Source organism: Aureimonas sp. AU12 (assembly GCF_001463705.1).
Taxonomy (GTDB): domain Bacteria; phylum Pseudomonadota; class Alphaproteobacteria; order Rhizobiales; family Rhizobiaceae; genus Aureimonas.
This window is the reverse complement of the sequence record NZ_BBWH01000031.1, coordinates 113,396-169,054: the sequence shown is the minus strand read 5'-3', so window position 1 is coordinate 169,054 and position 55,659 is coordinate 113,396. Positions and strand designations below refer to the sequence as shown.

The following is a 55,659-nucleotide window of genomic DNA, read 5'->3' as shown; positions in this document are numbered from 1 at the left end:
GCGGGATCTTCAAGCTCGCGGGCGTCCCTCCTCTGGAACCCGACCGCATGATCACGCCCGCTTCGTCCGACACCCGCATGCGCCTGCGCAAGGTCCGCCTGCTCAGGCGCTCGCGCCGGGTCTGGGCGACGCGCAAGGTCTGGCGGCCGCGGCTGGTGTTCTGGGCGGGCGCGCTCGCCATCGGCCTCGTCAGCGTCGCCTTCGCGTTTCTCGCCGATGCCGCGCAGCACGCGTTCGCCGCGATCCGCGCCACCGACGGCCTCGGCCCGCTCGCCATGCTTCTCCTGCCGCCGGCGGGCTTTGCCCTCTCGGCCTATCTCGCGGTGACGTTCTTTCCGAACGCGCAGGGCAGCGGCATCCCGCAGGCGATCGCCGCGCGCCATCTCGAAGATGCCGCCGACCGCGGCCGCCTCCTGTCGCTGCGAATCGCCGCCGGCAAGATCCTGCTGACGCTCCTGGGGCTGCTCTCGGGCGCCTCAATCGGCCGCGAGGGACCGACCGTCCAGGTCGGGGCCGCCATCATGCTGGCCGCCGGGCGCTTCGGCGGTATGGCGCAGGCGCGCGGGCTCATCCTCGCCGGCTCGGCCGCCGGCATCGCGGCGGCCTTCAACACGCCGCTCGCCGGCATCGTCTTCGCGATCGAGGAGATGGGCCGCGCCTACGAGGCGCGCACCAACGGGCTCGTGCTCTCCGCGGTGGTCCTGGCCGGCCTCGCCTCCCTCGCCCTGACCGGAAACTACACCTATTTCGGCGAGAGCGAGGCGGTGGCGGGCTCGGCGCGCGACTGGCTGCTGGTGATCGCCTGCGGCATCATCGGCGGGGCGCTCGGCGCCGCGTTCAGCGCCTGCGCTCTGCGCCTGATGCGGCGGATCAAGCGATGGACCGTCGCCGTGCCGCGGCGGCGCGCGGTGGCCGCGGCCGGCGTCTGCGGGCTCCTCGTCGCGCTCATCGGCCTCGTCTCCAACGGGGCGACCTACGGCACCGGCTACGAGCAGGCGCGGGGCGCGATCGAGGGCACGGCCCTGCCGGCGCTGTTCTTCGCCGAGAAATTCGCCGCCAGTCTCGTCTCGATGGTGTCGGGCATTCCCGGCGGCATCTTCGCCCCCTCGCTCGCGGTGGGAGCGGGGCTCGGTTCGACGATCGGCCTCGTCCTCGGCACCGGCACGGGGCTCGCCGCCACGCTCGGCATGGCCGGCTATTTCGCGGGCGTCGTGCAGGCGCCGATGACGGCCTTCGTCATCATCCTCGAAATGACCGGCAACCAGGGCAACGTCATCCCGCTCATGCTCGCAGCGCTGCTCGGCTACGGCACCGCACGGCTGGTCTCGGGCGAGGCGCTCTATCACAGCCTGTCGCGCAACTTCGTCGCCGACGTCATCCGCACCCGGCGCGCTGAAGAGCGGGCCCGCGAGGGGGCCCCGAATCCATGAGCTTGGCCGGCCAGCGGTTCAGCGCGAGAGAGCGCCGGACGCCGACCGGAAAGGCCGATCGCACGCGCCAACGAGCGCCAGACGACGCAATGCCGACATCAGCGATCTTCGATCGAATGAAAGGAATAAACTCAACACGTCGACGTCGGTTGGCAGATTACCCGACCTCTGCCGAAGCAGATCCGCTCACGATCCAGCCCTCGTCTGGCGAGGGCCTCAACAACTGTCTTGCGGAATGGTGCCCAGGAAAGGACTCGAACCTTCACACCTTGCGGTACACGGACCTGAACCGTGCGCGTCTACCAATTCCGCCACCTGGGCACTGGCGGTCTCAATAAGTTTCGATCGCGGTGCTGTCAATCGCGTTCGCGAGGAAAGCTTCGGACGGGGCGAGAAATCGTGCGGGTGGCGGATGGTCCGCGACAGCGTGGGGCGTCGAGCGGGGCGGAAGCCGAGAAGGTGAGGTGTGAAGGCTCGTGAGGCGGTCGGTCGCGGGAGCGTTCGCGATGGGTCTGCGTTGGAGCTCTGAATGCGACGGCAGCCGACGCCACGGCGACGGGAAGCGGCTTTTCCCGCAGCGCGATCTCCGTTAAAGCCAGACGATCTAGAGACCTTCCGCGCTCGTTTCCCGCGCAAAGGCGCACGGTTCCTCAAGCCGCGAGGCATTCCCATGGCAGTCGACACGAAGAAGCAGATCACGGTGTTCGGAGGGTCCGGCTTCCTCGGACGTTACGTCGTGCATGCGCTCGCCAAGCGCGGCCACCGCATCCGCGTCGCCTGCCGCCGGCCCGACCTCGCCTATCACCTGCAGATCGCGGGAACGCTCGGCCAGATCCAGGCCGTGCAGGCGAACCTTCGCTATCCCTGGTCGATCGACCGCGCGGTGGAAGGGTCCGACCACGTCGTCAACCTCGTCGGGATCCTGACGGAGGCCGGCAAGCAGAACTTCACGGTGCTGCAGGCCAAGGGCGCCGGCCTCGTGGCGGAAGCGGCGGCCAAGCGCTCGCTGCCGATGGTCCAGATGTCGGCGATCGGCGCCGATGCTGCGTCCAACTCCGAATATGCGCGCACGAAGGCCGAGGGCGAGGCGCGCGTTCTCGCGGCCGTGCCGGAGGCGGTGATCCTGCGCCCCTCCATCGTCTTCGGCGCCGAGGACCAGTTCTTCAACCGCTTCGCCAACATGGCGCGGCTGTCGCCCTTCATTCCGCTGCTCGGCGGCGGCGCGACGATGTTCCAGCCGGTCTTCGTCAACGACGTGGCGCTGGCGGTGGCGGGTGCGGTGGACGGCAAGGTCGCGGGCGGGCGCGTCTACGAGCTCGGTGGCCCCGAGGCGCTGAGCTTCCGCGAGATGATGGAGGAGATGCTGCGCGTCATCGAACGCCGCAAGCGCTTCCTCTCCATTCCCTTCGGCACCGCCGCCTCGCTCGCCAATCTCGCGCAGTACATGCCGGGCGCGCCGCTGACGCCCGACCAGGTCGTGCAGCTGCAGATCGACAATGTCGTGTCCGAGGCGGCGAAGGCCGAGGGGCGCACCTTCGAGGCGTTCGGGATCCGTCCGCGCACGCTGGAGGCGGTGCTGCCGACCTATCTCGTGCGGTTTCGCCCGCAAGGCCAGTTCACCAAGCCGCAGGACCACGACGACCGCCCGGCGGAGGATTCGAGCCTGCCCGGCGACGACGGCGTCGCCAAGGCCTGAGGCGCAGGCGCGGCTGAGCTCGCGCTGCGGCATGTCGGGCATCCAACGGGGAGGGCGATGGCTCTCCCCTTTTTCATGGGCGGGACGCGCCCGATCGGCATGCGGCGGATCGGCCGCGAGGCGACCGACCCGTTTCGCTGGACCTGCAGTGGCTTACAGGGCCGGCGCGCGGGTGGCGGAGGCGAGAAGCGGGGCGGCGTCGGCGGGCACGAGGCGCACCACCTTGAAGCCGCGTGCCTCGAGGCCGGCGAGAAGGTCGGGCAGCATCTCGACGGTGCGCATGTGAATGTCGTGGAAGAGAATGATGCCGCGCCCATGCCGTTCGAGGGCGGCGAGCGTGCGCTCCTTCACCAGCGAAGGTGAGCTCGGGAAATAATCCTTGGAATCCACGTCGACGTCGATCGCGACGATCCCCTGTTCGGCGATGCGCTGGCGCAGCGAGGGGCGGTCGGCGAGGTAGGGGAAGCGGAAGAAGGGCGCGGGTTTCAGGCCGATCGGCTCGAGCGCTTCAGCGACGCTGAGCTGGCCGGCGCTGATCTCGGCCATCGCCGCCGCGTCGCTGAGGCGGGCGAGATTGCTGTGGTTCTGCGTGTGCGTGCCGATCGTGTGCCCTTGTGCGGCCACGTCTTGCGCGATCTCGGGATAGGCGTCGGCCATCGCGCCGACCATCAGAAAGGTGGCGCCGACGCCGCGCGCCTTCAGCGCCGCGAGGATGCGCGGCGTCTTGCCGGGCATCGGGCCGTCGTCGAAGGTCAGCACCACCTCGCGGTCGGCGAGCTGGATGTCGGAAAGCCGCGAGACGGGAATCGAGCGGCCGGCGAGCGGCGAGACGAAGGCGGGCTGGAAGGACTGGCGCAGCGGAAAGGCGTCGTCGGCGGATGGGGTCGCCGCGAAGCCGAGCGCCGGGACCGCGCCGGTGGCTGTCGGCGCCCGGAGCGCCAAGCTCGACGCCTGGTTGCCGGCGCAGGCCGTGAGGCCGAGCGCGAGGGCACTGACGGCGAGGAGGGAAACGGCTGGCTTCATGAGAGGCACTCGGCAGGGAACGATGGGCCGAGTGGTAAACGAGCGTGGTTAAGGTGGGGTTGAGAGGGGCGCGCGGGCCAATGATCCGCGAGGCGACGAGGCGGGCCGGCGAGGATCCGCCCCGCCCGTCCGCCGAGACCTCAGCGGTAGGCGAGGAGGACGCCGATGCCGATGGCGCCGACGACGATGCGCCACCATGCGAAGGGCGCGAAGCCGTAGCGCGAGACGAAGCCGAGCAGCGACTTCACCACGACGAGCGCCGAGAGGAACGAGACGACGAAGCCGATGGCGATGAGCGTGGCGTCGTCCATCGTCAGCAGCGCCCGGTTCTTCAGGAGATCGTAGGCGAAGGCGCCGGCCATGGTGGGCATGGCGAGGAAGAAGGAGAACTCGGCGGCCGAGCGCTTGTCGGTGCCCATGAGGAGGGCGCCGGCGATCGTGGCGCCCGAGCGCGAGGTGCCGGGGATCATGGCGAGGCACTGGAACAGGCCGATCTTCAGGCAGAGCGACAGCGGGTAGTCCTCGACATCCCTGTAGCGCGGCACCAGCGGCAGGCGGTCGATGACGAGGAGCAGGACGCCGCCGACGAGGAGGGCGACGCAGATCGTCATCGGCGAATCGAAGAGGACCGTCTTGATGAAGTCGTGGGCGAGCGCCCCGATCACCGCTGCCGGCAGGAAGGCGAGAAGGATGCCGCCGACGAAGCGCCGGCTCTTGGCCGAGGAGGGCAGGGTGGTCGCCAGATGCCAGAGCCGCCCGAAATAGACCGAGAGCACGGCCAGCACCGCGCCGAGCTGGATCAGGACGGGGAACGTGTCGCCCGTGGTCTTGAAGCCGAGCAGCTCGCCGGCGAGCAGGATGTGGCCGGTTGAGGAGACGGGGATGAACTCGGTCAGTCCCTCGATGAAGCCGAGGATGATCGCATCGAGATATTGAAAGCTGTCCATCAACACGTCCTGGGGGCGCTGGCGACGGCGAGGGGCCGGAGCGCGAATCACTGATATCAAGGAGGCCGGGCCGTGGCCCTTGCGGGCGTTCAGTATCGGCCTCGAACCTTTCGGCGGCATGACGGCGAGAATACGAACGCGAAAGCCGCCTTGCGCATCGGGCGGTTTGGATTATCTCCTCGCCAACCACAAGGTTCGAAAGCCATCCTTTACGAACCGCCAACACAAGCCGGTCTAGGGTGGCGTCGTCTGGCAGCCCTCGGCCGCCTTTCGCCCGCCTTCCTCGAACGTTCGAGTGTCTGCCCTTCATGCTCACCCTTCACCACCATCCGATGTCCGCCGCCTCCCGCTTCATCCGGCTGGTGCTCGGCGAGTACGGCGAGCGTGCGGAACTGGTGGACGAACGTCCCTGGGAGCGGCGCCCCGAGTTCCTGGCGATGAACCCGGCGGCGACCCTGCCGATCCTCGTCGAGGGCGCCGGGCCGCCGATCGTCGGCGGAATGGTGGTGGCCGAGTATCTCGACGAGACGCGCGGCGCCTTCCAGCGCGAGCGACGGCTGCTGGCCGAAAAGCCCTTCGAGCGCGCCGAGATCCGGCGGCTGACCGAGTGGTTCCTCGTCAAGATGGACGGCGAGGTGACGCGCTATCTGGTGCGCGAGCGCGTGTTCAAGCTGGAGATGCGCACCAACGAGGGCGGCGGCTCGCCCGACGCCTCGGCGATCCGGGCCGCGCGCGCCAACCTGAAGAACCACATGCGCTACATCGGCTGGCTGGCCGAGAGCCGCAACTGGCTGTCGGGCCCCAAGCTCTCCTATGCCGATCTGGCGGCCGCCTCGGCGGTGTCGATCCTCGACTATCTCGGCGAGGTCGCCTGGGACGAGGAGCCGGCGGCCAAGGAATGGTACATGCGAATGAAGTCGCGCCCCGCCTTCCGGCCCTTCCTGACCGAGCGCGTGCGCGGCATCCCGCCGGTGGCGCATTACGCCGAACTCGACTTCTGAACCTGACGCCGGGCCGCTCGCCGATCCCCGCGCCGCGATCCCCGCCCTGCTCGGGCTCCAGGTTTCGATCTCGTCCGCCGGGTCCGGCGACGAAGCCGTGTCCGCTTCGCCCGGAAATGCTCTAGGATCGGCGGGCCATGGCCGAGACCCTTTCCCCCGACGCGCTCCGGCGCTTTCTCGACGCGGATGCGCGGCGTCTGGGCTTCGATGCGCTCGGCGTCACCGATGCGCGCAACGAGGGCGTGGCCGGCGAGCGGCTCGACCGGTTCATCGCGGCCGGGCATCACGGCACGATGGACTGGCTTCCCGAGACCGCCGAGCGGCGGCGCACGGTGCGCGCCCTCTGGCCCGAGGCGCGCTCCGTGGTGGTGCTCGGCCTCAACTACGGGCCGGACGAGGCCGATCCGCTGGCGATCCAGCGCTTGCGCGACCGGGGCGCGATCTCGGTCTATGCGCGGCACCGCGACTATCACGACGTGGTCAAGGGCAAGCTGAAGGAACTGGCGGGGCGCGTGGTGGCGCGCGCCGGATCGCGCGAGGGCGCTCGCGCCCACGACGCCAAGGTCTTCGTCGACACCGCGCCGCTGATGGAAAAGCCCCTCGGCGAAGCGGCGGGCCTCGGCTGGCAGGGCAAGCATACCAATCTCGTCTCGCGCCAGTTCGGCTCCTGGCTCTTCCTCGGCTCGATCGTCACCACGATCGCCTTCGAGGCCGATGCGCCGGGGCGCGATCTCTGCGGTTCCTGCCGCGCCTGCCAGGACGCCTGCCCGACCGACGCCTTTCCCGAGCCCTACCGGCTCGATGCGCGCCGCTGCATCTCCTACCTGACGATCGAGACGAAGCGGGCGATCCCGGCCGAGTTCCGCGCCGCCATGGGCAACCGCATCTACGGCTGCGACGATTGCCTTGCCGTTTGCCCGTGGAACAAGTTCGCCGTTACCGCTCGCGAGGCCAAGCTTCGGGCCCGCGAGGATCTCAAGGCGCCGCGCCTCGAGACGCTGCTGGCGCTCGACGATGCCGCGTTCCGCGCGCTCTTTTCGGGTTCTCCGGTGAAGCGGGTGGGGCGGGCGAAGTTCGTCTCCAACTGCCTTGTGGCGGCCGGCAATTCCGGCGAGCCGGCGCTCGTGCCGCTCATCGAGCACCTCGTCGCCGACGAGGCCCCGCTCGTTCGGGCGATGGCGGTCTGGGCGCTCGCGCGTCTCGCGCCCGCACGCGCCCACGCGCTGCGGCTTGACGCGGGCCCCCGCGAACGCGACGAAGGGGTGCGCGGCGAGTGGGCGGCGCTCGATGCCGGGGACGATCCGTTCGCGCCCGGCATCGTGCCACGAACCGATACCCCCGGCGCCCCGGACCCTGCGAGATCCCCCTCATGAACCCGACCGCCGCCAACGACGACCGCCGCCCGACCCGCGCCGACACGGCCCGCGCCGTCGGCGACGGCGAGCACGGCGAGGGGCCGATGCGGCTCTTCGTGTTCGGCTGCGGCTTCTCGGCCCGCGCCTTCACCGACACGCTACCGCACGGGCTGGTGGCCGGCGTCACCACGCGCACCCCGCAGAAGGCGGCGAGCCTCGCCGCGCACGGGCTGAAGCCCTTCGTCTTCGACGGCGAGCGGCCGGGGCCGGGGATCGATGCGGCGCTGCATCGCACGACGCATCTCCTCGTCTCGATCGCGCCGGGCGAGCGCGGCGATCCCGTGCTGCGCCAGTATCGCGACGAGATCGTCCATGCGATGCCCCAGCTTCGCTGGATCGGCTATCTCTCGACCGTCGGGGTCTACGGCGACCATGGCGGCGCCTGGGTGGACGAGACCACCGAACTGCGCCCCGTTTCGCAGCGCTCGCACGAGCGCGTGGCGGCCGAGGAAGCGTGGACGCAGGCCGCCGGCGAGCGCGGCACGCCGCTGGCGATCCTGAGGCTGTCTGGCATCTACGGGCCCGGTCGCAACACGTTCGAGAACCTGAAGGCTGGCCGCGCCCGGCGGCTGGTGAAGCCCGGCCAGGTGTTCAACCGGATCCACGTCGCCGACATCGCCGGCGCGCTGTCACTGCTGGCGGGCTCGGCGACCGGCGGGGTCTTCAACGTCACCGACGACGAGCCGGCGCCGCCGCAGGACGTGGTGGAGTACGCCGCCCGGCTCGGCGGCTTCCCGATGCCGCCCGAGGTCGATTTCGAGACGGCGGACCTGACCGAGATGGCACGTTCTTTCTACGGAGAGAACAAACGCGTCGGTAATCAGCGCTTGAAATCGCTCGGATACGAATTTTATTTCCCGACATTTCGTGAAGGGCTGATGGCGCTCAAGCCCGGGTCCGCAGGGGATACGATCACGTAACCCTTTCTTATCATATCCTAATTAAATATTCCGTGATGGAACCGCCGCTTTTTGGCCGTTTCCCGCCCGCACTCAGCCCCTGTCGATCGGCGGGGACCACGAGGGAAATTCGTTAAGGATTTCAAAAGGCTCGGTCCCTGTCCGCATGAAACTGGACAGGTTCGGACATTTGAACAAGACGACGCTCGTTGCCGCCACGCTGGTTGGCCTCTCCGCCCTCTCGATGATCCCGGCCCATGCGGCCCCGCGCATCAAGACCACCTGCGGAGGCGCCTCCTGGTATGCGCTGACCTCGCGCACCGCCTCGGGCGAACGGATGAACCCGATGGGCCTGACCGCCGCCCACAAGACCCTGCCGCTCGGCTCCAAGGTCAAGGTCACCAATCTTCGCAACCAGCGCTCGGTCGTGGTGCGCATCAACGATCGCGGTCCCTTCGTGAAGGGCCGGATGATCGACCTTTCGAAGGGCGCCGCCTCGAAGCTCGGCTTCATCTCGTCGGGCCACACGCAGGTCCAGATCGAGCCCGTCGACGGCGCCTCGGCCGGCGGCTGCGCCTGAGCCGACTTTGCTCAGTTTGCGAGCCGTGCCGTTTCGTCTTTCTTGACATCTGATCCCTAGAAGAGGTGGGCCCTCGACGACGAGGGGGTCGGGGCGTTCGTCGCCGTTGCTGCAAGAGGCATGGCGGTTTGGCGCATCCGATCGATCTGACGACGGTTCTGCTGCTCCACACGACCGCCAGCGCCGTGGGGGGCGCCGCCTTCGTCAATGCCTGGCGACAGGAGGACGCGCCGCAGGGCCTGGGAACACTCGCGATCGCCTACTTCTCGATGGCGATCGGCGCCAACCTGGCCAGCTGGGGCGCCTTCTACGGCCTGCCGCTCGCGGTCTGGACCCACGGCAGTCTGGCAGCCGGCATTCTCGCCTACGTCCTGCAACGCGAAGGACTGCGGCGCGTCGACGGCCTTCGCAGCCAGCGCCGGATCGGGCTGGCGGTGGCCGCTCTCCTGCTCGCCGTCACGTCCCTGGCCGGGTGGACCCTCGTCGACTTCGCGCGGGCCGCCGTCTTTCATGGCGTGGCCGCGGCCTCCCTTCTCGTCTCGGCGGTCACGGTCGGCCTTCGGGGTCGCCGGGATCCCCTGCCGTCGCGCAATCCGCTGGCCTTCACGCTCGGGGCGAGCGGCCTCGTGTATGCCTTCGAGGTTCCAGGCCTCCTGGCGGGGACACTGGCCATCGAGACGCTGGCGCTCGCCTTCTTCGTCCAGATCCTCGCGATTTTCGCGGTCGCCCTCTTCGTCCTGTCGCTGACGCGCGAGCGCGTGGAAGCCCGGCTGAAGCAGCAAGCCTCGTCGGACGCCCTCACCGGCGTCGGCAACCGCCGCCACTTCTTCGCTCGCGTTCCCGCCTGTCTTGAGCCCGGCGACGCCATCCTCATGCTCGATCTCGACCGCTTCAAGCGGATCAACGACACGCATGGGCACGGCGCGGGCGACGAGGTGCTGCTGGCTGTGTCGGGTCTGGTAGAGAGGGCGAGACGGACGCAGGACGTCTACGCGCGGTTCGGCGGCGAGGAGTTCGCGCTGTTCGTGCCCGGCGCCGGCGAGGCCGCGCGCCCGATCGCCGAAGCGCTGCGGCTGGCGGTGCGGGATCTGACGGTCGAGGCGGGCGGCGTGCGCATCCCACTGACGGTGAGCATCGGCCTGGCCAGCGCCGGCGAGGCGCTGCGCTCGCGCGACGACCTCGTGCGCCTTGCCGACAAGGCGCTCTACGGCGCCAAGCGGAGCGGGCGCGACCGCGTCGAGACAATCGAGGGCCTGAGGGCGGACGAGGCCGCGCGCGAGGCCGTCGATGCGCTGCGCGCGCTGGGCGCCCGGCGAGACGAAGCGGGCGCCGCCCCGGCCGACGCGTTCAGGCCCGTTCCAGCCGATCGACGAACCAGCGGGTGAGGCGGGTCCAGACCTCGTCCTTCTCGGCGGCGTCCTCGACGCCGTGTTCGAGATTGGGGTTGTCGTTGACCTCGATGAGAAAGACGCCGCGGTCGGTCTCCTTCAGGTCGACGCCGTAGAGCCCGTCGCCGATGCAGCGGGCGCCGCGAAGGCCGAGGTCGAGGACGTGGGCCGGCGCGTCGGCGAGTGCGAAGGCGGTGAAGCCGCCCTCCATCGGGCGCCCGCCGGCGTCGTGGTTGATGATCTGCCAGTGCGCCTTGGCCATGTGGTACTGGACCGCGAAGAGCGGCTTGCCGCCGAGGATGCCGACCCGCCAGTCGAAGCGCGTCGGCATGTATTCCTGGGCGATGAGGAGGTCGGAATCCTCCAGCCATTCGCCGGCCAGCGCCTGCAGGGCGGCCATCGTCTCCAGCTTCTTCACCCCGCGCGAGAACGACCCGTCGGGGATCTTCAGCACCATCGGGAAGCCCAGCTCGTCGGCCGCCTTCGCCAGATCCTCCTTGCCCCCGATCATCACCGAGCGCGGCACGGCGACGCCGTTCGCCGCCATCAGCTCGTTCAGATAGACCTTGTTGGTGCAGCGGATCATCGACACGGGATCGTCGATGACGGGCATGCCCTCCTGCACGGCGCGCCGGGCGAAGCGATAGGTGTGGTTGGAGAGCGAGGTGGTCTCGCGGATGAAGAGCGCGTCGAAATTGGCGAGGCGCGGCAGGTCGCGCCGGGTGATCGGCTCGACCTCGACGCCTATGCGCGCGGCGATGCGCGACCAGTGCCGCAGCGTCTCGACGGAGGAGGGCGGCAGCTCCTCCTTGGGGTCGAACAGCGTGGCGAAGGAGTATTTCGCCGGCGTCTTGGAGCGGGCGTCGCGCCATTCGCGCGCCGTGTAGCGCTCCAGCGCCGCGAGGAAGCGGCGCTTCTCGGCCTCGATCATCTTGCCGATCGACAGGAAGCCGATGCGCTTGATGCGCACGCCGTCGCGCATTTCCAGCGTCACCTCCAGCGCCGGCGCGCGGAACCAGTCGAAGAGCAGCTTGGCGAAGCGGTCGAGCCGGGGCTCGGGGGCCAAGCCGAAATGCACGTGGATCGGGCCGTCCGGCAGGGGATGGCGGTCATAGGCCTTGGCGAGCGCGGCCTCCAGCTCGGGCAGGGCGTTCTCGTAGAGCTTGCGCTCGGAGAGATCGATCATCGTCTCCACCGAGGGGATGACGCGATGGCCACGCGCGCCGGCGAGCAGCGAGGCGTAGTAGCCCCGGCTCTGGTAGGCGGTGTTGCGGCAGAGATTGATGATCTTGGGGCGCTGCCCCCCGAAAAGCGCGGGCCGGGCGAGATAGTCCCGGCTCGTCATGATCTTGTGCGGCGTCGAGGCGTTGTCGAGATCGGAGAGACGGCCGACGAGGATGACCCATTGAGACATGGGGGCGCGGACTTTCGAAGGGCCTGTTCGCGCCTCGGAACGGACGGGTCCGGAAGCGCGGCAGCCGGGATGCGGACGGGGGACGACGGGGGACGGGTGAAGGGACGGGCGCGCGCGACACCGCCGCCGGGCCCATCGAGGGCGGCGAGCGGTGATCAGCCGGCACGTCGTTCGAGGAATACGGCGGCCTTGAGGCCGACCTTGCCGAAGCGGGCGATGGCGGCGAAGGCGGCGTAGGGGATGGGCAGGTTGGCGGCATCCGACATCGACTCGCCTCGCTCGTCGGCGACCCAGGGGTCGTGGATCACGAGATGGCGTCCGTCGTCGCCGTGCACCAGCACCCAGTGCGGCACCTTCTGGCCGAACATGCGATAGCCGGAGATCAGCACCATGGCGGTCTTGCCCGCGGCGACGGCGGCGCGCAGATCCTCGATCGTGAACGGCTGGATCGCCACGGGGATCTCGTAGGCCACGGCGCGGGTGCGAAAATCCTCCTGCGCCAGCGCCATGATGCGCTGCTTCTCGGGATTGCGCACCCCGTCGAGGAAGAGGTCGCCGGGCTCGGAAACGTGGATCTCGGCATCGAGGCCCATCTCGTGCGCGGTGACGGCAAGGCCGTAGGGCTCGCAGCCGCCCGGCCCCGACATCATGAAGATCGTGGTGGCCTGGCGCCAGAGCCGCAGCTCCAGCACCGGGCTCATGGCGATGCCGCTCCCGTCGCGCGCCAGCGCCATCATCAGGCAGCAGGCGCCGCAGGTAAAGTCGGTGGTCTGCTCGTAATAGGGCACGCCGGTGTCGAGCGGATGCTCGCCGCGCAGCGTCTTCTCGAAGCGGATGGCGGTCGTGTGATCGGCGTAATAGTCGAGATAGCGGCCGATCGGCCGGTACTGCTCGCTCTCGTAGAGCTGGATGGCGCGGGCATTGTCCTCGCGCACTTCGAGACGCAGGCCGATCCGGTCGCGCTCGAAGGCCTCGCGCTCGGCCCGGCGCAGCAGCGCGCGGCCCAACCCGCGGCCCGCGGTTTCACGTGAAACCGCAATCGAATAGAGCCGGGCGAGCGCCGTGCCGGCGCGAAACAGGATGGCGCAATAGCCGGCGAGGGCGCCCTCTGCGTTCGCCGCCACGAGGACGAGCGCCGAGCGCGACTGAAGGAGATTGCGGAACGAACGCCGCGAGATTCGGTCGGCGTCGAAGGAAGCGCATTCCAGAGCGACCAGCGCATCGACGTCGTCGAGCGTCGCCGGACGGATCGCCGGCGGCGGCGGTGCGGTCGCGGAACGGGTGGAGGTGAGCGGGGCGGTGAAGCCGGGGGATGTCGCTGGCATGGAGGACGCTTGCAGACCGGAGCCGGGCCGTCGCGTTGCCCACAGGGCACCGGGGCCGTCGGTTTCCATATAGTCTCCATCCCGCCGCGCCGCGAGAGGCGATGCGCAGGGGATGGAAAGCCGGGCAAGATGAACGAGCGGGTGGAACGGGTGACGCATCGCGGGCTCGACGAGCGGGTGGTGGTCCTGCGCGCGGGCGACGAGGTCGATGCGGTGTTCGTGCGAACGGAGCGCTTCTGCGTTCTCGTCGACACGCTGAGCACGCCCGACCTCTGCCGACAGGCGCTGGATCTCGTGGCGGCCGAGCGCGCGGGGCGCCCGCTTCTCGTGGTCAACAGCCACATGGACTGGGATCACTTCTGGGGAAACGCCGCGCTGCCGCCCGGGACCGTGATCATCGCGCAGACGGCAGCACTGGATCGCTTCCACCAGCCGGAAACCGCGGCAACGCTGCGCGACATGGCGGCCCGGGAGGCGCGCTTTGCCGGCATCGAACTCGTCGCGCCGACGATCGGCTTCGCGGGCGCGATGCGGCTGGAGGGCGGCGACCTGACGCTTCACCTCCTGCACACGCCCGGCCATACGCCCGATCATCTCGCGGTCTGGATCCCGGAGATCCGGACCTGCCTCGGCGTCGATGCGGTGGAGGATCCGATCCCGGAGGTCTGGAGCACGGCACTGGGCGACCTTCGGGCGCTCTGCGTCTCGCTCCAACGCATCGCCGATCTGAAGGCTGCCATCCTGCTGCCGGCCCACGGCGGCACCAGCGATCCCGGTCTCGCCGCCCGAAACCTCGCCTATTTCGATGCCCTGGCGGCGCGGGTGGCGGGTGCCGGCATCGAGGACAGCAACGACGAGAGCGATCTGGCGGTGCGACCGGGTCTGCGCTTCGAGGATCTGGTGCCCGCCTGCCGGGCGATGACGGCCGAGATGCGGACCTTCTATCGCGGCGTCCACGCCCGCAATCTCGCCGCCACCGTTGCGGCCCATCGGGCGGCAGGCGGGCGCCCATCCGTCTGACGCGTCAGGCGGGGACGGCGAGCGGCGTGATGTGCGGCGCCAGATGGACGAGCGGCGCGACCGGCGGGGCCGCCGGCACGAGCGCGGGCGCGATGCGCTCCAGCGCCCGCTTCAGCGCGTCGAGGCAGGTCGCATCGATCGCCGAGCCGACGTCGCGGTCCATGATGGCGAGCGCTTGGCTGACGGGCATCGCCGCGCGGTAGGGCCGATCGGCGGTGAGGGCGTCGAAGATGTCGGCGACGGTGACGATGCGCGTCTCGAACGAGATTTCGTCGCCCTTCAAGCCTTCTGGGTAGCCCTCGCCGTCGAGACGCTCGTGGTGCGAGCCGCCGACCGCCGCGATGTCGGCGAAAGCCGGGATGCGGCCGAGAATGGTGCGGCTGTGGGCGGAGTGAAGCCGCATCTGCGCCCATTCCTCCTCGTCGAGCTTGCCGGGCTTGTCGAGGATCGTGTTGGAGACACCGAGCTTGCCGATATCGTGGAGGAGGGCCGCACGCTTCATCCAGCGCCGCTTCTCGTCGGTGAGCCCGAGGCTTTCGGCGATAAGGTCGGTGACGAGCGCGACGCGCTTGCAGTGGCCGGACGTGTAGGGGCTCTTGGAATCGACGATCTCGGCGAAGGCTTCGGCGATATCGTCGAGATAGTCTTCGTCGATCCCGGCATCGGTTTCGTCGAAGCGATGGCGCAGGACCTCCTCCGGGCCGCGCAGCGTCGCCCAGAAGGCGGGATCCTCGCCGACGCCCTCGAGCGCTGTGACGAGCGCGGGATCGAACCAGCGCCCCGCGCGCTTGCGGGCCTCGCGCAGCGCGCCCTCGGCGCTCCCGCCATGGTGGAAGACGTCGACCACCTGCGCCAGGAGCGCGATGCGCGAAAAGAGCGGAATCGCCGCTCCGACGAGCTGGTTGGGCTTGCCGCCGCCGTTCCAGTGCTCGTCGAGCGAGGCGACGCCGTCGGCGACGGCGTCGGAAAAGCGCAGGCGGCGTGCGATGGTGGCGCCGCGCCCGCAGCGGGTCTCGATCAGCTCCTGCGCGATCTCGCCGCCGTTCTGCATGATGTTGACGATGGCGCGGAAGCGCTCGGCCAGGCCCGACTTCAGCCCGGTCTGGCCGATCACGAAGCGCAGCACCTGCGGCAGGCCGTCGTCGATCTGCTTGAAGGCGTGCTTAAAGCGCCGATCGTCGGTTAGGTAAAGCTGGCAGAGCCGCGCCGCGTTGGACGAGCAGCCGAGATCCTTCAGAAGCAGCATGTAGTGGAGATCGCGCAGCGCCGCCGGGCCGAGTCCGATCTCGGCGCCGATCCGCGTGCCGATGAAGGCCGAGCGCAGGCAATGACCGGGCGGCTGGCCCTCGGTCATGTCGAGCGCGTGGCTCAGCGCCTCGATGATGTCGCAGAGCCGCACGCCCTCGTCCGGAGGGGTGAGCGGCAGCGCGGCCGGTACCGGCGTCTGAGGACCATCGAGGGGAAAGGCGTTCGCGTTCATGTCGCCGAAAAGGTTCGAACTTGTGCCTTGAGCTTGAGGCCAGCCCCTTAAGATCGCGTCAAACCGATCGCGCTCCCGGCCGGCGGCTGGGCTTCACGCGCGGCGATGGCCCGGATATGGACTGGTAAGCCCGCGGGACGATCGGGCGGGGAGTTCGCAGATGACCGAAGCCGAACGGGACGCTCTCACCAGCCAGATGACGCAGGCGCTCGGCGCCGATGCGGTGCTCACCGAGCCCGACGACATCGCGCGCTACTGCCGCGACTGGCACGGCGACGTCACCACCGGCGCGGTGGCGGTGCTCCGCCCGAACTCGACGGGCGCGGTGTCCGAGGCGGTTCGCCTCTGCGCCCGGCTGGGGCTCGCCATCGTGCCGCAGGGCGGCAACACCGGGCTGGTGCTCGGCGGCATTCCCGACGATGCGGGGCGCCAAGTGGTGCTGTCGCTGGAGCGCATGACCGCCATCCGCCGCATCGACGCCGACGACTTCTCGGCCGTGGTCGATGCCGGCTGCGTGCTGGAGGTGATCAAGCAGGCGGTGGAGGCTGAGGACCGGTTCTTTCCCCTGTCGCTCGGCGCGCAAGGGTCCTGCCGCATCGGCGGCAACGTCTCCACCAATGCCGGGGGCATCAACGTCCTTCGCTACGGGATGACGCGCGAGTTGATCCTCGGCCTCGAAGTGGTGCTGCCGGACGGCACGATCTGGGACGGTCTCTCGACGCTGCGCAAGGACAATCGCGGCATCGACCTCAAGCAGATCTTCATCGGCGCCGAGGGCACGCTCGGCATCGTCACGGGCGTGGCACTGAAGCTTCTCGTCAAGCCGACGCAGGTCGAGACCGCGCTTCTGGCGCTGGCCGGGGTCGAGGAGGCGATGGCGCTCTATCGGCGCGCCCGGCGCGACTGCTGCGACCTGATGAGCGCCTTCGAGCTGCTCGGCCCCGAGGCGATCGGGCTGGCGCAGATCGCCCATCCCGACCTGCCCAACCCGATGGAGGGAAGTCATCCCGCCTACGTGCTGATGGAAATGGCCGGCACCGGGCTGATCGACATCCGCGCGCTCCTCGACCGCTTCCTCGAAGGGGCGCTGGAGGAGGGGCTGGTGCTCGACGGCGTGGTGGCGGCCTCGCGGGCGCAAGCCGCGCAGCTCTGGCGCATCCGCGAAGGGATGAACGACGGGCAGGCGATGCTCGGGCCGCATCTTCGCACCGACGTCTCCGTCCCGCTGTCGCGCGTCGCCGCGTTCGTCGGCGCGGCGCGCGACGCCGTGGCGCGCGAACTCCCCGATTGCCGCTCGGTCGCCTACGGCCATGTCGGCGACGGCAACATCCATTTCAACGTGCTGCCGCCGCAAGGGGCGGACGCGGCGACGGCCGCGGCCCGCATCAAGGCGGCGAAGGCGCTCGTCAACGGCGTTCTCGACGGGTTCGACGGCTCGATCAGCGCCGAGCACGGCATCGGCCGGCTGAAGCGCGAAGATTTCGAGGCCCGGCTGAAGCCCGTGCAGGAGGGCCTGCTGCGGGCGCTGAAGTCGGCCATCGACCCCGACGGGCGCATGAACCCGGGCTGTCAGCTGACCCCGCCCTGAGGCGCCGATCACGGCCATAAGCCGGCTAACGCAAAGATCCGTTCGTTCATCGGGAGAGACCATCATGCAGGATGTCGCCATCGTCGAGACCGGGGCTCTCGACGCCGCCGTGCGCGCGGCGCTGGAGGCGGCCGGGGCCGACGCGCCTTCGGTCGCGGCAACGACGCGGGCGGTGATGCACGCCTCGCGCCACGGCGTCGACAGCCACGGCGTGCGGCTGGTGCCGCATTACTGCAAGGTGCTCAAGGGCGGACGGGTCAACCCGGCGCCGCAGATGCGCGTGAAGGAGACCTCGCCTGTCGCCTTCGCGCTCGACGCCGACAACGGGCTCGGTCATGGCGCCGCCTACCGGGCGATGGAGATCGCCTGCGAGGCCGCGGGCCGGTTCGGCATCGCGGCCGTCGGGGTCCATCGCTCGTCGCATTTCGGCGCGGCCGGCGCCTATGCGCTGGCGGGCGCCGAGGCCGGCCGGGTGGCGCTGGCCATGGCCAACAGCGACTCGGTGGTGGCGCTGCACGAGGGCGCGCAGCCCTTCCACGGCACCAATCCGTTCGCCGCCGGCGTTCCCGTGGCCGGCGCCCGGCCCTGGCTCCTCGACATGGCGACTTCCTCGGTGCCGCTCAACCGGGTCTATCTCTACCGGGCGCTCGGCCTGCCGCTGCCCGCCGACGTCGCGGTGGATGCGGCGGGCGCGATGACGGCCGACCCGCACGCCGCTGCCATGCTGATGCCGGCCGGCGGCTCGCAGTTCGGCTTCAAGGGCGCCGCACTCGGCGGCCTGATGACGATCCTCTCGGCCATCCTCACCGGCGCGACCGCCGACCCGTTCGTGATCCCGATGGACGGCGAGGAGATCGCGACGCCGCGCAACATCGGCCATTTCGTCATCGCCATCGAGCCCGCCTTCTTCGGCGGCGCCGAGACCTTCGCGTCCGCGCTTACCGCCTATCTCGATGCGCTGCGCGGCTCGGTGCCCCGCGAGGGCGCCCGCGTCATGGCGCCGGGAGACCGCGAATGGGCGGTTGAGCGCCAACGGGCGCAGGACGGCATTCCCGTCGACCGGGCGACGGCGACCTTCCTCGGGGTGTGACGCCCAGGGTGAGGCGCGCCGGCCACACCGTCACCAATCTGTGATCGCACCGCGCGCGATCGATTGGCGGGGCAGTCTTGCACGCCGGGTGTGAACGAAACAGCAGCGATAACAGGAAGTTGGAACCATGCCGCACGGTCGGGTCCGGTGCGGCGGACGGTGTTCTCGGCCGCATGGAGACCGTACCATCTGTGCAACAGGCTCGCGCCGGACGTGCGGGGACGACTTGAGCTCCGACTGCTCTTGCTACCTTATGAGGGCAGACGGGAAGCAACGGCGCGACGAGATGCCGGCCTTTCCTCCGCTGACATCTTGCGCCTCGCCGGTCACGGCCGGCGCCCTGGAGATCCTGCCATGACGCGTCTTTCCCTGCTCCTCGCTTCCGCCGCGACCCTCGCCTTCGCCGTGCCGGCTCTCGCCGCCGACGTCGTCTACGAAGAGCCGGCTGCGCCGATGATGGCGATGCCGGCTCCGACCTGGACCGGCCTCTACCTCGGTATCCAGGGCGGCGGCGCCTTCAACCCGGACAATGGCGACAACCTCGCCGTCGTCCCGAACTTCGCCGGCGCCGGCGCCACCACGATCGCCAACGCGTTCGGCTCGAACTTCTCCTCCGAGTTCGACTCGTCCTTCGTCGGCGGCGCGCATGTCGGCTACGACTACCAGGCCGGCCAGTTCGTGATCGGCGTCCTCGCCGACATCAACGCTCTCGACGTGGCGCAGCGCGCCAGCGCCTTCTCGAACACCCCGGCCGTCTACACGGCCGAGCGCAGCCTCGACTACCTCGTGACTGGCCGCCTGCGCGCTGGTTACCTCGTCACCCCGACCGCGCTGGCCTACGCCACCGGCGGTGTCGCCTACGGCGAAGTCGACTACGGCTTCTCGTCCAACAGCCCGGCCATCACCGCCGCCTTCCCGGCGGTCGTGAACCAGGACGAGGACGACTTCGGCTACACGGTCGGCGGCGGCATGGAAGTCAAGGTGACGAACAACGTCTCGTTCGGCGCCGAGTACCTCTACACCAACCTCGGTGACGGCGACTCCTCGACCCGTCTCGCCGGCGGCGTGTTCGACGGTTCGGCCGCTTCGGTGATCGCCGGCCAGTCGACTGCCTTCAAGACCAGCAACGACTTCGACTTCCACACGGTCACCGCGAAGCTTTCCTACCGCTTCAACTGATCCCGCGACGGATCCGAGCGGCCCCGGTTCCAGTCCCGGCGTTGCCCCGATCCCAAAAGCGCCCGTCCCGGCTTCCCGGGGCGGGCGTTTTTCGTTGGGAGTAAGACGGTGGGTGAGAGTGGCACGGGCTTTGAGCCCGCCAGCTTTCGCGGTCACGATCGCAAACGGCTTCAGCCCCGCACGAAGGCGGAGCGTATTCGATCATAGCGGTCGGACAGTTCGGTGCGGCGTGCGGGGTTCGAAACCCGGCGTCAGTCTCGAACGATGTGCGCAGCAAGCCAATGCTTGTCATCGCGCACCCTGGTTGACCTGTCGTCGTCGCAGGCCAGCGCGCCGGGAGCGCCTGAGCGCCCCGGCGCCTTGAACGATCAGGCCTCGGCCTTGGCCTTGCGACCGGCGCGACGCTTGGGGGCTTCCGCTGCCACTTCGGGCTCCGCCTGCGGCTCGGGGGCCACCTCTTCCACCGGCTCGGGCGCGGCGGCCTTGCGGCCCAAACCGATCGACTTGGCCAGTTCCGAACGCTTGGCGGCATAGTTGGCGGCGACCATCGGATAGTCGGCCGGCAGGCCCCACTTCTGACGATAGGCTTCGGGCGTCAGGTCGTAATGCGTCATCAGGTGGCGCTTCAGCGACTTGAACGACTTTCCGTCCTCCAGACAGATCAGATAATCCGGCGTGATCGACTTCTTGATCGGCACCGCGGGCACGAGGGGGGCGGCTTCCGGCTGATTCGTCTCGGTTGGATGGTCAAGGTTCAGCGCGTCGTAGATGATCCCGATGAGCGTCGGAAGATCATCGCGCGGCACGTGGTTGTTGCTGACATAGGCCTTTACGATCTGCGCCGTGAGGTAGCGTCGCGACGTTGCCGTATCCGGAAGATCGTCCATCGGTTCGAAGTCTCCATCGTCTGATGTCGGTTGATGCAAAGCGGTCTCGACTGGTACAGCACTATTGCTGGTGACATGCAATGACACCGTGTTGCTTTCAAGGCCTCGTCAGTATCAAACGAACTCTCTCGGCATCGGTAATGCGGCTGAAGCGGAACTTGACGCCGCTGTCGATCCGGTTCTTTCGCTTGGTCGCGACTGGAGCCAATTGAAGAAAAACCTCTGTCGTCTGCAGAAGTGACGAGTTCTCAACCCAAGAGAACACGCAGAAGTGGCGGAAGGACGATCGAGGACGCCACGGCGTTCAGCGCCATCGCGATCCCCGCAAAGGCGCCTGCCACCGGATCCACCGCAAAAGCGCGCGCCGTGCCGATGCCGTGCGAGGTGAGACCGACGGCGAACCCACGCGCGGCAAAGTTGCGGATGCGAAGGGCGTTCATCAGCGGCGTCACCACCACGACGCCGCCGATGCCGGTGGCGATGCACAGCACCGCCGTCAGCGCCGGCTCGCCGCCGAGACGCTCCGATAGGCCCATCGCCACCGCGGCGGTGATGGATTTGGGCGCCAGCGACACGATGGCCTCGCGCGGGATCCCGACGAGAAGCGCCAGCCAGACGGCCGAGGTCACCGACACGACCGAGCCGACGCCGAGCGCGGCCAGGAGGGGCAGGAGATGGCGGCGCACGAGCGCGCGGTGCCGGTAGAGTGGCACGGCGAGCGCTACGGTGGCGGGGCCGAGCAGGAAATGGACGAACTGCGCGCCGGCGAAATAGTCGGTGTAGCGCGTACGCGTGATCGCCAAGAGGCTCGCCATGAAGAGGATGGTCAGCGCCACCGGATTGACCGCCGGATGCCGGCCCGAGCCTTGCGCGATCCGATCGGCGGCGAGGAAGGCGAGGATCGTCGCGGTGAGCCAGAAGAGCGGCGTCGTCGAGAGGTAGGCCCAGAGGGCGAAGGCGCCGGTCTCGTCGCTCATGCCTCGTCTCCCTTGGGTCCCAGAAGCCGGGCGACGGCGAGAAACACGAAGACGGTGGCCAGCAACGTCGCCAGCATCGACAGGACGAGCACGGCGGCCAGGCCGATCCCGTGCGCGGCGAAGAGGCCGAGATGATCGACGACGCCGACGCCGGCCGGCACGAAGAGGAGACCGAGCACGCCGAGCAGCGCATCGGCGGCCCGTCCGAGCGGCGCGGCGGGCGCGGCATCGAGGGCGGGCAGGGCGATGCGGGCCCCTGATCTTGCGATGAGCCGGTCTCGCGCGAGAAGCATGGCGAAAAGGAGGAGGAGCCCGATCACCGGGCCGGGCACCGGCAGGGCGAGGCCCCGCGCGGCGGTCTCCCCGAGGAGCTGGCAGACGAGGAGGACGGCGATCGGTTTCAGCATCGCGGGGCAGGCTCCCGAAGATCCGGCCGCGGCGCGGGATGGCCGGCGGCGATGCTTCGGGCATGGGCTCGGGCCCCGCGCCCCGTCAAGTCCCGTCCCCGCCCCCGGCAGGGGCACCCCGCCCGTTGTCGGGGCGGGGCTGTTGGCTTCAGCGCGGGTCGGATGCCGCGTCGAGGCCCATCTGCCAGAAGTCGGTCTCGAGCCGGCAGGCCATCGCGAAGACCTCCGCCAGGTCCTCGAAGCGTCGCTCAGGCATCATCCGCTGCGCGAGGCTGTCGAGCTGGGCGCGGGCGCGCCGCGCGACGTCCTGATAAGGCGCGCCGGCGTAGTCGGCGATCCAGTCGCGATAGGGATGCTCGGCCGGCACCGCCGCGATGCCGCCCGGCGTCAGCGCCCGGCCGATCTCGGCATAGCCGACGACGCAGGGGCTGAGCGCCACCTGCAGCTCCAGAAGATCGCCCGCCGCGCCGCGATCGAGCACGAAGCGCGTGTAGGCCAGCGTCTCGCGCGCCTCGCGCGCGGTGTCGAGATCCTCGGCCGAGAGGCCCCATCGCGCCGAGATCGTCACGTGCAGGCGCAGTTCCGCGTCGAGGATGGCCGACAGCGCGCCTTGCGCGGCCCGCATGTCGGCCAGTGTGCGGCTCTTGTAGACGGCGAGCGCGTTGGCGCGGGCGAACTGGATGAGGAAGAGATAGTCCTGCACGAGATAGCGCCGGAACGCCGCCTCGGGCAGCGAGCCATCGCCGAGCCGGCGCACGAACTCATGGCTGGCATAGTCGGTCCAGTCGCGCCCGGCGGCGTCCTTGAGGCGGGCAAACAGCGTCATCGACCGATCTCCCTGCCGGCGTCACCCTCATAGGCCGCGTCGAAGAAGGCTCGCTCCAGCGCCACGGCATGGGTGAAGAACGCCTGGCAGAGCTCGGCTTCCGCCGGGCCGACGCGGTCGAGCTCGTCCCGCAGGAAGGCGACGAAGGCGCGAAAGTCCGGATTGTCGTGAAGCGTGATCCACTCGGCATGGACGAAGCTCGTCGGCAGCGGCTGCGGGGCTTGGGCCGCCCAGTCGAGATAGAGCCATTCGGCGACCGTCAGCACCGACAGCGCGGCGGCGTAGGAGCGCGTCGCCGCAGCCTCGCGCATGATCGCCTGGAAGCCACCGGTGGCAGCCTTGTCGGGCGCGGCGCGGCGGGTCTCCTCACGGACCCCCAAAGCCTCGAAGGCGCGTTCGAAATAGGTGTTCTCCTCGCCCGCCACGGTGCCGGCGAAGCGCGCGAAGCGCAGCCGCGCCTCGAAGCGGTCGGCACCGGCGATGGCGGCGCCAAGAAGCGACAGGAACGCGTCGAGGAAGCGGTGGTCCTGCACGAGATAGCGCGCCATCACGTCCGGCGCGATCGTGCCGGCGCACAGTTCCACAGTGAAGCGATGGCCACTCGCGGCCTCCCAGTCCTCAAGCGCGGCCTCGCGCAGCGTGTCGGTGAAGCGGGCGCTCATGCGCGTCTCCGGATGGGCCGTGGCGCTCATCGCGGCCACCAGGCGTGGAAGTGATGGACGGGGCCGCGGCCCGAGCCGACGGCGAGACCGGCGCCGGCGGCGAGCGCGTCCTGCAGGTAGCGCTTGGCGCTCGCGACGGCGTCGACCAGCGCGGCACCCTTGGCGAGTTCCGCGGTGATCGCGGCGGCCAGCGTGCAGCCGGTGCCGTGATCGTTGGTGACGCTGAGGCGCGGCGCGGCGAAGCGGCGCGCCTTCGTCTCACCCCCACCCCCGGCTTCTGCGACGAGAAGGTCGGCGCTCTCCAGCGACTGGCCGTGGCCGCCTTTCACCAGCACGGCGCGCGCGCCGAAGCCGAGGATGATGCGCCCCTGGCGCTCCATCGCCGCCTCGTCCCCGGCCATGCGCTCGCCGGTGAGAAGCGCGGCCTCGGCGAGATTGGGCGTCGCGCAGTCGGCGAGCGGCATCAGCTCCTCGCGCAAAGCCGCCAGCGCGTCGGGCGCCAGCAGCCGGTCGCCGGAGGTCGCCACCATCACGGGATCGAGCACGGCGCGCCGCCCGTGGGCGCGCAGCCGCTCGGCGATGACACGGATCGTTTCAGTGCGCGACACCATGCCGATCTTGATGGCGCCGACCGCGAGATCGGAGAGCACCGCGTCGATCTGTGCGGCGACGATGGCGGGGCTGAGATCCTCGATCGCGGTGACGCCGTGGGTGTTCTGAGCGGTGACGGCGGTGATCGCCGAGGCGCCATAGACGCCGAGCGCCGAGAAGGTCTTGAGATCGGCCTGGATGCCGGCGCCGCCGCCCGAATCCGAGCCCGCGATCGTCAGCGCGATCGCGCTCAACGCTTCAGCTCCACCGCGTAGCTCGCGATCGCCGGCACGGTGTCGATCAGTCCGGCTTGCTTCATGAAGCCGAGGAAGCGCGTCTCGCGCGCGATGTCGAGCGCGCCGGGCCGCTTGGCGAAGCGCGGCAGGGTGTCGGCGAAGGCGGTGCGGTTCAGCTCGTCGTCGAGATCGGGATAGGCCTTGAGGAAAAGCTGCAGCGCCTCCGCCGGGTGATTGGTGAGGAAGAGCGTCGCCTCTTCCACCGCGTCGAGGAAGCGGGGCAGGCGCGGGTCGGCGATCTTGTCCGACGCGGTGATGTAGATCAGCTCGTCATAGGCGGGGACGCCGTGCTCCTCGGGGAAGAAGGCGAGGCCCTCGCGCCCTTCGAGCTTCAGCTGCGTCAGCTCGAAATTGCGGTAGGCGCCGATCGTGGCGTCGACATTGCCGGAGATGAGCGAGGCCGTGAGCGCGAAGTTGACGTTGACGAGCTCGACGTCGCCGGCGCTGAGGCCGGCGCTTTTCAGCATCTGCGTCAGCACGGCATCCTCGACGCCGACCGTGGAATAGCCGATGCGCTTACCCTTGAGGTCGGCCAGCGTCTTCACCGGCCCGTCCTTCAGCACCATCACCGTGTTCAGCGGCGTCTCCACCAGCGTGCCGAAGCGCATCAGCGGCACGCCGTTCTTCTGGTCGACGATGAGGCTCGGCTGGTAGTGCAGCGCGATGTCGGCCTGGCCCGCCGCCACGAGGCGCGGCGGCGCGGACGGATCGGCCGGCGGGATCAGCTCGACGTCGAGGCCGTGCTTGGCGAACAGGCCCATTTCCTTGGCCACCACCAGCGGAGCATGGTCGGGATTGACGAACCATTCGAGCATCACGGTCAGCTTGTCGGCGGCGCTCGCGGGGGCGGCGGTCAAGACGCCGAGCGCCAGAAGGGCGGCGGCGAGGCGGGAGCGAAGTCGGATCACGAACGGTTCCTTTGTCGGGACGGGGGAAGGGCATGCGACGCGCTCTCACTCGCCCAGGCGGCGAGGCGCGGCGCGAACTGGTCGACGAGGGCGCGCAGCAGCAGCGTCAGCACGGCAAGGACGGCGAGCGCGGCGAAGCAGAGGTCGGTCTGCAGGCGGGCATTGGCCTGCAGCATCACGAAGCCGAGGCCCCCGGACGCGCCCACCCACTCGCCGATCACCGCGCCGAGCGGCGCCAGCGGCGCGGCGACCCGTAGGCCCGTGACGAGGGACGGCATCGCCAGCGGCACCCGCACATGCCACAGCGCCTGCATCGGCGAGGCGTCCGTCATCGCGGTGGCGTCGAGAAGGTCGGGGTCGGTGCGCCGCAGCCCGTCGGCGAAGGACGAGGCGATCGGAAAGAAGATGACGAGGCTCGCCATCACCACCTTCGAGGTCAGTCCGAAGCCGAACCACAGCACCAGCAGCGGCGCCAGCGCGAAGACCGGCATCGCCTGCAGCACGAGGATCTGCGGCCAGGCGAACTCGCCGAGCCGCGGCCACGCCACCACCGCGAAGCCCGTCACGATCCCCGCCAGCGTCCCGAAGAGAAGCCCCAGCGCGATCTCCAGCAGCGTCACCAGACCCTGCTCCCAAAGAAACGAGCGGCGCGCCACCAGCGTCTCGGCCACCGCGAAGGGCGAGGGCAGCATGTAGCGCGGCGGCGCGATCAGCCACACCGTCGCCTGCCAGGCGAGGACGACGCAGAGAAGCCCGAGCAGCGTGACGCGAAGCGCGCGCATCGCGGGCGCCTCAGCCGGCGCGCATCGAGCGGGCGGGTGGCCGGGCCAAAGCCGGCGGACAGGACGAGCAGGGCGAACGACGCATGCGATCTCCTCGGCCGAACGGCCTCAAGAGATCCGGTGAGAGACGCGAAGACGGCGAGAGACCCCGGAGGATCGTATTCCCGTTCCTACGCCGGCATGACCCGGATCAGGTTCAAGGGTTCGGCCTCCCGGCCATCTCAGCACCTCGCGGTGCACCCCTCGGAATAACCCGAGCCTTCGCCCACCCGCGCCGGCTTGTCAACGGGGCGGTGCGTGGTGGGATGGCGGGGCTGCCGCCCCGAGCCCCGCCCGGGGCCTGACGCCCCGGAGCCCCCGCTTTCTCTTGTCAGTCATGGGCGAGGGCCACCGGCCCTCCCCCATGACTGAAACAACAGGTGGGGTTCCAAGGGCCTCAGGCCCTTGGTGGGTCGAGGGCGAAGCCCCGTCTATCCAGCCATCACCCCGTCCGCTCACACCTCGGCGCGCAGGCGGCTCTGGCGGAGCTGGCCGGCTTGTTCGAGGAGGCCGTAGACGGTGGAGGCGATGTGGGCCTCGATGCGCTTGAGGTCGCGGATGATGTCGAGCTGGAGGGCGCTGGCCTCGACGGCGCGGCGGTCGCCGCCCCGCATCAGGCGCATGTGGCGCTGGGTTGTGGCGCGCTCGACGTCGCGGAAGGCTTCCTTTTCCTCGACGAGGCGGCGGGCGGCGTCCTGGTCGGCGACCATGAAGACGGTGACGGCGAGCTGCAGGTGGTCGAGGAGCTTGCCGTGCATGGCGTCGACCTCGGCGACCGCGTCGTCGGCGAGGCGCAGGCCCGAGCGGATGCGGCGGGTGGCGAGGTCCATGAGGTTGCGGTCGATGATGTCGCCGACATGCTCGAGATTGATGGCGAGCGCCAGCGTGTCGGAGAGGCGGCGGGCCTCGTCCTCGCCGAGCGGCTGGCCGCCGATGGCGCCGAGATAGCGCTGGATGGCACGGAACAGGCGATCGAGGATGTCGTCCTTGCGGCGGGTGGCGGTGATGCGGTCGGCATCGTCGTGGTGGAAGGCGTCGCGGGCATCGCGCAGCATCTCCTCGATGACGTCGGCCATGCGCAGCACCTCGCGGGCGGCGTTGGAGAGCGCGACGGAGGGTGTCCCGAGGGCGGCATCGTCGAGATATTGGGGCGCGCCGGGATCGCGGGCGGCGCGCTGTTCGGGCAGGAGGCGGCGCAGGAGACGGGCCTGCAGGGGCAGGAGGCCGAAGAAGAGAAGCGCGGTGGCGATGTTGAAGAGAAGGTGGAAGCTGGCGGCGGCGCGGGCGGGCGAGGGGTCGAGGGTCAGGAGCGCCCCGGCGATGGGGCCGGCGAAGGGCAGGAGAAGGGCGGCGCCAATGCCACGGTTGAGGAGGTTGCCGAGCGGCAGACGCAGGCGCGTCGGATCGCCGCCGAGCTGGGCGACCACCGGATTGAGCGCGCTGCCCAGATTGGTGCCGATCACCATGACGATCGCGGCCTGCGGCTCGACGATGCCGGCGCCCGCCAGCGACATGACGAAGAGCATGGCCGCGACGCTGGAATGGGCGGCCCAGGCGAGAAGCGCGGCGAGCACGAGCGCCACGAGCGGATCGCCGGTGACGGCGGCGATGAGGGCGCGGAAGGCGGGGGCGTGTTCGAGCGGCGCCATGGTGGCGACGAGGAGGTGCAGAGCGAGAAGCACGAGGCCGAGGCCGACGAGGGCCGTGCCGGCTTCGCGCCACGACGAGGAGCGCCCGGAGCGGCTGGCCACGAGGCCGGCGAGAAGCAGGAGCGGATAGAGGGCGGAGACATCGAACGAGGCGAGCTGGACGATGAGCGTCGTGCCGATGTTGGCGCCGAGCATCACCGCGAGAGCCGGCACGAGATCGACGAGACCGCCGGCGGTGAAGGCGCTCGTCATCATCGCGGTGGCGGTGGAGCTCTGGAGAAGGGCGGTGAGACCGAGGCCGGCGAGGACGGCGCGAAACCGGGTCTTCAGACCGATGCCGAGGACCGCCGTCAGCCGGTTTCCGAGCGCCCGCTGCATGCCGCCGCTCACCATGCGGATGCCCCAGAGCAGAAGGGCGATCTCGCCGAGGAGATGGATGAGGATGGTGGTGGCGGACATGGGCACTCGCGGGGTGAGGCGGTCTCGGGCGGCGGATCGGACGCGCCGGTCGAACCCTATGGCAAACTTGGCAAACCTCTAAGAGAAGCGCAATGGGTGCGCTTTATGACGGCAGGATGAAATTTAAGGCGAAAACGGATCTTGCTCATGCACGAAGCACTGAAAATGCTGGTGTAGACCTGATGAAGCGCTTTCAAGCCTGTGCGAACATGCCGCCTTTCGAAGGAGGCCGACGGTGTCGTGAGGTCATCCCAGTCCAGCGTCAGAGGGTCGGACATGCAAAAAGGCCGATGCGGTGCACCGGCCTTCCGTGAATCGGCTTGAATCCAGGGCGATCAGGCCGGCTTGCCGTCGCCTTCCTCTTCGAACGTCACGGCGACGTCGGCATTGGCGGAGAGGCGGACCTTGTCGCCCTCGACCTCGGCCACGAGGCCGATCGAGATGTAGTGGTGATGGCCCTCGTGGGAGCCCTCGCCGCTGTCCTTCTTGGTCAGCTTGATGCGATGGCCCTCGACACGATCGACGGTGCCGACATGGACGCCGTCGGCGCCGATGATGTCCATATGCTCGCGAATGTTGGCGGTCATGGTGAGGCATGCTCCCTGAGGCGGTTGTCTTGAGCGACAACGCGCCGCCGGGCGGGAGGATGCATCGGCCCGGCTCGAAGGTCGAAGAGCCGGTCGTGCCGTCCTCTTTGGCAAGCGCGATGCCTGCAACGGCCGAGACCCTTCGGCTTCCCGACCGGCGCCGCCATTCCAGGCCGTTCGGGATCTCGACGGTTGAGCAGGCGTGTGACGTCACGGACGGTTCGGACGCCCATTCCCGTCATCGCCTCGAGCCCCTGTTCGCGACGGGAGCCCCCGAACCGCCGCCGTGCTCAGCGAGCCTTGAAGCGGTTGCTCGACGCCTCGTCTTCGGACTTGTCCGCGCCTTCGATCTCGCGCGCGGCCTCGGCCCAGAAGTCGTGCTCCTGTCCCGTCGGACGCCCGGCCTTCTCCCAGAGAAGATAGGCCCGGTTGCGAATTTCCTGATCCCGGTCGGTATTGCTCATCGAGTTTGCCCTCGCCATCCTCCCCAGCCGGATCTCGGTGGTTCGATCGAGGCGTCCGGCAGGCCGGACGGCGTCGATGCGCGAGGTCGCAAGCACCGGCATGGGCTTCACCGATACATATACGCAGGATGCAGGGCGGAAAGCTCTAGGGATCGATCGATGGCGGGTTTTTTCGTCATGCGGGTGAGAAACGTAGCCGGGACACGACAAGCGGGAGTTCGTTTCGCCCGAGGCCCCGCGACCTTTCGTCGGCACGGTCGCGGGAGCGCTTTGCCAGCGCTTGTGTTCCATGGTAGAGGCTCGCCGCCCCGAGCCCGGCACGATTGCGTGCGGGTCCAGCCGAACAGTCCGGGGTGCAGGGGTACCCGCAGCGGTCCGATCCCAGTCGGACAAGAGGCCTATCCGAGAGCTCCGTGGAGCCCCCCACCGTTTCCCGACCCGATCCGACCCACACCGGAGGCCTCGTCAGAGGAATGACCAGCGGCGAAGCGGCCCCAGCGGCCGACCTGCGTAACCCCACCCGCGAGAATCCTCACCGCAAGGGGATGCCGCTTCTCGTCCTGGGAAGCGTGGGCGTCGTTTATGGCGACATCGGGACAAGTCCGCTCTACGCGATGAAGGAATCGCTGCTGCATGTCGGCGGCATTCCCTCGGCCACCGAGATCATCGGCATCGTGTCGTTGCTCGTCTGGTCGCTGGTGATCGTGGTCACCGTGAAATACGTCATGCTGATCCTGCGCGCCGACAACCAGGGCGAGGGCGGGGCGCTGTCGCTGATGGCGCTGGCGCAGAAGGCGCTGGAGCGGCCGAACAAGGTCGTCATGGCGCTCGGCATCATGGGCGCGGCGCTGTTCTACGGCGACGCGATCCTCACCCCCGCCGTGTCCGTCCTGTCGGCCGTCGAGGGCCTCAAGGTGACGACGCCGGGGCTCGACCCCTACATCGTGCCGATCGCGCTGGTGATCATCGTCGGCCTCTACGCGGTGCAATCCTTCGGCACCGCCAAGATGGCGGTGTTCTTTGGTCCGATCATGGCGATCTGGTTCCTGACGCTGGCGTTGATCGGCGTCTACCACATCGGCGACGCCCCGCAGATCCTGCATGCGATGAACCCGGTGAACGGCTTCTGGTTCATGACCAGCCACGGCATCATCGGCTTCACCGTGCTCGGCTCGGTCTTCCTCGCCGTCACCGGCGCCGAGGCGCTCTATGCCGACATGGGCCATTTCGGCAAGCGGCCGATCCGCATCGCCTGGCTCTCGTTCGTCGGGCCGGCGCTGCTCATCAACTATCTCGGCCAGGGCGCCTTCGCGCTCAGCGACCCCGCCGCCCTGCCGAACCTCTTCTTCCTCTCGGCGCCCGAATGGGGCCGCCTGCCGCTCGTCATCCTCGCCGCGCTCGCCACGATCATCGCGGGCCAGGCGGTCATCACCGGCGCCTTCTCGCTGACGCAGCAGGCGATCCAGCTCGGCCTTTTCCCGCGGCTCCAGATAGAGCACACCTCGGAATCGGAGCAGGGCCAGATCTACCTGCCCACCGTGAACTGGCTGATGCTGGTGGGCGTCGTGCTGCTCGTCCTGTTCTTCCGCACCTCCTCGGCGCTCGCTGCGGCCTACGGCATCGCCGTCACCGGCACGATGATCATCACCAGCCTTCTCGCCATCGTCGTGTTCTCGCGCGGCTGGGGCTGGGGCCTCGGCCTGTCGCTCCTCGTGGTGACGCCGTTCCTCCTCATCGACACCGCCTTCCTCTCGGCCAACCTCCTGAAGCTCGCCGACGGCGGCTACCTGCCGCTGATCATCGGCGGCTGCATCGTCTGCCTCATGTCGATCTGGGTGCGGGGCGTGCGGCTTCTCAACACGAAGGCGGCGCAGCAGAACCTGTCGCTCGAGACCTTCATCAAGGCGATGGAGACCTCGTCCGTCACCCATGTCGCGGGCACCGCGATGTACCTGACCTCGACGCCCGAGACCGTGCCATCGGCGCTGCTGCACAATCTCAAGCACAACCGCGTGCTGCACGAGCGCAACGTCATCATCACCATCCGCACCACCGACACACCCTATGTCGCGACGGCCGACCGGATCGACTACCAGGTGCTCTCGCCCGCCTTCGCGCGCATCGAGCTGCGCTACGGGTTCCTCGACGAGCCCAACCTCGTGCAGGCGCTCATTCACCTGCGCGAGCGCGGCATCAAGTTCGACGTGATGTCGACGACCTTCTTCGTCGGGCGCCGGCGCATCAAGTCGGCGGCGCGCTCGGAAATGCCGCGCTGGCAGAGCCAGATCTTCATCAAGATGGCCCGCCACTCCTACGATGCGATCGACTATTATCGCATCCCCGCCAACCGCGTGGTGGAACTGGGAACCTACGTCACGCTTTGACGCCACGTCGATCGCCATCGCGCGGCCGGCTCGCATCTTCGCGCCCGCGCCCTATCTCTCACCTCGAAGGCGGCCGCAAGCCGCCAGCCGGGATCGCCGCGCACCATGCGCGGGCGGATCGTCGGCCGACTGCGAGGCACCCATCCTATGGAACTGCAGCGAACTCCGGCTCAGCGCGCCGATGCCCGTCTCGGCGATATCGCCAACCGGTCCGAAAAGGGCTCCGCGCTCGGCCTGATCCGCGCCGAGGCCAAGGCCACCAGCGTCAAGACCGCGAAGCTTCGGGAAATGCGCATGGCGCGCGACGCCGCGATCGTACCGCCCGAACCTGCGGCGAAGCCCGCCCGCAAGAGCCGCAAGGCGGCCGTCAAGGCCTGACGACGACGAACGACGGACCGGCGCACACCAGCGCCGGTCCGTCCGGCATCGAAGCGAACCGAACTTTCAGGTGCCTGCGGCACGTTGAATGCACTGCTAACGTCTATTTTTGATCGTTCACGGGATTGGCAAGGTCGTCGTAAGTTACACGACATAACCTTGGGTCGTATCGCGCTTCCGGCGTACCCAAGGCAGGACTGTCCCCCCATGACTCGCAAGACCGATCTCGACGAACGCCGCGCCTTTCTCCAGATCGACGATGCGGGTCTCGCCTCGATGGCCGCGCATCGGACGCTCGTCGAGGGCGCCGTCGAACGGGGACTGACCGCCTTCTACGCGCAGTTGCGCCAGACCCCTGCGGTCGCCGGCTTCTTCGAGGATCCGACCCGCCTCGATGCGGCCCGCGCGGCGCAGGGCAAACACTGGTCGCGCATCGCCTCCGGTGCCATCGACGAGGCCTATGTCGAGGAGGTCGAACGCGTCGGGCGCACGCATGCGCGCATCGGGCTGGAGCCGCGCTGGTATCTCGGCGCCTACGCCCTCATCCTTGAAGAGGTCATCGCCGCCGTGCTGCCCTCGCTCCTCGGCCGCAGCCTGATGGGCCAGCGCCGGGCGCACGAGGCCGCCGGGACGCTCGGCCTTCTCGTCAAGCTCGCCGTTCTCGACATGGACTACGGCGTCTCCACTTATTTCGATGCGCTGCAGGCCGACAAGGCGCGGCTGGAGACCGAGCGCCAGACGGTCGCTGCCGAGCAGGCGCGCTCGCTCGGCGAAGCCTCCGCCGCGATGGAGGAGATGACCGCCAACATCCGTCAGAACGCCGACAACGCGGCCCAGACCGAAAAGACGGCGGGGCAGGCGGCTGTCAGCGCGGAAAAGGGCGGCGACGCGGTCGCCAAGTCCGTCGAGGCGATGCGCACGATCGCCGAGAAGGTGCAGGTCGTTCAGGAGATTGCCCGCCAGACCGATCTTCTGGCCTTGAACGCGGCGATCGAGGCGGCGCGTGCGGGCGCGCATGGCAAGGGCTTTGCCGTGGTCGCCTCCGAGGTGCGCAAGCTCGCCGAGCGGGCGGGGTTGGCTGCCGGCGAGATCGGTGCCCTCTCCAGCCATACGCTCGCGATCTCGGAGGAAGCCGGCAACAGCCTGCGCTCGCTGGTGCCCGACATCCGCCGCACCTCGGAGCTGGTCTCGGAGATTTCTGCGGCCTGCCGGGAGCAGACGGTCGGCGTCGAGCAGATCAATCAGGCGATCCAGCGGCTCGACCAGATGGGCCAGACGATGGCGGCCGAGCCCGAGCCGGCGCGCATGGCGCGCAAACCCGCCCCGGTGCGGCGGGTCGCCTAGACCCCTGATCGCGAATTGCCGGATTATTCGGCATTGAACGATGTTGCTCTAATTGACGTCATAGGTGGGGCGACGCAGACTGCGGGTCCCGCCGCTGCACGCCTGACACGTGCCGGCTCCCGTCGATCGAGGTCCGGCATGGCAGAGACGCAAGGCGGCATCGCCTACAAGAATGCGGACGCGGACTATTTCGCCAAGCGGGGCCTGAGGGCCTATGCCGGCGTCTGGTCGCTCTGGGCGCTCGGCGTCGGGGCGGTGATCTCCGGCCACTATTCGGGCTGGAACCTCGGGCTGGCCACCGGCGGCTGGGGCGGCATGTTCGTGGCGACGATCATCATCGCCATCATGTATCTCGGCCTGACCTTCTCGATCGCCGAGATGAGCCCGGCCCTGCCGCACACCGGCGCGGCCTATTCCTTCGCGCGCACCGCCATGGGGCCGTGGGGCGGCTTCGTCACGGGCCTGTGCGAGAACGTCGAATACGTGCTGACGCCGGCCGTGATCGTCTTCTTCATCGGCTCCTATCTCGGCGCGATCTTCGGGACGCCCGCCGCCTTCCAGCCGGTCTGGTGGATCGGCGGCTACATCCTCTTCGTCGGGCTCAACATCGTCGGCGTCGAACTCTCCTTCAAGGTCACGCTCGTGGTGACGCTGATGGCGCTCGCCGTCCTCGCCGTGTTCTGGTTCTTCGCCATCCCGCTCATCGACTTCTCGGCCAACGCCCTCGACATCGCGGCGGACGGCACGAAGCTGGAGGGCGGCAACGGCCCGTTCCTGCCCTTCGGCATCACCGGGGCGCTGGCGACGCTGCCCTTCGCCGTGTGGCTCTTCCTCGCCATCGAGCAGCTGCCGCTGGCCGCCGAGGAATCGGTCGATCCCAAGCGCGACATGCCGCGCGGCATCATGGCGGGCATGGCGACGCTCATTCTTTCGGCTTTCGGCATCCTCGTCCTCAACCCCTCGCTTCCCGGTGTCGGCTCGTTCGCGCTCGGCACCTCGGCCGAGCCGCTGCTCGACGGGTTCAAGGCGATCTTCGGCGACGGCACCGCCAAGTTGCTGGCGCTCGTCGCCATCATCGGCCTCGTCGCCTCCTTCCACACGATCATCTTCGCGCAGGGGCGGCAGATCTACTCGCTGTCGCGCGCCGGCTACTTCCCCGTCGCGCTCTCCGTCACCCATTCGGCCCGCAAGACGCCGGTGGCGGCGATGATCGCGGGGGCCTGCGTCGGGCTCGTCGTGATGCTCGGCCTGTTCGTGATCCTCGGCGTCGAGAGCGGCTCGGCGGCGATCGGCGGCACGCTTCTCAACATGGCGGTGTTCGGCGCCATGTGCTCCTACATCGCACAGGCCCTGTCCTTCATCCTCCTGCGCCGCAACCTGCCGAACATGGAGCGGCCCTACCGCTCGCCCTTCGGCGTGCCTGGCGCGGTGGCGACGATCGCGATCGCGCTGGTGACGATCTTCTTCCAGCTCTCCGACCCGATCTACCGCTCCGGCGTCATCGGCGTCGCGCTCTGGTTCGCGCTCGGCATCCTCTACTTCGCAGTCGTGGGTCGCCACCGCCTGATCCTCTCGCCGGAAGAGGAGTTCGCGATGGAGCACGGCGCCAAGGCCGGGGTGGGACCGGGCGCGGTCGTGACTGGCCGATAAGCGACGAGCCGGTTGCGCCGGCCCATCGCGCTCGCCAGGGGGGAGCGCGATCCACCCGGTTCCCCGAACGAAGAAAGCCGGCCCTTGCGGGCCGGCTTTCGTTTGGAGACGCGAGGTCGATCCGTCTTATTTCGTCCAGGCGGCGGCCTTGTCGGGGTTGGCGGCGATCCAGGCCTTGGCGGTGGCGGCGGGGTCGGCGCCCTTCTCCTCGTTGGCCAGCATCAGCTTCTGCTCGTCGTCGAGCGAGATCTTGAAGTTGGCGAGGATCTTGTGGACCTCGGGCATCTCGGTGGCGAGATCCTTGCGGGCGACCGTGTTGACGCTCTCCTCGCCGCCGAACGAGCCCTTGGGGTCGGCGAGATACTTGAGGTCCCAGCGGCCGAACATCCAGTGCGGGGTCCAGGTGGTGACGACGATCGGCTCCTTGCGGTCGATCGCGTCCTTCAGCGCCGCCGTCATCGTGGCGTCGGAGCCCTCGACGAGCTTCACCGAAGTGAGATCGTAGTCCTTGATCGCCTTCTCGGAGGCCTGCATCAGGCCGGCGCCGGGATCGATGCCGATCACCTTGTTCTCAACCTCGCCGCCCTTGGACTTCAGATCCTCCACCGAGGTCATGTCGACATAGGCGGGCACGGCCCAACCGATCTTGGCACCCTCGACATTGGGGCCGATCAGCTCGACCTGGTCCTTCAGCTTGTCGTAATAGGCGGCGTGGGTGGCGGGCAGCCAGGCGGCGACCATCGCGTCGGCCTCGCCGGTTGCCACCGCCTGCCACATGGCGGCGGCCGGGAGCGGTGTCATCGTCACGTCGTAGCCCTTGGCCTTCAGCGTCTCGGCCAGAAGGTTGGTGGCGACCACGGCGTCGGACCATTCGACATAGGCGAGGTTCACCTTCTCGGCGGCCTGAGCGACGCCGCCCATCGCGACGGTGGCGAGGGCGGCTGCGGCGATCATCTTCAGCATGGGACGCTTTCTGGTTGGGGTTGAGGTGTCGATCGGGTGGCGTGGGAGGAGGGAGGGGGTCAGGCGGTGCGGGCGCGGCGGGCCATGGCCTGCGTGATCCGGTCGAGAACCACGGCGACGATCACGATGGCGACGCCGGCCTGGAAGCCCTCGCCGGCGTTGAGGCGCTGGATCGAGCGCCAGACCTCGCGGCCGAGGCCGCCGGCGCCGATCATCGAGGCGATCACCACCATCGACAGGCCCAGCATGATCGTCTGGTTGATGCCGGCCATGATGGTGGGGAGCGCCAGCGGCAGCTGCACCTTGACGAGCTTCTGCATCGGCGTGGTGCCGAAGGCGTCCGAGGCCTCGATCAGCTCGCGCGGCACCGAGAGGATGCCGAGCGCCGTCAGCCGGATCACCGGCGGCATCGAGAAGACCACCGTGGCGAAGACCGCCGACACCGCGCCGAGGCCGAAGAAGGGGATGGCGGGGATGAGATAGACGAAGCTCGGCATGGTCTGCATCATGTCGAGCGCCGGGCCGACGGTCTTCCAGGTGCGGTTCGAGAGGGCGCAGCCGATGCCGAGGGGAATGCCGATGGCGAGCGCGGCGGCGGTCGAGATCGTGACGAGCACGATCGTCTCCATCGTCGAATCCCAGAGCCTGAGGTTCCACAGGAAGGCGAAGCCGATGAGCGCGCCGAGCCCGACGCGGCGGCCCGCCACCCACCAGGCGAGCCCGGCAATGGCGAGGATCACCAGCGGCGGCGGCACGAGGAGGAGAAGGTCGGTGCCGGTCTCGATCCAGCCGGCGACGAACCGGCTCAGCGCCCGCGTCAGGCCGCTGAGATGCGAGGTCGCCCAGGTCAGGCCGCTGTCGGAGAGCTCGTCCAGCGGGAATTTGGGGATGCTCCATCGCTCGGGGAAGGTCCAGTCCATGCGGAACTCCTGGGAACGGCGGGGGCGTGAAGGGAGAAGGACGAAGCGGCCGGTGCGGACCCCAGGGAGCCGGGATCGGCGCCGCCCAGCGCGCGCAGTGCGGTCTCGCGGGTGAGGAGGCCGAGGAAGCGTCCGGCCTCGTCCACCACCGCGACGCCGGCGGGCTCGTCGGCCAGCAGCGGCAGCACGGATTTGAGAACGTCGGTGGAGCGCGCCCGTGCGATGCCGCGATCCATCAGCGCGTCGAGACGGCGGGCGCGCGAGGCGGCGTCGGACAGGCGCTCGCGCCTGACGCGCCCGATCGGCATGTCGCGGTCGCAGGTGACGACGAAGCTCTCGCCCGCGCCGCCCTCGATGAGGCCCAGCGCGTCGGCGCCGAGCGCCGCCTCGTGCAGGCGCGGCTGGCGGGCGCCGACGAGGCGCCCGAGCGTGATCACGGAGGAGACGTCGATATGCTCGACGAAGCGGCGCACGTAGTCGCCCTGGGGATCGAGCAGGATCTCTTCGGGATAGCCGGTCTGAACGATGGCGCCGTCCTTCATCAGCACGATGCGACCGCCCAGATGAATGGCCTCGTCGAGATCGTGACTGACGAAGACCACGGTCTTCTTCAAGGTCGCCTGCAGGGTGCGCAGTTCGTCCTGCATGTCGCGGCGGATGAGCGGATCGAGCGCCGAGAAGGCCTCGTCCATCAGGAGGATGTCGGCATCCACGGCCAGCGCCCGGGCAAGGCCCGCCCGCTGCTGCATGCCGCCCGAGAGCTCGCGCGGATATTTCGCGTCCCAGCCCTTGAGGCCGACGAGCTCGATCGCGGCCATCGCCTTGTCGCGGCGCCGCGGCTTGGCCATGCCCTGCACCTCCAGCCCGTACTCGACGTTCTCGGCGATCGTGCGGTTGGGAAACAGGGCGAAATGCTGGAACACCATGCCGAACTTGGCGCGGCGGAACTCAAGGAGGGCTTTGGGCGACAGCGCGGTGACCTCGGTGCCGTCGACGAGGATCGAGCCGGCGGTCGGCTCCACCAGCCGGTTGAGGCAGCGCAGCATGGTCGACTTGCCGGACCCCGACAGGCCCATCACCACGAGAATCTCGCCCTCGTTGACGGAGAAGGAGACGCGGTCGAGGCCGAGCACGGCGCCCGAGCGCTTGAGGATCTCGTCCTTGCCGACGCCCTCGCGCAGGAGCTTGAGGGCGTCCGCCTCGTCCTCGCCGAAGAGCTTGACGACCTCACGGATGCGGATGCGCTCGCGCGGCATGGCGCCGGAAGCCGGGCTTTGCGCGACGGCGGCGATCGTCACGGGGGCGGAGGGCGTCGTCGCTGTCGAGATCGGATGATCCTCCCTGAAGGATGGTGCGGCATGCACCTGCGGCATCATGCCCTTGATCGTGCGCGCTCACCCGAAGGCTGACGATGTGTTTCGCGTCACGTGCCGGTAGAAAGCCGACACAACCTCGATTCGAGGTCGGGCGCCGTCAGCCGGCGATGAAATCGGCCTCGCGCTGCGCAAGCTCGCGCCGCACGGGTGCCGCCTTTTTCGGCAGGCGGGCGGGTTCGGCGACGCGCACGTCGCGCGGGGCGAAGCCGAAATGCGAGCGGAACTGGCGGGCGAAATGCGCCCCGTCGCAAAAACCGGCCTCGACGGCGATGTCGGTGACGCTCTTCTTCGTGGATTGCAGCAGGCGGTGCGCATAGGCGAGGCGCAACTCGCGATAGGCCACCGCCGGGCTCTGGCCGAGCGTCTCGGCGAAGAGGCGTTCGAGCTGGCGCGAGGAGAGCTGGAGGCGCGTCGCGATCGCCTCGACCGAGAGCGGCTCGGCGACGTGCTGCTCCATCAGGAGGATGGCGCGGCGCACCCGGTCGTCGCCGCCCGAGCCGGGGCCGGCATGGGGCTGGGCGTCGCTGCCGGCACGAGCGTTCTGCATCTGCAGGACGTGGAGGCATTTCTGCGCGGCGGCGGCGCCGACATGGCGCTCGATGAGGAAGGCGGCGAGATCGGCGACGCCCGAGCCGCCGGCACAGGTGATGCGGTCGCGGTCCTCCACGAAGAGCTGGTCCGCGTCCGGCGTCTGGTCGGGGAACTCCGCCTCGAAATCGGCATGGTGATACCAGGAGACGCAGCAGCGGCGCCCGCGCATCAGCCCGGCGCGCGACAGGACAAAGGAGCCGGTGCAGACGCCGACGAGCGGCACGCCGGCCTGGGCCGCCGACTTCAGATAGGCGATCGAGGCCTCGTCCATCGCCTCGCCGCCGTGCAGGAGGCCGCCGACCACCACGATATAGTCGAAGTTGCGGGGGTCGCCGAGCCCGGCGGTGCGGGTGATCTGGACGCCGCAGGAGGCGCGGATCGGCTGCGGCGTCGAAGCCATGACCGCCCAGGCGCAGCGGATCGGGCGCGAGCGGTCGCCCTCGTCGGCGGCCAGCCGCAGCGCATCGACGAAGAGCGACAGCGCCGAGAGCGTGAAATTATGCGCGGGAAGAAAGCCGACGCGCAGCGACGGCGCGTCGGCGCCGCCGGTCGGCACCCGGTTGGTCGAGGATCGGTTCAACGCTTCACCCGCATGACGCCCCAAGCTCCGTGGAGGGTTTCCAGGGTGCATCATGGCGTGCCGAGCGCCACCCGCCAAGGTGGAATCGCATGAGGGTTTCACGCAAGTGATTGAAAGCGCTGGCGCGGGCTCCAAGCGCTAGCGGCGGCGGCGCTCGGGCATGACGTCCCAGACCGCGGGCGGGATCGGCACGAGATGGGATTCGAACTCGCGGGTGCAGCGCTCCCACGAGAAGCCTTCTGCAAAGCGCCGGCAGCCGGCGCGATCGATCGAGAGGGCCTTCAGTGCGGCGTCGCGCAGGTCCTCGGAGAGGACCGCGTGGGGCGCGTCGCCGAGGATGTCGAGCGGGCCGGGCACGGGGAGGGCGGCGACCGGCGTGCCCGACGCCAGCGCCTCCAGCACCACGAGGCCGAAGGTCTCGAAACGCGAGGGAAAGACGAAGACGTCGGCGGCCGCGAAATGCCGGCCGACGTCAGTGCCGGTGCGCCGACCGAGGAAATGCGCGTCGGGGAACCGGGCGCGCAAGGGATCGAGCGCCGGCCCGTCGCCCACCACGACCTTCGAGCCCGGCAGGTCGAGCGAAAGGAAACCTTCGAGGTTTTTCTCCGGCGAGACGCGGCCGAGATAGAGGAAGATCGGTCGCTGCAGGGCGAGGAAGTCGAGATCGAAGGCGGGATCGTCGCGCCAGGGCCGGAAGAACTCGGTGTCGACGGCCCGGCCCCAGCGGCGGATGTTGCGAAAGCCGCGTGTGCCGAGCTCGCGCTCCAGCGTGTCGGTCTGCACCATGAAGCCGTCGCCGCCATTGTGAAACCAGCGCTGCGCCGCATAGGCGAGGCGCGACCCTCCGCCGACGCGCTTGGCGAAATAGTCGCCGAAGCGGGTGTGGAACGAGGTGGTGAAGGGCAGGCCGCGAATCCGGCAGTAGCGCCGGGCGGCAAGCCCGATCGGACCCTCAACCGGCACGTGGATGGCATCGGGCCGGAACGCCTCGATGATCTCGGCCAGCCGCCGGCCGGGCGCCACGGCCAGGCGCACCTCGGGATAGCCGGGGGCGGGGAGGGTCGCCCGAAAGCGGTCGGGACCGACGATCTCCACCTCGTGGCCGAAGCCGCGCAGCCGCTCGGCGGTGATGCCGAACACCCGCACGACGCCGTTCATCTGCGGCTCTCCTGCATCGGTCGCGATCAAGATACGCATGACTTTTCTTTCGCGCGATCGAAGACATCCCGATCCGTTTGCCTCGGCTCTCGCGAATGCTAGAGCTTGCGCCAGATAAGGGCGTCAAGGCGCAACCGGCCGTTTGTTCGAAGGGTTCCCGGTCATGAAGGTCATCATTCTCGGCGGCGACGGCTTCTGCGGCTGGGCGACGTCGCTGCATCTGTCGGCCGAGGGCCATGCCGTCACCATCGTCGACAATCTGGTACGCCGGCGCACCGACGAGGAGCTCGGCGCCGTCAGCCTGACGCCGATCCGCTCGATCGAGGAGCGGCTGCAGGCCTGGCGTGAGACGCGCAACACGCCGATCGACTTCGTCCAGCTCGACGTCGCCAAGGACTACGAGCAGCTGGAGCAGCTATTCCGCGACATCCAGCCGGACGCCATCGTCCACTTCGCCGAGCAGCGCGCCGCGCCCTATTCGATGAAGTCGCCCTGGCACAAGCGCTACACGGTGGACAACAACGTCAACGCCACCTCGTCGGTGCTCTGCGCTATGGTCGAGGCCTGCCCGGACGCCCATCTGGTGCACCTCGGCACGATGGGGGTCTACGGCTACGGCAAGACGAAGGGGATGACGATCCCCGAAGGCTATATCGACGCGACGCTGCGCTCGGGCGGCGCCGAGGCCCATGTCGAGATCCTCTATCCCGTCGATCCCGGCTCGATCTACCACATGACGAAGACGCTCGATCAGCTGCTCTTCCTCTACTACGCCAAGAACGACGGCTTGCGGATCACCGATCTCCACCAGGGCATCGTCTGGGGCACCTCGACGCCCGAGACCGATCTCGACGAGCGCCTCGTCAATCGCTTCGACTATGACGGCGACTACGGCACGGTGCTCAACCGCTTCTTGATGCAGGCGGCCATCGGCCATCCGCTGACGGTGCACGGGAGCGGCGGGCAGACCCGCGCCTTCATCCACATCCGCGACACCGTGCGCTGCATCGCGCTGGCGATCCAGGCGCCGCCCGAGCGCGGCGAGCGCGTCAGGATCATGAACCAGATGACCGAGACGCACCGGGTTCTCGACCTGGCTCAGATGATCTCAGGGTTGACCGGCGTTCCCGTCGAGATGCGCGACAACCCGCGCAAGGAAATGGCCGAGAACGATCTGGTGGTCGCCAACGACACGCTGATCAAGCTCGGGCTGGAGCCGACGAAGCTCTCTGACGGGCTGATGGAGGAGGTGCTCCACATCGCCGGCAAGCACCGCGACCGCTGCGACGAAAGCCGCATCGTCTGCTCATCGCTCTGGGTGAAGCCGATCGCCGCCGAGTAGCGCGGCGACCGGCTTCGGGACGGCGTCGTGCGCTCAGTGCGTGACGCCCGGCGCCTCGATGGTCTGGATCACCTCGAAGCCTTCGAATTCGGGATGGCCGATGTAGAGCGGCTTGGTGCCGCCGGCGCCCTTATGCGAGGCGCGGAAGGCCTCCGAGCGCGTCCAGTCCTCGAAGGCTTGCCTCGAGGCCCATAGCGTGTGCGAGGAATAAAGCCGGTGATCCTCGCGCTCCGGTCCCTTCAGCATGTGGAAGCCCTGGAAGCCCGGCACGGTGCCCAGATGCGACTCGCGGTTGCGCCAGAGCGTCTCGAAGGCGTCCGCTTCCTCCTTGATGACCTTGAAGCGGTTCATGGCGATGAAGGTCATGGGCGGCGGTCTCCTGTTGGCTCTCGGGTCATCCGATCATAGGCCGCGGCGCGTTCTTCGCCAGTCATGCTGCCCTCCTGACGACGCGGCCGGTGCTCGCGCCCGGCACCCGTCGCGACAACGTGAAGGGCCCATCGTCGATTGCATCGCGCCGGTGTCGCAATCGCGCACTACGCAAACGCTTTCTTTGCCTTTACTGCGCAGGAATGACGTTTCGTCGCCGCTCCGTTCGGGACCGGCGTCCTGACCAACCCTGGAGCGCCCCACGCTTCAGGTCTTCGTTTTATCCGCATTGTCCGACGACGAAGCGTGTCCGCTTCGTCTGGACGTGCTCCAGACGCCCGGAGGCCCGCCTTCGGGACGCCGCCCCCGATGGGAGCGGTTCGTTTCCAAGGAAGGGATTCGACGCCTTGCTTAACTCTCAGGTCCTCAAGGTCGCGGCCATCGGTGCCGCCCTTCTCTTCGCGGCCGGCCCGGCGCTCGCCCAGAGCTGCGGCAACTCCTCGGCGGGCTTTGCCCCCTGGCTCGCCTCGTTCAAGAGCCAGGCCGCCAGCCAGGGCATCTCGCAGGGCACGCTCGAGACCGCGCTCGGCGGCGTGACCTACGATCCCAAGGTCATCAGCCTCGACCGCAACCAGAAGAGCTTCAAGCTCTCGCTCGACGCCTTCATGGAGCGCCGCGCGCCCGCCTCCTTCGTCAAGAAGGGCAAGGGCATCATCGCCCAGAACCGCGACCTGCTGAACCGCATCGAGCAGCGCTACGGCGTCCAGAAGGAAATCCTCATCGCCATCTGGGGCATGGAAACGGGCTTCGGCGCCAATTCCGGCAACATGAACATCTTCCGCTCGCTGGCGACGCTTTCCTACGACTGCCGCCGCTCGGACTTCTTCACCGAGGAGCTGATGGCGGCGCTGCAGATCGTCGAGCGCGGCGACAAGCGCGCCTCCGACATGAAGGGCGCCTGGGCCGGCGAGATCGGCCAGACGCAGTTCCTCGCCAAGAACTACCTGCGCTACGCCGTGGACTTCGACGGCGACGGCCGCCGCGACCTCATCCGCTCGAAGGCCGACGTCCTCGCCTCGACCGCGAACTTCCTCAAGCAGCATGGCTGGATCGCCGGCGCCGGCTACAATCCGGGCGAGCCCAACTTCGCCCGCCTCGTCGACTGGAACCGCGCCACGGTCTACCAGCAGGGCCTCGCCCTCTTCGCGACCAAGCTCGCGAACTGATCGACGCCATCCGGCACCTTTGCATCGCGGCCCTCGATCGTCGTCCGATCGGGGGGCGTTCTGCTTTAAGGGCGCCGATGTCGAGGCAAGTTTAGGTGTTCGCCGATTCCGGCGGCGATCAATGGGGCCTTAACCGGTTGTGGTCATGCTGATGCAATACGTGTGTGTTGCAGCGAGTGAGTCATGCAGGATCGGCAGCCTGGGATCGAAGCCAGGCACGTGTTTCAACGCCTGAGTCTTGCGCAGTGGACCGTCACCTTTGGGACCTTCGTTACGCTCCTGTTCTTTCTGCCGGCGACGCGGATCATGGTTCGCTTCGAGGACGTCTCGGCGCAAATTCTGGTCAGCGGCGTCTCCGCGATCATTGCATTCGTCTACACGTATTGTCGGTTCGATCTCCGTCTTGCGATGCTGTTCGACGCCTTCGCGCAACTAATCGCCTTCTCGGCCATCGCAGGGATCCTGAGCTATGTGGCGGCGGCGATGGGCGCGTGGTCGATGCTGCAGGACGAGGCATTCAGCGCGTTCGATGAGGCGATCGGGTTCGACTGGCTGGGTTTCCTGCGGTGGCTCGGGCCCCATATTGTCCTGTCGAATGTGCTGGCCTTCGCTTACGATAGCCTCCTGTGGCAGGCCCTCTCGCTGATCCTGCTTCTGTTTCTATGGGGCAATGCGCGTCGGCTGCAGATCTTCGTGCTTGCCTTTCAGCTCGCTGGGCTCGCCTGCGTTCTTGTTTCGGCACTCGTTCCAGCCCTTGGCGTCTATGAATATCTCGGGGTCCGCGAGGCGATCGACCATCCTAATTTGACGTTGGTGACGATGAGCCATCATGTCCCGGTAATGATGCAGTTGCGGGACGCGACGCACAGCGTGGGCGTGTCCGCGATCCTCGGGATCATCACCTTTCCGAGTTTCCACATGGTTCTGGCCGTCCTGTTCGCCTGGGGCTTCTGGGGTATTCCTGTCATCCGATGGGTGGCGCTCGTCCTGAACATCCTGATGGCCGTGGCCACCCCGCTGCAAGGAAGTCATTACATCGCGGACCTGATGGCTGGCGCTGCCCTGGCGGTTGGCGGGTTGAGCGCGGCCCAGTGGCTTGCACGGCGAGTGGTGGCAGATGCGGCGACCGGCGATTGTAGGCTCGTCCGGCTTGCCGGCGCTCAGTCCCCGTCCAGTTCCGGGTAGCGGCGGAAGATGCCGTCCTCGTTGAAGGGGATGCGGCGGGGGCTGGCGAGATAGGCGGCGAGGCGCGGCGCTGCGTGGACGCGGCGGTGGAGGGCGAGGGTCAGCGGAAAGCCGGCTTCGATCGCGGCCATGCGGCGCGGGAAAGCGTAGCGCAGGCCCTCGATGGCCTGGAACAGGCCGAGATCGGCATAGGAGAGTGCCCCGCCGGCGAGGAAGTCGCCGCCCGAGGGATCGTTGGCCAGCACCGCCTCGTACCAACCGAGGAATTTCGGCAGGCGCTCGCTGCGGAACTCGGCGGCGCGGCGCAGGGCTTCCGGCTTCTGGTCCTCGTAATAGAGCGAGGTGGCGACGGGATGATGCGTGTCATGTGCCTCCGCCACGAGGTCGGCCGTGGTGAGCGCCGCGCTTCGGGCGAACTGGCGGTCGGCCTCGGCCTGCGGCGCAAGCCCCAGCCGCTCGCCGCAATAGGCTGCGATCGCGGCGGCCTGCGCCACCACGATCTCGCCGTGGATTGGGTCGTGGTGGATGAGAAAGGGCGGGGCGAAGGGGATGCGGTGCGTGCCGCGCCCCTCGACGATCCCGAGCATCGACTGAACACCCCCGCCCTCGCTCTCCGGCAGGCGCGCGACATCGCGATAGTCGGCGCCGCCGGCCTCCAGCACCAGACGCGCGAACTCGCCGCGGCCGGGAATGGTCGGCCAGTAGTAGAGATCGTATTCGGCCATTCTCGTCTCCTCGCCCTGTGCGAACGTCCGTCGGACGCCGGTCGCGCCGTCCCCACGCGGCCTTGCGGATGGGGCGGCATTTGAACGCGGTGCGAACGCCCGGTCGCGTCGTGACCCACCGGCAACGCAGGGGTTCGGCACCCCGTTCCGAGCCTTGGCCACGCAGGGTTCGACACCCGCTTGATGCACTGCAACATTTCGCGTCTTCGTGAAGTCATGCCTACGAATTCATCTTTGACCGTCTGGACAAGACCGGCGGCGGGATGATTGATGCGCGTTTCCCGGGGCTCCGCGAAACGCCCCCGATCCTGGAGGTCTCACCCTTGACCCTGCACATGCGATCCTTCCTCGGCGCCGTGTCGCTGGCCGCGATGATGACGGTCGGCGCAGCCGATGCCGCCCAGCTCAATCTGCACAATGGCGGCGACGTCGCCTCGCTCGACCCGCAGCGCATGTCGGGCGACTGGGAGAACCGCGTCGCGGGCGACCTGTTCGAGGGCCTCGTCACCGAGGACGCCAAGGCGCAGCCGATCGCGGGGCAGGCCGAGAGCTGGACGATCTCGCCGGACGGGCTCGTCTATACGTTCAAGCTGCGCGAGGGGATCAAGTGGTCGGACGGCCAGCCGGTGAAGGCCTCGGACTTCGTCTTCGGCTTCAAGCGGCTGATGGATCCCAAGCAGGCCGCCGAATACGCCTACCTGCAGTATCCCATCAAGAATGCCGAGGCGATCAACACCGGCAAGCTCGCCGACATGGACCAGCTCGGCGTCGCCGCGCCGGACGAGCGCACCGTCGTCATCACGCTTGAAAACCCGACGCCCTTCTTCCTCGGCGCGCTGACGCACTACACCGCCTATCCGCTGCCCGAGCACCTGATCAAGGCCAAGGGCGATGCCTGGGTGCAGATCGGCAACATCGTCACCAACGGCCCCTACGTGCCCACCGAATGGGTGCCGGGCAGCCATGTCCTGACCGCGAAGAACCCGCAATGGTACGGCACCGCCGATCTTCAGATCGACGGCACCAAGTTCTTCACGCTCGAAGACCAGGCGGCGGCCCTGCGTCGCTACCGCGCCGGCGAGTTCGACATCCTCACCTCGTTCCCGGCCGACCAGTTCAAGTGGCTGGAGGAGAACATGCCGGGACAGGCGCATGTGACGCCCTTCGCCGGCCTCTACTACTACGTCCTGAACTCCGCCAAGCCGCCGCTCGACAATGCCAACGTGCGCAAGGCGCTGTCGATGGCGGTCAATCGCGAGGTGATCGGCCCGCAGATCCTCGGCACCGGCGAACTGCCCGCCTATAGCTGGGTGCCGCCGGGCATCTCGAACTACGAGGGCGGCCCGGCCACCGTCGAGTGGAAGGACCTGGCCTATCCCGCCAAGCTTGGCGAGGCCAAGGCGCTGCTCGCGGCGGCCGGCTACGGCGCCGACAAGCCGCTGACGCTGCAGCTTCGCTACAACACCGACGACAACCACAAGCGGCTGGCGGTCGCCATCGCCTCGATGTGGAAGCCGCTCGGCGTCAATGTCGAGCTCCTCAACGCCGAGACGAAGGTGCATTACGCGGACCTGCGCGAGGGCGACTTCACGGTCGGGCGCGCCGGCTGGCTCGCCGACTACGACGATCCCACGAACTTCCTCGACCTCCTCAAGGGCGGCATCGAGATGAACTACGGCAAATGGTCCAATGCCGACTACGACAAGTTGCTGGCTCAGGCGCAGACGACGCCGGACCTCAAGGCCCGCGCCGGGATCCTCAAGCAGGCCGAGACGATCGCCCTGACGGATTCGGCGGCGATCCCGCTCTACTACTATGTCACCCACAATGTCGTATCGCCGAAGATCAGCGGCTTCGAGGACAACGTGAAGGACATCCACCGCACCCGCTGGCTGGCCAAGGCCGAGTAGCGCGGGACGGCATCGCAAGGGGAGGGCGGCCGGGACTTTCCGTCCGGCCCGGTCACGTGATGGCCGGGCGACGCCGGAGAACCCCTGCCCGCGTGGCGGTCGCCAGGCCGCGCCCGCGCCCTTCCCAGCCGCGATCCGGCCGATGCCGGCGGCCGGTCCTGCCGTCCGCGCCGCCCGCCGGACCGTGCCCGGCTTTCTCGTCCCGTAGCGCCCGTGAAAGACACAAGCGCCCATGCTCTCCTTCGCCTTTCGCCGGCTGCTGACGGCGATCCCGGTGGTGCTGATCGCCGTCACCGCCTGCTTCTTCATCCTGCGGCTGGCGCCCGGCGGGCCGTTCGACCGCGAACGCGCCCTGCCGCCGGAGATCCTCGCCAACCTCCGCGCCCATTATGATCTCGACCGGCCTCTCGTCGAGCAGTACCTGCGCTATCTCGGGCGCCTGGCGCAGGGGGATCTCGGCCCGTCCTTCGTCACGAAGGACTTCACCGTCGGCGAGCAGATCGCCATCGGCCTGCCCTACACGCTGATCCTCGGCGGCTCGGCCTTCGTGGTGGCGGTGGTGGTGGGGCTCGTCGCCGGCATCTACGGGGCGCTCTACCAGAACAGGGGCGCGGACTATCTCATCGCCGGGCTCATCATGATCGGCGTCGTGGTGCCGAACTTCCTCGTCGCACCGGTGCTGCAGCTCGTCTTCGGCATCAAGCTCGGCTGGCTGCCGGTGGGCGGGTGGGGCGACGGCTCGCTGCCCTTTCTCGTCCTGCCGGTCTTCGTGCTCGCCTTTCCCCATGCGGGGCGCATCTCGCGGCTGATGCGCGGCTCGATGATCGAGGTGCTGAACTCCAACTTCATCCGCACCGCCAAGGCCAAGGGCATCGGCTCGCGCCGCATGGTGATGCGGCACGCGCTGAAACCGGCGCTGACGCCGGTGATCTCCTATCTCGGGCCGGCGGCGGGCTATCTCCTCACCGGATCGATCGTCATCGAGGAGATCTTCGGCATTCCCGGTATCGGGCGCTACTTCATCCAGGCAGCGCTGAACCGCGACTACGGCATGGTTCTGGGCACGGTGGTCTTCTACATGCTGCTCATCGTCGTCCTGAACCTCCTCGTCGATCTCGCCTACGCCTATCTCGATCCGAGGGTCCGCACGCGATGACGCTCTTCGTCACCAAGCGCGAGGCGCTCGAGCCCTTCGCCGCCCACGAGGCCGAGGCCATGCACGGGCGCCCGCGCTCGCTGACGCGCGACGCCCTGCGCCGCCTCTTCGCCAACAAGGCGGCGGTGGTCTCGCTCCTCGTCTTCGCCTTCATCGTGGTCGCCGCCATCGTCGGCCCGTGGTTCGTGCCCTACGACTACGAGACCCCCGACTGGGCGGCGTTCCGCGCGCCGCCCTCGATCGAGAGCGGCCACTATTTCGGCACCGATCCGAACGGGCGAGACCTCCTGGCGCGAACGCTCTACGGCACCCGCGTCTCGCTGCTCGTGGCGCTCATCGCCACCAGCGTGTCGGTGCTGGTCGGCATCCTCTACGGCGCGGTGTCGGGCTTCGTCGGCGGGCGGGTCGACCAGGCGATGATGCGCTTCGTCGACGTGATGTACGCGCTTCCCTACATCCTCTTCGTCATTCTCCTGATGGTGATCTTCGGGCGCAACGTCTACCTGCTCTTCGCCGCCATCGGCCTTCTCGAATGGCTGACGATGGCGCGCATCGTGCGCGGCCAGACGCTGTCCCTGAAGGAGCGCGAGTTCGTCGAGGCGGCGCGGGCCTCGGGCGTCTCGACCTTCACCATCATCCGCCGCCACATCGTGCCCAACCTCATCGGCCCGGTGGTGATCTTCGCCACGCTCACCATCCCCGAGATCATCGTCACCGAGAGCTTCCTCTCCTATCTCGGCTTCGGCGTGCAGGAGCCGCTGACCTCGCTGGGCACCCTCATCTCGGAGGGCTCCGACACGCTGGAGACCATGCCCTGGCTGCTGCTCTTCCCCGGCGGCGTCCTCGTCACGCTTCTCCTCGCGCTCGCCTTCATCGGCGACGGCCTGCGCGACGCCTTCGACCCGAAGGACCGGTGATGCCTGCCATGCGCCACCGGCTCGCTGGACCACGCGTGGTCCAGGATGGGAGCCAGGCCCTTCCGAAAGCATCCAGCACTTTTCCACCTCGTCATCCCGGGCTTGACCCGGGATCCATGCCCGGGCGGCGGCGGGCTCGTCTCGCGCATGAGGCGCCGGATACAACTGCGATCGTCTCCGGCGAGGTCTCGGCATGGATCCCGGGTCAAGCCCGGGATGACGAGAGAGGTGGGGGATGGGGCTGGAACTCAGTCGAGTTCTCTTCTTCCGAAGCCAACCGGTATTTGCGACGCCTTCGGCCCGAAGGATCGCGATGCCCACGGTTTCTACGACGCCTACGGTGCGCGGCAGGCGCCTTGGAGGATCTGCGAACGGGCTTGTGCTCACTGCCGTTTCGGATGAGACCGCCGCTCTTCAGCTTCGTCATCCCGGATCGAGCCCAGGATGACGAGAAGGGCGGAGACGGAGGCGGGCCTTGTGGCGCGAGCCCTTTGATCCGCAGCTCCAGCGTGAGGGGCACGAGCCATGGCCGGACACGTCTACATCATGGCCAACCAGAAGCACGGCACGCTCTATGTCGGCGTGACCGGCGATCTCGCGCGCCGCGTCTTCGAGCACCGCACGGACCTGACGCCGGGTTTTGCCTCGCGCTACCGATGCCGCCGCCTCGTCTGGTACGAGGAGCATTTCGACATCCGCGACGCCATCGCCCGCGAGAAGACGCTCAAGCGCTGGCCGCGCTCGTGGAAGGTCTCGCTCATCGAAGCGATCAACCCCGACTGGAACGAACTCTATACCGGAATGGGCTGGTGACCGCCCGCCGGTGCAAGACCGACGCTCGCGAGGTCCCTTCATGCTGATACCCGACGACACGCCCCCGCTGTTGGAGCTCTCCGGCTATTCGATCCGCTTCGCCACGCCCGACGGCGAGGTGCGGGCGGTCAGCGAGATGGATCTGGCGGTGCGGCCCGGCGAGACGCTGGCGATCGTCGGCGAGTCCGGTTCGGGCAAGTCGCAGACCTTTAACGGCGTCTTCGGCCTCCTGGCGCGCAACGGGCGTGCGAGCGGCGCGGCGCGGCTGGAGGGGCGCGATCTCCTGGCGCTCAAATCCCGCGACCTCGACAAGGTTCGCGGCCGCGAGATGGCGATGGTGTTCCAGGACCCGATGACGGCGCTCAACCCCGCCATGAAGATCAAGCGCCAGCTCGCCGAGACGTTGGAGGTCCATCAGGGGCTCGGCCGGCGCGAGGCGGAGGTGCAGTCGCTGGCGATGCTGAAGCGCGTCGGCATTCCCGACGCCGAACGTCGCATCGAGCAATATCCGCACGAACTGTCCGGCGGCATGCGCCAGCGCGTCGTGATCGCCATGGCGCTGCTGTGCCGGCCGAAGATCCTCGTCGCCGACGAGCCGACCACCGCGCTCGACGTCACCATCCAGGCGCAGATCCTCGAGCTCTTCGCCGAGCTGACCGCCGGCTCGGGCACCGCGCTCGTGCTCATCACCCACGATCTCGGCGTCGTCGCCGGCGTCGCCGACCGGATCGCGGTGATGTATGCGGGGCGGATCGTCGAGGAGGGGGCGGTCGACGACGTCTTCGCCGCGCCCGCCCATCCCTACACCGCCGCGCTTCTCGCCTCGATCCCGCGTGTCGACCGCGACGTCGGCGCGGTGGAGCCGATCCCCGGCCGCCCGCCCAACCTCATCCACCCGCCCGCCGGCTGCGCCTTCCATCCGCGCTGCCGCAGCGCCATCGAGCGCTGCGCCACCGAGCGCCCGCCACTGGAGGCTGTGGCACAGGAGGGTCGCGCCGGGCCCGTGCGCCGCGCCGCCTGCTGGCGCCCCTTCGTCGATGCGTCCCGCGGAACCGGATATGGTTCCGCGCCGGGAACCGGGTACGGTTCAGCGCCGGGAACCGGCACCGGCTCGGTCGAACGAACCGCCACGGAGACCGCGCTCCATGTCTGATCCCGTCCACACGACCCCGCCCGCGCCGATCCTCGACGTGCGCAATCTCTCGACGAGCTTCTCCGTGAAGGGCAAGGGCCTCTTCTCCAGACGGTTGCAGCTGAAGGCCGTCGACGACGTGTCGTTCACGCTCCGCGAGGGCGAGACGCTCGGCATCGTCGGGGAGTCGGGCTGCGGCAAGTCCACGCTCGGGCGCTCGATCCTGCGGCTGATCGAGCCGAGCGCGGGCCGCGTCGTCTGGCAGGGGCGCTCGCTCACCGACCTCGCGCCGGCCGAGATGCGCGCCGCGCGCCGCGACCTGTCGATCATCTTCCAGGATCCGATCGCCTCGCTCGACCCGCGCATGACGGTCGGCGACATCATCGACGAGCCGCTGCGCGTCGCCGAGCCGACGTTGCCCAAAGCCGAGCGCCGCGCACGGGTGCAGACGGTGATGGGCGAGGTCGGGCTGGTGCCCGAGATGATCAACCGCTATCCGCACGAATTCTCGGGCGGACAGGCGCAGCGCATCGGCATCGCGCGGGCCATCGTCACCGAACCCAAGCTCATCGTCTGCGACGAGCCGGTCTCGGCGCTCGACGTTTCGATCCAGGCGCAGATCGTCAATCTCCTGGCGGACCTGCGCCGTCGCCGCGGCCTGACGCTGATCTTCATCAGCCACGACCTTTCGGTGGTGCGCCTCGTCTCCGACCGGATCCTCGTCCTCTATCTCGGCCGCATCGTCGAAATGGGCGCGCGGGCCGACGTGTTCGAGCGTCCCGCGCACCCCTATGCGCGCGCCCTCCTTTCGGCCGCACCGATTCCCGATCCGCGGATCGCCCGCCATCGAAAGCGCCTGGTGCTCGTCGGCGATCCGCCCTCGCCGATCAATCCGCCTTCGGGCTGCGCCTTCCGCACCCGCTGCCCGATCGCCGAGGCGATCTGCGCGGCGGAGCGCCCCGAGCTCCGGGCGGTGGCATCCGGTCACGAGGCGGCCTGCCACTTCGCCGGCGAGGAGGCGGCGCGGCGCATGCGCGCGAAGGAGGCGCCGACGCTGGCGGAGGTGGCTCTCGCCTGACTCAATCGTCACCATCGCTCTTATCTTGTTCGCGCCCGTGCTCCCTGGTAATATTTGCTGGTAGTGGAAAGAGGAGCTGATGGCGAAAAACACGTCGGTGATCCTGGGCGATCACTTCTCCGATTTCGTTGCGGCGCAGCTTCACGGTGGTCGATACGGCTCGGCCAGCGAAGTCGTGCGAGCGGGCCTGCGCCTTCTGGAAGAGCACGAGGTGCGCCTGCAGGGGTTGCGAGATGCGATCCGCGAAGGCGAGGACAGCGGACCGGCAGAGGCGTTCGACCCGCACGACTTCCTGAGCGACATGCATCGCAAGCATGGCGTCTGAGATCCGGCTTCGGCCTCGGGCGCGGGCGGACCTTGGCGAGATCTTCGCCTATTCGATCGAGAGATGGTCCGTTTCGCGAGCGGACCGGTATATCCTGGCTCTGACGGCCGGAATGGAGGCGGTCACACGGTCACCGGACCTTGGACGCGCGATCGAAGGCATCGAACCGCCGATCCGATCCTACGCCGTCGCATCTCACCTGATCGTCTGCAGATCGACGCCGCGTGGGATCGACGTGGTGCGTGTCCTGCATCGCCGGATGGACGTCGTTTCCCGGATTCAGTCCTGACGGTCATGACGTTGACAAGCAGAAGGGCCGCTTTCTGGGCAGCCCTTCTTGTCCATGCCGGGTTCGGATGAGAAGCCTCTGTCAGGCCGCCATCATCTCCGCTTCCGGGGCCTTGGCGCCGGTCATCAGGGCGACGGCGTCGGACATGGTGATCGATTTCGGATCGACCACGCAGAGGCGCTTCGACAGACGGTGGATGTGGATGCGGTCGGCGATCTCGAAGACATGGGGCATGTTGTGCGAGATCAGGACGATCGGCATGCCGCGCGAGCGCACCTCAAGGATGAGGTCGAGCACCTTGCGGCTCTCCTTCACGCCGAGCGCGGCGGTGGGCTCGTCGAGGATCAACACCTTCGAACCGAAGGCGGCGGCGCGCGCCACCGCGACGCCCTGGCGCTGGCCGCCCGACAGGGTCTCCACCGGCTGGTCGATGTTCTGGATCGTCATCAGCCCGAGCTCGGAGAGCTTCTCGCGGGCGATCTTGCGCATCGCCGGCTTGTCGAGCATGCGCAGGTAGTCGCCGGCAAAGCCCTTGCGGCGCATCTCGCGCCCCAGGAACATGTTGTCGGCGATCGAGAGAGCCGGCGAGAGCGCCAGCTGCTGGTAGACCGTCTCGATGCCGCTGTCGCGCGCCGCCTGCGGGTTGGCGAAGGTGATCGGCTTGCCGTCGAGGCGGATCTCGCCGCCGTCGGGGATCACGGCGCCCGACAGCGCCTTGATCAGGGTCGACTTGCCGGCGCCGTTGTCGCCGATCACGGCGAGGATTTCGCCGGGGTAGAGGTCGAAGTCGCCGTTGTCGATGGCGACGACGCGGCCGTAGCGCTTCTGCAGGCCGCGCGCCTGCAGGACGGGAGTGGTGCCGAGCGTATGGGACATCAGGCCGAGACCTTCCGGATCCACTGGTCGGATGCGACCGCCAGGATGATGAGCGCGCCCACCGTCAGGCGGGTCCATTGCGGGTCGGTGCCGTAGATGCGCAGGCCCATGGCGAAGACGCCGACGATGAGCGCGCCGACGAGCGTGCCGAGCACCGAGCCGCGCCCGCCGAAGAGCGAGGTGCCGCCAATGACGACCGCGGTGATCGCCTGGATGTTGGCCTCATAGCCCGAGGTCGGCGAGACCGAGCCGATGCGCCCGATGAGCGCCCAGCCGGCGAAGCCGCAGATGAGGCCCGACACCGCGTAGACCGAGATCAGCACCTTGTTCGAGCGGATGCCCGACAGGCGCGCTGCGTCCTCGTCGTCGCCCACGGCGTAGACGTGGCGGCCCCAGGCCGTGTTGTTGAGGATGTAGTAGAACAGCGCCACGAGAAGCAGCACGGCCACCACCGCATAGGTGAAGACGGCGCCGCCGACCTGGAACGTGCGCCCGAGGAACTGCATCATCGGGGCGGCGGCCTCGACGTCCTGCGCCCGGATCGTGGCGTTCTGAGTGTAGATGAAGTTGATCGCCTCGAAGACGAACCAGGTTCCGAGCGTCACGATGAAGGGCGGCAGGCGCACCTTGGCGACCAGCACGCCGTTGATGGCGCCGCAGAGCGTGCCGACGGCGAGGCCGATGAGCAGCGCCAGTGGCGAGGGCACGCCGTGCAGCACGGCGAGATTGCCCATCACCACCGAGGAGAGGACCATGATCGCGCCGACCGAGAGGTCGATGCCGGCGGTGAGGATGATGAGCGTCTGCGCGACGCCGACGATGCCCACGATCGCGACCTGCTGGAGGATCAGCGTCATCGTGAAGGCGTTGAAGAAGCGGCCGCCGATGAGCGCGCCGAAGACGCCGATGCCGCAGAGCAGCACGATCACCGGCACCATCGTGGGATTGGCGTGGAGGAAGTGCTGGAGATGCTGGAGCGGCGTGCGTTTATGCTTGGCGGAGAAATCCGCCACGCGGGTGTCGCTCTTGTCGAGCCCCGCCTCGAAGTCGCTGCCCTTTCGGGTGGTGGTGTCGGTCATCGAGCCGCGATCTCCCTTGCGCGGGGTCCGTCAAAGCCGGACGCGCCCGTCGGGCGGCCCGGCTCGCGAGGCTCCGGCGCCGGGGCTTTCCAAGCCCGCGGCGCCGGAGATTTGCGAAGCGTATCAGCCCCAGCAGGCCTTCGCGGCCGTGGCCGAGTCCATCGACTTGACGCCGTCGACCGGCGCGTCGGTGACGAGGTCGACGCCGGTGTTGGTGATCTCGAGGCCGGCGGAGGCCTCCGGCTTCTTGCCGGACTCGGCGAAGGTCTTGACCGCCTCGACGCCCATCGCGGCCATCTTCAGCGGATACTGCATCGAGGTGGCGCCGATGACGCCGTCCTTGACGTTGGCGATGCCGGGGCAGCCGCCGTCGACGGAGACGATCGTCACCTTGTCGGCGAGGCCCAGCGCCTTCAGCGCCTCGTAGGCGCCGGCCGCGGCCGGCTCGTTGATCGTGTAGACGAGGTTGATCGTCGGATCCTTCTGGAGAAGGTTCTCCATCGCCTGACGGCCGCCCTCCTCGTTGCCGTTGGTGATGTCGTGTCCGACGATGCGCGCGTCGCTCTCGTCGCCCACCACGTCCTTGTTCTTCACGTCGATGCCGAAGCCCTCCATGAAGCCCTGGTCGCGCAGCACGGCCACGGAGGGCTGCTGCGGGGTCAGGTCGAGGAAGGCGATCTTGGCGTCGGCGGCCTCATTGCCCATCTTGGCCTTGGCCCACTGGCCGATGAGGACGCCCGCCTCGTAATTGTCGGTGGCGAAGGTCGCGTCGGCCGCGTTCAGCGGCTCGAGCGGCGTGTCAAGCGCGATGGTGATGAGGCCGGCGTCGCGTGCCTTGGTGATGGCGGGCACGATGCCCTTCGTGTCGGAGGCGGCGATCAGGA

51 protein-coding genes, 1 tRNA gene, 1 pseudogene and 1 riboswitch (1 of these 54 running past the window's edge) are annotated in these 55,659 nt (G+C 68.7%); of the genes and pseudogenes, 26 read left to right on the top strand and 27 right to left on the bottom strand.

Annotation, left to right across the window (positions count from 1 at the left end; translation table 11 throughout):
- Positions 1-47: 47 nt before the first annotated feature.
- The gene (locus tag AUL33_RS13730) at positions 48-1,430 is read left to right on the top strand and encodes a chloride channel protein (protein WP_062209082.1); all 1,383 of its coding nucleotides are present in this window, start codon (positions 48-50) and stop codon (positions 1,428-1,430) included.
- Positions 1,431-1,666: 236 nt separating this feature from the next.
- On the opposite strand, the gene AUL33_RS13725 is transcribed toward AUL33_RS13730, so the two are convergent.
- Positions 1,667-1,751, bottom strand: a tRNA-Leu gene (locus AUL33_RS13725).
- A 349-nt stretch (positions 1,752-2,100) separates the two neighbouring features.
- Here AUL33_RS13725 and AUL33_RS13720 point away from each other — a divergent pair.
- Positions 2,101-3,126, top strand: coding sequence for a complex I NDUFA9 subunit family protein (locus tag AUL33_RS13720; protein WP_062208985.1), 1,026 nt, complete (start codon positions 2,101-2,103; stop codon positions 3,124-3,126).
- 153 nt (positions 3,127-3,279) lie between these two features.
- On the opposite strand, the gene AUL33_RS13715 is transcribed toward AUL33_RS13720, so the two are convergent.
- Together AUL33_RS13715 and AUL33_RS13710 are read right to left on the bottom strand one after the other, a co-directional pair.
- Positions 3,280-4,149, bottom strand: a complete 870-nt coding sequence (locus tag AUL33_RS13715) for a polysaccharide deacetylase family protein (RefSeq protein ID WP_062208982.1) — start codon at positions 4,147-4,149, stop codon at positions 3,280-3,282.
- A gap of 140 nt (positions 4,150-4,289) precedes the next feature.
- Entirely contained in the window at positions 4,290-5,096 is an 807-nt protein-coding gene (locus AUL33_RS13710; RefSeq protein WP_062208979.1) for an undecaprenyl-diphosphate phosphatase, read from the bottom strand.
- A gap of 308 nt (positions 5,097-5,404) precedes the next feature.
- Here AUL33_RS13710 and AUL33_RS13705 point away from each other — a divergent pair, with 308 nt between their 5' ends.
- The 5 genes from AUL33_RS13705 (at position 5,405) to AUL33_RS13685 (ending at position 10,376) form a co-directional block, all read left to right on the top strand.
- On the top strand, positions 5,405-6,097 hold the full coding sequence (locus AUL33_RS13705) for a glutathione S-transferase family protein (RefSeq protein ID WP_062208977.1): 693 nt from the start codon (positions 5,405-5,407) through the stop codon (positions 6,095-6,097).
- A gap of 137 nt (positions 6,098-6,234) precedes the next feature.
- Positions 6,235-7,470 (top strand): tRNA epoxyqueuosine(34) reductase QueG, encoded by a 1,236-nt coding sequence (gene queG, locus AUL33_RS13700; protein ID WP_082652582.1) that lies wholly within the window; start codon positions 6,235-6,237, stop codon positions 7,468-7,470.
- Positions 7,471-7,556: 86 nt separating this feature from the next.
- On the top strand, positions 7,557-8,432 hold the full coding sequence (locus tag AUL33_RS13695) for an SDR family oxidoreductase (protein WP_062209080.1): 876 nt from the start codon (positions 7,557-7,559) through the stop codon (positions 8,430-8,432).
- 145 nt (positions 8,433-8,577) lie between these two features.
- Entirely contained in the window at positions 8,578-8,991 is a 414-nt protein-coding gene (locus tag AUL33_RS13690; RefSeq protein WP_062208973.1) for a septal ring lytic transglycosylase RlpA family protein, read from the top strand.
- A 128-nt stretch (positions 8,992-9,119) separates the two neighbouring features.
- Positions 9,120-10,376, top strand: coding sequence for a GGDEF domain-containing protein (locus AUL33_RS13685; protein ID WP_062208969.1), 1,257 nt, complete (start codon positions 9,120-9,122; stop codon positions 10,374-10,376).
- Here AUL33_RS13685 and AUL33_RS13680 read toward each other — a convergent pair.
- Together AUL33_RS13680 and AUL33_RS13675 are read right to left on the bottom strand one after the other, a co-directional pair.
- The gene (locus AUL33_RS13680; RefSeq protein WP_062208966.1) at positions 10,339-11,793 is read right to left on the bottom strand and encodes a RimK family protein; all 1,455 of its coding nucleotides are present in this window, start codon (positions 11,791-11,793) and stop codon (positions 10,339-10,341) included. The genes AUL33_RS13685 and AUL33_RS13680 overlap by 38 nt on opposite strands.
- Before the next feature lie 155 nt (positions 11,794-11,948).
- Positions 11,949-13,118: a GNAT family N-acetyltransferase/peptidase C39 family protein gene (locus tag AUL33_RS13675; protein ID WP_082652591.1), complete on the bottom strand. Its 1,170-nt coding sequence runs from the start codon at positions 13,116-13,118 to the stop codon at positions 11,949-11,951.
- 129 nt (positions 13,119-13,247) lie between these two features.
- Here AUL33_RS13675 and AUL33_RS13670 point away from each other — a divergent pair, with 129 nt between their 5' ends.
- Positions 13,248-14,138 (top strand): MBL fold metallo-hydrolase, encoded by an 891-nt coding sequence (locus tag AUL33_RS13670; protein ID WP_062208963.1) that lies wholly within the window; start codon positions 13,248-13,250, stop codon positions 14,136-14,138.
- 4 nt (positions 14,139-14,142) lie between these two features.
- Here AUL33_RS13670 and AUL33_RS13665 read toward each other — a convergent pair whose 3' ends face one another.
- The gene (locus AUL33_RS13665; RefSeq protein WP_244492239.1) at positions 14,143-15,492 is read right to left on the bottom strand and encodes an HD-GYP domain-containing protein; all 1,350 of its coding nucleotides are present in this window, start codon (positions 15,490-15,492) and stop codon (positions 14,143-14,145) included.
- Positions 15,493-15,778: 286 nt separating this feature from the next.
- Between AUL33_RS13665 and AUL33_RS13660 the strand changes: the two genes are divergently transcribed.
- The 3 genes from AUL33_RS13660 (at position 15,779) to AUL33_RS13650 (ending at position 19,475) form a co-directional block, all read left to right on the top strand.
- Complete coding sequence (locus AUL33_RS13660; protein WP_062208961.1) at positions 15,779-17,206, top strand: FAD-binding oxidoreductase; 1,428 nt, start codon at positions 15,779-15,781, stop codon at positions 17,204-17,206.
- Between the two features lie 64 nt (positions 17,207-17,270).
- Positions 17,271-18,296: an Ldh family oxidoreductase gene (locus tag AUL33_RS13655; RefSeq protein ID WP_062208957.1), complete on the top strand. Its 1,026-nt coding sequence runs from the start codon at positions 17,271-17,273 to the stop codon at positions 18,294-18,296.
- Between the two features lie 354 nt (positions 18,297-18,650).
- Positions 18,651-19,475 (top strand): outer membrane protein, encoded by an 825-nt coding sequence (locus AUL33_RS13650; protein ID WP_062208954.1) that lies wholly within the window; start codon positions 18,651-18,653, stop codon positions 19,473-19,475.
- A 368-nt stretch (positions 19,476-19,843) separates the two neighbouring features.
- Here the strand turns inward: AUL33_RS13650 and AUL33_RS13645 are convergent, their stop codons facing one another.
- From AUL33_RS13645 to AUL33_RS22815, 11 genes are all read right to left on the bottom strand, one after another.
- Positions 19,844-20,362 (bottom strand): MucR family transcriptional regulator, encoded by a 519-nt coding sequence (locus tag AUL33_RS13645; protein ID WP_062208951.1) that lies wholly within the window; start codon positions 20,360-20,362, stop codon positions 19,844-19,846.
- A gap of 248 nt (positions 20,363-20,610) precedes the next feature.
- A complete protein-coding gene (locus AUL33_RS13640) occupies positions 20,611-21,339 on the bottom strand; it encodes an LrgB family protein (protein WP_062208948.1) in 729 nt (242 codons plus the stop codon).
- Positions 21,336-21,746: a CidA/LrgA family protein gene (locus tag AUL33_RS13635; protein WP_062208945.1), complete on the bottom strand. Its 411-nt coding sequence runs from the start codon at positions 21,744-21,746 to the stop codon at positions 21,336-21,338. The genes AUL33_RS13640 and AUL33_RS13635 overlap by 4 nt, the downstream gene beginning before the upstream one ends.
- Before the next feature lie 148 nt (positions 21,747-21,894).
- On the bottom strand, positions 21,895-22,572 hold the full coding sequence (tenA, locus tag AUL33_RS13630) for a thiaminase II (RefSeq protein WP_062208942.1): 678 nt from the start codon (positions 22,570-22,572) through the stop codon (positions 21,895-21,897).
- A complete protein-coding gene (locus AUL33_RS13625; RefSeq protein ID WP_244492227.1) occupies positions 22,569-23,264 on the bottom strand; it encodes a TenA family protein in 696 nt (231 codons plus the stop codon). Before AUL33_RS13625 ends, tenA begins: the two co-directional genes overlap by 4 nt.
- Positions 23,261-24,079 (bottom strand): bifunctional hydroxymethylpyrimidine kinase/phosphomethylpyrimidine kinase, encoded by an 819-nt coding sequence (thiD, locus tag AUL33_RS13620; RefSeq protein ID WP_062208939.1) that lies wholly within the window; start codon positions 24,077-24,079, stop codon positions 23,261-23,263. The genes AUL33_RS13625 and thiD overlap by 4 nt, the downstream gene beginning before the upstream one ends.
- Positions 24,076-25,029, bottom strand: coding sequence for an ABC transporter substrate-binding protein (locus tag AUL33_RS13615; RefSeq protein WP_374754432.1), 954 nt, complete (start codon positions 25,027-25,029; stop codon positions 24,076-24,078). Before AUL33_RS13615 ends, thiD begins: the two co-directional genes overlap by 4 nt.
- Entirely contained in the window at positions 25,026-25,811 is a 786-nt protein-coding gene (locus tag AUL33_RS13610) for an ABC transporter permease (protein WP_062208936.1), read from the bottom strand. Before AUL33_RS13610 ends, AUL33_RS13615 begins: the two co-directional genes overlap by 4 nt.
- 150 nt (positions 25,812-25,961) lie before the next feature.
- A riboswitch (TPP riboswitch) is annotated at positions 25,962-26,065 on the bottom strand.
- Between the two features lie 240 nt (positions 26,066-26,305).
- Positions 26,306-27,958, bottom strand: a complete 1,653-nt coding sequence (locus AUL33_RS13605) for a Na/Pi cotransporter family protein (protein ID WP_062208933.1) — start codon at positions 27,956-27,958, stop codon at positions 26,306-26,308.
- Positions 27,959-28,293: 335 nt separating this feature from the next.
- Complete coding sequence (locus tag AUL33_RS13600) at positions 28,294-28,545, bottom strand: DUF2171 domain-containing protein (protein WP_062208930.1); 252 nt, start codon at positions 28,543-28,545, stop codon at positions 28,294-28,296.
- Positions 28,546-28,835: 290 nt separating this feature from the next.
- Positions 28,836-29,300: a DUF2934 domain-containing protein gene (locus AUL33_RS22815; RefSeq protein WP_244492225.1), complete on the bottom strand. Its 465-nt coding sequence runs from the start codon at positions 29,298-29,300 to the stop codon at positions 28,836-28,838.
- 182 nt (positions 29,301-29,482) lie between these two features.
- Here AUL33_RS22815 and AUL33_RS13590 point away from each other — a divergent pair, with 182 nt between their 5' ends.
- The 4 genes and pseudogenes from AUL33_RS13590 to AUL33_RS13575 all read left to right on the top strand — a co-directional run bounded on the left by AUL33_RS13590 (position 29,483) and on the right by AUL33_RS13575 (position 34,765).
- Positions 29,483-31,393, top strand: a complete 1,911-nt coding sequence (locus AUL33_RS13590; RefSeq protein WP_062208924.1) for a potassium transporter Kup — start codon at positions 29,483-29,485, stop codon at positions 31,391-31,393.
- Between the two features lie 147 nt (positions 31,394-31,540).
- The gene (locus AUL33_RS13585) at positions 31,541-31,771 is read left to right on the top strand and encodes a hypothetical protein (RefSeq protein ID WP_062208920.1); all 231 of its coding nucleotides are present in this window, start codon (positions 31,541-31,543) and stop codon (positions 31,769-31,771) included.
- Between the two features lie 207 nt (positions 31,772-31,978).
- Positions 31,979-33,067, top strand: a pseudogene (locus AUL33_RS23055) (protoglobin domain-containing protein); the annotation flags it as partial.
- Between the two features lie 186 nt (positions 33,068-33,253).
- Positions 33,254-34,765: an amino acid permease gene (locus AUL33_RS13575; RefSeq protein ID WP_062208914.1), complete on the top strand. Its 1,512-nt coding sequence runs from the start codon at positions 33,254-33,256 to the stop codon at positions 34,763-34,765.
- A 126-nt stretch (positions 34,766-34,891) separates the two neighbouring features.
- Here the strand turns inward: AUL33_RS13575 and AUL33_RS13570 are convergent, their stop codons facing one another.
- The 5 genes from AUL33_RS13570 to AUL33_RS13550 form a co-directional block, all read right to left on the bottom strand.
- Complete coding sequence (locus AUL33_RS13570) at positions 34,892-35,728, bottom strand: glycine betaine ABC transporter substrate-binding protein (RefSeq protein ID WP_062208911.1); 837 nt, start codon at positions 35,726-35,728, stop codon at positions 34,892-34,894.
- A gap of 59 nt (positions 35,729-35,787) precedes the next feature.
- Positions 35,788-36,648, bottom strand: a complete 861-nt coding sequence (locus tag AUL33_RS13565; protein WP_062208907.1) for a proline/glycine betaine ABC transporter permease — start codon at positions 36,646-36,648, stop codon at positions 35,788-35,790.
- Positions 36,576-38,024 (bottom strand): glycine betaine/L-proline ABC transporter ATP-binding protein, encoded by a 1,449-nt coding sequence (locus tag AUL33_RS13560; protein WP_244492221.1) that lies wholly within the window; start codon positions 38,022-38,024, stop codon positions 36,576-36,578. Before AUL33_RS13560 ends, AUL33_RS13565 begins: the two co-directional genes overlap by 73 nt.
- 97 nt (positions 38,025-38,121) lie before the next feature.
- The gene (locus AUL33_RS13555; RefSeq protein WP_062208905.1) at positions 38,122-39,195 is read right to left on the bottom strand and encodes a GlxA family transcriptional regulator; all 1,074 of its coding nucleotides are present in this window, start codon (positions 39,193-39,195) and stop codon (positions 38,122-38,124) included.
- 138 nt (positions 39,196-39,333) lie between these two features.
- Positions 39,334-40,392 (bottom strand): glycosyltransferase family 1 protein, encoded by a 1,059-nt coding sequence (locus AUL33_RS13550; protein ID WP_062208902.1) that lies wholly within the window; start codon positions 40,390-40,392, stop codon positions 39,334-39,336.
- A gap of 124 nt (positions 40,393-40,516) precedes the next feature.
- Between AUL33_RS13550 and AUL33_RS13545 the strand changes: the two genes are divergently transcribed.
- Positions 40,517-41,695, top strand: a complete 1,179-nt coding sequence (locus AUL33_RS13545; protein ID WP_062208899.1) for an NAD-dependent epimerase/dehydratase family protein — start codon at positions 40,517-40,519, stop codon at positions 41,693-41,695.
- 33 nt (positions 41,696-41,728) lie between these two features.
- On the opposite strand, the gene AUL33_RS13540 is transcribed toward AUL33_RS13545, so the two are convergent.
- Positions 41,729-42,061, bottom strand: coding sequence for an antibiotic biosynthesis monooxygenase (locus AUL33_RS13540; protein ID WP_062208896.1), 333 nt, complete (start codon positions 42,059-42,061; stop codon positions 41,729-41,731).
- Between the two features lie 410 nt (positions 42,062-42,471).
- Here AUL33_RS13540 and AUL33_RS13535 point away from each other — a divergent pair, with 410 nt between their 5' ends.
- Positions 42,472-43,290 (top strand): lytic transglycosylase domain-containing protein, encoded by an 819-nt coding sequence (locus AUL33_RS13535; protein WP_062208893.1) that lies wholly within the window; start codon positions 42,472-42,474, stop codon positions 43,288-43,290.
- Between the two features lie 183 nt (positions 43,291-43,473).
- On the top strand, positions 43,474-44,475 hold the full coding sequence (locus AUL33_RS13530; protein WP_062208891.1) for a phosphatase PAP2 family protein: 1,002 nt from the start codon (positions 43,474-43,476) through the stop codon (positions 44,473-44,475).
- Here the strand turns inward: AUL33_RS13530 and AUL33_RS13525 are convergent.
- Positions 44,451-45,200, bottom strand: coding sequence for a glutathione S-transferase (locus AUL33_RS13525; RefSeq protein ID WP_062208888.1), 750 nt, complete (start codon positions 45,198-45,200; stop codon positions 44,451-44,453). The genes AUL33_RS13530 and AUL33_RS13525 overlap by 25 nt on opposite strands.
- 335 nt (positions 45,201-45,535) lie before the next feature.
- Here AUL33_RS13525 and AUL33_RS13520 point away from each other — a divergent pair, with 335 nt between their 5' ends.
- From AUL33_RS13520 to AUL33_RS13485, 8 genes are all read left to right on the top strand, one after another.
- Complete coding sequence (locus AUL33_RS13520) at positions 45,536-47,110, top strand: peptide ABC transporter substrate-binding protein (protein ID WP_062209065.1); 1,575 nt, start codon at positions 45,536-45,538, stop codon at positions 47,108-47,110.
- A 232-nt stretch (positions 47,111-47,342) separates the two neighbouring features.
- Positions 47,343-48,266: an ABC transporter permease subunit gene (locus AUL33_RS13515; protein ID WP_062208885.1), complete on the top strand. Its 924-nt coding sequence runs from the start codon at positions 47,343-47,345 to the stop codon at positions 48,264-48,266.
- Positions 48,263-49,183 carry an ABC transporter permease subunit gene (locus tag AUL33_RS13510; RefSeq protein WP_062208882.1) on the top strand — a complete coding sequence of 307 codons (921 nt, stop codon included), beginning with the start codon at positions 48,263-48,265 and terminating at the stop codon, positions 49,181-49,183. Before AUL33_RS13515 ends, AUL33_RS13510 begins: the two co-directional genes overlap by 4 nt.
- A gap of 525 nt (positions 49,184-49,708) precedes the next feature.
- Entirely contained in the window at positions 49,709-49,996 is a 288-nt protein-coding gene (locus tag AUL33_RS13505) for a GIY-YIG nuclease family protein (RefSeq protein ID WP_062208879.1), read from the top strand.
- Between the two features lie 40 nt (positions 49,997-50,036).
- On the top strand, positions 50,037-51,149 hold the full coding sequence (locus tag AUL33_RS13500; protein ID WP_082652580.1) for an ABC transporter ATP-binding protein: 1,113 nt from the start codon (positions 50,037-50,039) through the stop codon (positions 51,147-51,149).
- Complete coding sequence (locus AUL33_RS13495) at positions 51,142-52,206, top strand: ABC transporter ATP-binding protein (protein WP_062208876.1); 1,065 nt, start codon at positions 51,142-51,144, stop codon at positions 52,204-52,206. The genes AUL33_RS13500 and AUL33_RS13495 overlap by 8 nt, the downstream gene beginning before the upstream one ends.
- Before the next feature lie 79 nt (positions 52,207-52,285).
- Positions 52,286-52,531, top strand: a complete 246-nt coding sequence (locus tag AUL33_RS13490) for a type II toxin-antitoxin system ParD family antitoxin (protein ID WP_062208871.1) — start codon at positions 52,286-52,288, stop codon at positions 52,529-52,531.
- Complete coding sequence (locus AUL33_RS13485) at positions 52,521-52,820, top strand: type II toxin-antitoxin system RelE/ParE family toxin (protein ID WP_062208868.1); 300 nt, start codon at positions 52,521-52,523, stop codon at positions 52,818-52,820. Before AUL33_RS13490 ends, AUL33_RS13485 begins: the two co-directional genes overlap by 11 nt.
- A gap of 81 nt (positions 52,821-52,901) precedes the next feature.
- On the opposite strand, the gene AUL33_RS13480 is transcribed toward AUL33_RS13485, so the two are convergent.
- The 3 genes from AUL33_RS13480 to AUL33_RS13470 all read right to left on the bottom strand — a co-directional run.
- Positions 52,902-53,696 carry an ATP-binding cassette domain-containing protein gene (locus AUL33_RS13480; protein ID WP_062208865.1) on the bottom strand — a complete coding sequence of 265 codons (795 nt, stop codon included), beginning with the start codon at positions 53,694-53,696 and terminating at the stop codon, positions 52,902-52,904.
- On the bottom strand, positions 53,696-54,775 hold the full coding sequence (locus tag AUL33_RS13475; RefSeq protein WP_062208862.1) for an ABC transporter permease: 1,080 nt from the start codon (positions 54,773-54,775) through the stop codon (positions 53,696-53,698). Before AUL33_RS13475 ends, AUL33_RS13480 begins: the two co-directional genes overlap by 1 nt.
- Before the next feature lie 123 nt (positions 54,776-54,898).
- Positions 54,899-55,659, bottom strand: partial view of a sugar ABC transporter substrate-binding protein gene (locus AUL33_RS13470; RefSeq protein ID WP_062208859.1) — the 3' portion only. Its footprint extends 265 nt past the window's final position; 761 of the gene's 1,026 nt are visible here — the last part of the coding sequence; its start codon lies beyond the right edge, outside the window; its stop codon occupies positions 54,899-54,901.

Coding starts and splice junctions, on each gene's coding strand:
- AUL33_RS13730 (WP_062209082.1), top strand. CDS start 48: ATGATCACGCCCGCTTCGTCCGACACCCGCATGCGCCTGCGCAAGGTC.
- AUL33_RS13720 (WP_062208985.1), top strand. CDS start 2,101: ATGGCAGTCGACACGAAGAAGCAGATCACGGTGTTCGGAGGGTCCGGC.
- AUL33_RS13715 (WP_062208982.1), bottom strand. CDS start 4,149: ATGAAGCCAGCCGTTTCCCTCCTCGCCGTCAGTGCCCTCGCGCTCGGC.
- AUL33_RS13710 (WP_062208979.1), bottom strand. CDS start 5,096: ATGGACAGCTTTCAATATCTCGATGCGATCATCCTCGGCTTCATCGAG.
- AUL33_RS13705 (WP_062208977.1), top strand. CDS start 5,405: ATGCTCACCCTTCACCACCATCCGATGTCCGCCGCCTCCCGCTTCATC.
- queG (WP_082652582.1), top strand. CDS start 6,235: ATGGCCGAGACCCTTTCCCCCGACGCGCTCCGGCGCTTTCTCGACGCG.
- AUL33_RS13695 (WP_062209080.1), top strand. CDS start 7,557: ATGCGGCTCTTCGTGTTCGGCTGCGGCTTCTCGGCCCGCGCCTTCACC.
- AUL33_RS13690 (WP_062208973.1), top strand. CDS start 8,578: ATGAAACTGGACAGGTTCGGACATTTGAACAAGACGACGCTCGTTGCC.
- AUL33_RS13680 (WP_062208966.1), bottom strand. CDS start 11,793: ATGTCTCAATGGGTCATCCTCGTCGGCCGTCTCTCCGATCTCGACAAC.
- AUL33_RS13675 (WP_082652591.1), bottom strand. CDS start 13,118: ATGCCAGCGACATCCCCCGGCTTCACCGCCCCGCTCACCTCCACCCGT.
- AUL33_RS13670 (WP_062208963.1), top strand. CDS start 13,248: ATGAACGAGCGGGTGGAACGGGTGACGCATCGCGGGCTCGACGAGCGG.
- AUL33_RS13665 (WP_244492239.1), bottom strand. CDS start 15,492: ATGACCGAGGGCCAGCCGCCCGGTCATTGCCTGCGCTCGGCCTTCATC.
- AUL33_RS13660 (WP_062208961.1), top strand. CDS start 15,779: ATGACCGAAGCCGAACGGGACGCTCTCACCAGCCAGATGACGCAGGCG.
- AUL33_RS13655 (WP_062208957.1), top strand. CDS start 17,271: ATGCAGGATGTCGCCATCGTCGAGACCGGGGCTCTCGACGCCGCCGTG.
- AUL33_RS13650 (WP_062208954.1), top strand. CDS start 18,651: ATGACGCGTCTTTCCCTGCTCCTCGCTTCCGCCGCGACCCTCGCCTTC.
- AUL33_RS13645 (WP_062208951.1), bottom strand. CDS start 20,362: ATGGACGATCTTCCGGATACGGCAACGTCGCGACGCTACCTCACGGCG.
- AUL33_RS13640 (WP_062208948.1), bottom strand. CDS start 21,339: ATGAGCGACGAGACCGGCGCCTTCGCCCTCTGGGCCTACCTCTCGACG.
- AUL33_RS13635 (WP_062208945.1), bottom strand. CDS start 21,746: ATGCTGAAACCGATCGCCGTCCTCCTCGTCTGCCAGCTCCTCGGGGAG.
- tenA (WP_062208942.1), bottom strand. CDS start 22,572: ATGACGCTGTTTGCCCGCCTCAAGGACGCCGCCGGGCGCGACTGGACC.
- AUL33_RS13625 (WP_244492227.1), bottom strand. CDS start 23,264: ATGAGCGCCACGGCCCATCCGGAGACGCGCATGAGCGCCCGCTTCACC.
- AUL33_RS13610 (WP_062208936.1), bottom strand. CDS start 25,811: ATGCGCGCGCTTCGCGTCACGCTGCTCGGGCTTCTCTGCGTCGTCCTC.
- AUL33_RS13605 (WP_062208933.1), bottom strand. CDS start 27,958: ATGTCCGCCACCACCATCCTCATCCATCTCCTCGGCGAGATCGCCCTT.
- AUL33_RS13600 (WP_062208930.1), bottom strand. CDS start 28,545: ATGACCGCCAACATTCGCGAGCATATGGACATCATCGGCGCCGACGGC.
- AUL33_RS22815 (WP_244492225.1), bottom strand. CDS start 29,300: ATGGAACACAAGCGCTGGCAAAGCGCTCCCGCGACCGTGCCGACGAAA.
- AUL33_RS13590 (WP_062208924.1), top strand. CDS start 29,483: ATGACCAGCGGCGAAGCGGCCCCAGCGGCCGACCTGCGTAACCCCACC.
- AUL33_RS13585 (WP_062208920.1), top strand. CDS start 31,541: ATGGAACTGCAGCGAACTCCGGCTCAGCGCGCCGATGCCCGTCTCGGC.
- AUL33_RS13575 (WP_062208914.1), top strand. CDS start 33,254: ATGGCAGAGACGCAAGGCGGCATCGCCTACAAGAATGCGGACGCGGAC.
- AUL33_RS13570 (WP_062208911.1), bottom strand. CDS start 35,728: ATGCTGAAGATGATCGCCGCAGCCGCCCTCGCCACCGTCGCGATGGGC.
- AUL33_RS13565 (WP_062208907.1), bottom strand. CDS start 36,648: ATGGACTGGACCTTCCCCGAGCGATGGAGCATCCCCAAATTCCCGCTG.
- AUL33_RS13560 (WP_244492221.1), bottom strand. CDS start 38,024: ATGATGCCGCAGGTGCATGCCGCACCATCCTTCAGGGAGGATCATCCG.
- AUL33_RS13550 (WP_062208902.1), bottom strand. CDS start 40,392: ATGCGTATCTTGATCGCGACCGATGCAGGAGAGCCGCAGATGAACGGC.
- AUL33_RS13545 (WP_062208899.1), top strand. CDS start 40,517: ATGAAGGTCATCATTCTCGGCGGCGACGGCTTCTGCGGCTGGGCGACG.
- AUL33_RS13540 (WP_062208896.1), bottom strand. CDS start 42,061: ATGACCTTCATCGCCATGAACCGCTTCAAGGTCATCAAGGAGGAAGCG.
- AUL33_RS13530 (WP_062208891.1), top strand. CDS start 43,474: ATGCAGGATCGGCAGCCTGGGATCGAAGCCAGGCACGTGTTTCAACGC.
- AUL33_RS13525 (WP_062208888.1), bottom strand. CDS start 45,200: ATGGCCGAATACGATCTCTACTACTGGCCGACCATTCCCGGCCGCGGC.
- AUL33_RS13520 (WP_062209065.1), top strand. CDS start 45,536: ATGCGATCCTTCCTCGGCGCCGTGTCGCTGGCCGCGATGATGACGGTC.
- AUL33_RS13515 (WP_062208885.1), top strand. CDS start 47,343: ATGCTCTCCTTCGCCTTTCGCCGGCTGCTGACGGCGATCCCGGTGGTG.
- AUL33_RS13510 (WP_062208882.1), top strand. CDS start 48,263: ATGACGCTCTTCGTCACCAAGCGCGAGGCGCTCGAGCCCTTCGCCGCC.
- AUL33_RS13505 (WP_062208879.1), top strand. CDS start 49,709: ATGGCCGGACACGTCTACATCATGGCCAACCAGAAGCACGGCACGCTC.
- AUL33_RS13500 (WP_082652580.1), top strand. CDS start 50,037: ATGCTGATACCCGACGACACGCCCCCGCTGTTGGAGCTCTCCGGCTAT.
- AUL33_RS13495 (WP_062208876.1), top strand. CDS start 51,142: ATGTCTGATCCCGTCCACACGACCCCGCCCGCGCCGATCCTCGACGTG.
- AUL33_RS13490 (WP_062208871.1), top strand. CDS start 52,286: ATGGCGAAAAACACGTCGGTGATCCTGGGCGATCACTTCTCCGATTTC.
- AUL33_RS13485 (WP_062208868.1), top strand. CDS start 52,521: ATGGCGTCTGAGATCCGGCTTCGGCCTCGGGCGCGGGCGGACCTTGGC.
- AUL33_RS13480 (WP_062208865.1), bottom strand. CDS start 53,696: ATGTCCCATACGCTCGGCACCACTCCCGTCCTGCAGGCGCGCGGCCTG.
- AUL33_RS13475 (WP_062208862.1), bottom strand. CDS start 54,775: ATGACCGACACCACCACCCGAAAGGGCAGCGACTTCGAGGCGGGGCTC.